General features: G+C 39.2%; 57 protein-coding genes (2 of these 57 only partly in view). 7 read left to right on the plus strand and 50 right to left on the minus strand.

Going from position 1 to position 57,671, the window contains the following annotated elements:
- A protein-coding gene (gene flhA, locus AVFI_RS09790) for a flagellar biosynthesis protein FlhA (protein ID WP_188863475.1) crosses the window boundary here: on the minus strand, window positions 1–458 show its start. Its footprint begins 1,636 nt before the window's first position; 458 of the gene's 2,094 nt are visible here — the first part of the coding sequence; the start codon lies at window positions 456–458; the stop codon falls past the left edge of the window.
- 259 nt (window positions 459–717) lie between these two features.
- Here flhA and AVFI_RS09795 point away from each other — a divergent pair, with 259 nt between their 5' ends.
- Window positions 718–1,395, plus strand: a complete 678-nt coding sequence (locus tag AVFI_RS09795) for a flagellar brake protein (RefSeq protein ID WP_188863474.1) — start codon at window positions 718–720, stop codon at window positions 1,393–1,395.
- Window positions 1,396–1,408: 13 nt separating this feature from the next.
- On the opposite strand, the gene flhB is transcribed toward AVFI_RS09795, so the two are convergent.
- The 41 genes from flhB to AVFI_RS10000 all read right to left on the minus strand — a co-directional run bounded on the left by flhB (window position 1,409) and on the right by AVFI_RS10000 (window position 43,111).
- The gene (flhB, locus tag AVFI_RS09800; RefSeq protein WP_054775466.1) at window positions 1,409–2,539 is read right to left on the minus strand and encodes a flagellar biosynthesis protein FlhB; all 1,131 of its coding nucleotides are present in this window, start codon (window positions 2,537–2,539) and stop codon (window positions 1,409–1,411) included.
- Between the two features lie 45 nt (window positions 2,540–2,584).
- The gene (gene fliR, locus AVFI_RS09805) at window positions 2,585–3,367 is read right to left on the minus strand and encodes a flagellar biosynthetic protein FliR (RefSeq protein WP_005420338.1); all 783 of its coding nucleotides are present in this window, start codon (window positions 3,365–3,367) and stop codon (window positions 2,585–2,587) included.
- A 37-nt stretch (window positions 3,368–3,404) separates the two neighbouring features.
- Window positions 3,405–3,674, minus strand: a complete 270-nt coding sequence (gene fliQ / locus AVFI_RS09810) for a flagellar biosynthesis protein FliQ (RefSeq protein WP_005420339.1) — start codon at window positions 3,672–3,674, stop codon at window positions 3,405–3,407.
- Window positions 3,675–3,683: 9 nt separating this feature from the next.
- Window positions 3,684–4,553 carry a flagellar type III secretion system pore protein FliP gene (gene fliP, locus AVFI_RS09815; protein WP_188863473.1) on the minus strand — a complete coding sequence of 290 codons (870 nt, stop codon included), beginning with the start codon at window positions 4,551–4,553 and terminating at the stop codon, window positions 3,684–3,686.
- On the minus strand, window positions 4,540–4,926 hold the full coding sequence (fliO, locus tag AVFI_RS09820; protein WP_005420341.1) for a flagellar biosynthetic protein FliO: 387 nt from the start codon (window positions 4,924–4,926) through the stop codon (window positions 4,540–4,542). Before fliO ends, fliP begins: the two co-directional genes overlap by 14 nt.
- Window positions 4,927–4,949: 23 nt before the next feature.
- Entirely contained in the window at window positions 4,950–5,339 is a 390-nt protein-coding gene (gene fliN, locus AVFI_RS09825; RefSeq protein ID WP_005420344.1) for a flagellar motor switch protein FliN, read from the minus strand.
- Window positions 5,340–5,361: 22 nt separating this feature from the next.
- Window positions 5,362–6,396, minus strand: coding sequence for a flagellar motor switch protein FliM (fliM, locus tag AVFI_RS09830; protein ID WP_188863472.1), 1,035 nt, complete (start codon window positions 6,394–6,396; stop codon window positions 5,362–5,364).
- Between the two features lie 7 nt (window positions 6,397–6,403).
- A complete protein-coding gene (fliL, locus tag AVFI_RS09835) occupies window positions 6,404–6,889 on the minus strand; it encodes a flagellar basal body-associated protein FliL (RefSeq protein ID WP_054775464.1) in 486 nt (161 codons plus the stop codon).
- Between the two features lie 64 nt (window positions 6,890–6,953).
- A complete protein-coding gene (locus AVFI_RS09840) occupies window positions 6,954–8,204 on the minus strand; it encodes a flagellar hook-length control protein FliK (protein ID WP_188863471.1) in 1,251 nt (416 codons plus the stop codon).
- Between the two features lie 172 nt (window positions 8,205–8,376).
- The gene (gene fliJ, locus AVFI_RS09845; protein ID WP_005420354.1) at window positions 8,377–8,820 is read right to left on the minus strand and encodes a flagellar export protein FliJ; all 444 of its coding nucleotides are present in this window, start codon (window positions 8,818–8,820) and stop codon (window positions 8,377–8,379) included.
- Window positions 8,821–8,830: 10 nt separating this feature from the next.
- Window positions 8,831–10,150, minus strand: coding sequence for a flagellar protein export ATPase FliI (gene fliI, locus AVFI_RS09850; protein WP_005420355.1), 1,320 nt, complete (start codon window positions 10,148–10,150; stop codon window positions 8,831–8,833).
- Window positions 10,150–10,947, minus strand: coding sequence for a flagellar assembly protein FliH (gene fliH / locus AVFI_RS09855; protein ID WP_054775463.1), 798 nt, complete (start codon window positions 10,945–10,947; stop codon window positions 10,150–10,152). The genes fliI and fliH overlap by 1 nt, the downstream gene beginning before the upstream one ends.
- A 104-nt stretch (window positions 10,948–11,051) precedes the next feature.
- Window positions 11,052–12,104: a flagellar motor switch protein FliG gene (fliG, locus tag AVFI_RS09860; protein WP_012533132.1), complete on the minus strand. Its 1,053-nt coding sequence runs from the start codon at window positions 12,102–12,104 to the stop codon at window positions 11,052–11,054.
- Window positions 12,097–13,830 (minus strand): flagellar basal-body MS-ring/collar protein FliF, encoded by a 1,734-nt coding sequence (fliF, locus tag AVFI_RS09865; protein WP_054775462.1) that lies wholly within the window; start codon window positions 13,828–13,830, stop codon window positions 12,097–12,099. The genes fliG and fliF overlap by 8 nt, the downstream gene beginning before the upstream one ends.
- 17 nt (window positions 13,831–13,847) lie before the next feature.
- On the minus strand, window positions 13,848–14,159 hold the full coding sequence (gene fliE / locus AVFI_RS09870) for a flagellar hook-basal body complex protein FliE (RefSeq protein WP_054775461.1): 312 nt from the start codon (window positions 14,157–14,159) through the stop codon (window positions 13,848–13,850).
- 100 nt (window positions 14,160–14,259) lie between these two features.
- Entirely contained in the window at window positions 14,260–15,693 is a 1,434-nt protein-coding gene (locus tag AVFI_RS09875) for a sigma-54-dependent transcriptional regulator (RefSeq protein ID WP_188863470.1), read from the minus strand.
- A 3-nt stretch (window positions 15,694–15,696) separates the two neighbouring features.
- On the minus strand, window positions 15,697–16,758 hold the full coding sequence (locus AVFI_RS09880; RefSeq protein ID WP_188863469.1) for a sensor histidine kinase: 1,062 nt from the start codon (window positions 16,756–16,758) through the stop codon (window positions 15,697–15,699).
- 157 nt (window positions 16,759–16,915) lie between these two features.
- Window positions 16,916–18,397: a sigma-54 interaction domain-containing protein gene (locus AVFI_RS09885; RefSeq protein WP_188863468.1), complete on the minus strand. Its 1,482-nt coding sequence runs from the start codon at window positions 18,395–18,397 to the stop codon at window positions 16,916–16,918.
- A 188-nt stretch (window positions 18,398–18,585) separates the two neighbouring features.
- Window positions 18,586–18,996, minus strand: a complete 411-nt coding sequence (gene fliS / locus AVFI_RS09890; protein ID WP_005420369.1) for a flagellar export chaperone FliS — start codon at window positions 18,994–18,996, stop codon at window positions 18,586–18,588.
- Between the two features lie 15 nt (window positions 18,997–19,011).
- Entirely contained in the window at window positions 19,012–19,302 is a 291-nt protein-coding gene (locus AVFI_RS09895) for a hypothetical protein (RefSeq protein ID WP_011262364.1), read from the minus strand.
- Window positions 19,303–19,333: 31 nt separating this feature from the next.
- Window positions 19,334–21,304: a flagellar filament capping protein FliD gene (gene fliD / locus AVFI_RS09900; RefSeq protein WP_054775460.1), complete on the minus strand. Its 1,971-nt coding sequence runs from the start codon at window positions 21,302–21,304 to the stop codon at window positions 19,334–19,336.
- Between the two features lie 24 nt (window positions 21,305–21,328).
- A complete protein-coding gene (gene flaG, locus AVFI_RS09905) occupies window positions 21,329–21,748 on the minus strand; it encodes a flagellar protein FlaG (protein ID WP_005420372.1) in 420 nt (139 codons plus the stop codon).
- A gap of 123 nt (window positions 21,749–21,871) precedes the next feature.
- Entirely contained in the window at window positions 21,872–23,008 is a 1,137-nt protein-coding gene (locus AVFI_RS09910; protein WP_005420373.1) for a flagellin, read from the minus strand.
- Window positions 23,009–23,253: 245 nt separating this feature from the next.
- A complete protein-coding gene (locus AVFI_RS09915) occupies window positions 23,254–24,381 on the minus strand; it encodes a flagellin (RefSeq protein WP_005420374.1) in 1,128 nt (375 codons plus the stop codon).
- Between the two features lie 395 nt (window positions 24,382–24,776).
- The gene (locus AVFI_RS09920) at window positions 24,777–25,910 is read right to left on the minus strand and encodes a flagellin (protein ID WP_012533764.1); all 1,134 of its coding nucleotides are present in this window, start codon (window positions 25,908–25,910) and stop codon (window positions 24,777–24,779) included.
- A gap of 398 nt (window positions 25,911–26,308) precedes the next feature.
- Window positions 26,309–27,442 (minus strand): flagellin, encoded by a 1,134-nt coding sequence (locus AVFI_RS09925; RefSeq protein WP_005420377.1) that lies wholly within the window; start codon window positions 27,440–27,442, stop codon window positions 26,309–26,311.
- A 57-nt stretch (window positions 27,443–27,499) separates the two neighbouring features.
- Window positions 27,500–27,877, minus strand: a complete 378-nt coding sequence (locus AVFI_RS09930; RefSeq protein ID WP_005420379.1) for a hypothetical protein — start codon at window positions 27,875–27,877, stop codon at window positions 27,500–27,502.
- 252 nt (window positions 27,878–28,129) lie between these two features.
- A complete protein-coding gene (locus AVFI_RS09935; protein ID WP_005420381.1) occupies window positions 28,130–29,269 on the minus strand; it encodes a flagellin in 1,140 nt (379 codons plus the stop codon).
- 607 nt (window positions 29,270–29,876) lie between these two features.
- A complete protein-coding gene (gene flgL / locus AVFI_RS09940; RefSeq protein WP_012533878.1) occupies window positions 29,877–31,070 on the minus strand; it encodes a flagellar hook-associated protein FlgL in 1,194 nt (397 codons plus the stop codon).
- Window positions 31,071–31,087: 17 nt separating this feature from the next.
- Window positions 31,088–32,968, minus strand: coding sequence for a flagellar hook-associated protein FlgK (gene flgK, locus AVFI_RS09945; RefSeq protein ID WP_005420386.1), 1,881 nt, complete (start codon window positions 32,966–32,968; stop codon window positions 31,088–31,090).
- A 269-nt stretch (window positions 32,969–33,237) separates the two neighbouring features.
- Complete coding sequence (flgJ, locus tag AVFI_RS09950; protein ID WP_065604908.1) at window positions 33,238–34,242, minus strand: flagellar assembly peptidoglycan hydrolase FlgJ; 1,005 nt, start codon at window positions 34,240–34,242, stop codon at window positions 33,238–33,240.
- A 107-nt stretch (window positions 34,243–34,349) separates the two neighbouring features.
- On the minus strand, window positions 34,350–35,471 hold the full coding sequence (locus tag AVFI_RS09955) for a flagellar basal body P-ring protein FlgI (protein ID WP_011262372.1): 1,122 nt from the start codon (window positions 35,469–35,471) through the stop codon (window positions 34,350–34,352).
- 2 nt (window positions 35,472–35,473) lie between these two features.
- Window positions 35,474–36,265 carry a flagellar basal body L-ring protein FlgH gene (flgH, locus tag AVFI_RS09960; protein ID WP_011262373.1) on the minus strand — a complete coding sequence of 264 codons (792 nt, stop codon included), beginning with the start codon at window positions 36,263–36,265 and terminating at the stop codon, window positions 35,474–35,476.
- Window positions 36,266–36,277: 12 nt separating this feature from the next.
- Window positions 36,278–37,066: a flagellar basal-body rod protein FlgG gene (flgG, locus tag AVFI_RS09965; protein ID WP_005420395.1), complete on the minus strand. Its 789-nt coding sequence runs from the start codon at window positions 37,064–37,066 to the stop codon at window positions 36,278–36,280.
- A gap of 54 nt (window positions 37,067–37,120) precedes the next feature.
- Window positions 37,121–37,870, minus strand: a complete 750-nt coding sequence (locus tag AVFI_RS09970; protein WP_005420397.1) for a flagellar basal body rod protein FlgF — start codon at window positions 37,868–37,870, stop codon at window positions 37,121–37,123.
- Window positions 37,871–38,084: 214 nt separating this feature from the next.
- A complete protein-coding gene (gene flgE, locus AVFI_RS09975; RefSeq protein WP_005420399.1) occupies window positions 38,085–39,383 on the minus strand; it encodes a flagellar hook protein FlgE in 1,299 nt (432 codons plus the stop codon).
- A 160-nt stretch (window positions 39,384–39,543) separates the two neighbouring features.
- On the minus strand, window positions 39,544–40,254 hold the full coding sequence (gene flgD, locus AVFI_RS09980; protein ID WP_005420404.1) for a flagellar hook assembly protein FlgD: 711 nt from the start codon (window positions 40,252–40,254) through the stop codon (window positions 39,544–39,546).
- 15 nt (window positions 40,255–40,269) lie between these two features.
- Window positions 40,270–40,686 (minus strand): flagellar basal body rod protein FlgC, encoded by a 417-nt coding sequence (flgC, locus tag AVFI_RS09985; RefSeq protein WP_005420405.1) that lies wholly within the window; start codon window positions 40,684–40,686, stop codon window positions 40,270–40,272.
- Between the two features lie 2 nt (window positions 40,687–40,688).
- Window positions 40,689–41,084 carry a flagellar basal body rod protein FlgB gene (gene flgB / locus AVFI_RS09990; protein WP_005420406.1) on the minus strand — a complete coding sequence of 132 codons (396 nt, stop codon included), beginning with the start codon at window positions 41,082–41,084 and terminating at the stop codon, window positions 40,689–40,691.
- A 195-nt stretch (window positions 41,085–41,279) separates the two neighbouring features.
- Entirely contained in the window at window positions 41,280–42,107 is an 828-nt protein-coding gene (locus AVFI_RS09995; protein WP_005420407.1) for a CheR family methyltransferase, read from the minus strand.
- Between the two features lie 83 nt (window positions 42,108–42,190).
- A complete protein-coding gene (locus AVFI_RS10000) occupies window positions 42,191–43,111 on the minus strand; it encodes a chemotaxis protein CheV (protein WP_005420408.1) in 921 nt (306 codons plus the stop codon).
- Between the two features lie 77 nt (window positions 43,112–43,188).
- On the opposite strand from AVFI_RS10000, the gene flgA reads away from it, so the two are divergent.
- The 3 genes from flgA (at window position 43,189) to AVFI_RS10015 (ending at window position 44,937) form a co-directional block, all read left to right on the plus strand.
- The gene (flgA, locus tag AVFI_RS10005) at window positions 43,189–43,935 is read left to right on the plus strand and encodes a flagellar basal body P-ring formation chaperone FlgA (protein WP_188863467.1); all 747 of its coding nucleotides are present in this window, start codon (window positions 43,189–43,191) and stop codon (window positions 43,933–43,935) included.
- A 215-nt stretch (window positions 43,936–44,150) separates the two neighbouring features.
- Window positions 44,151–44,462, plus strand: coding sequence for a flagellar biosynthesis anti-sigma factor FlgM (gene flgM, locus AVFI_RS10010; RefSeq protein ID WP_005420410.1), 312 nt, complete (start codon window positions 44,151–44,153; stop codon window positions 44,460–44,462).
- Between the two features lie 46 nt (window positions 44,463–44,508).
- Window positions 44,509–44,937 (plus strand): flagella synthesis protein FlgN, encoded by a 429-nt coding sequence (locus AVFI_RS10015; RefSeq protein WP_005420411.1) that lies wholly within the window; start codon window positions 44,509–44,511, stop codon window positions 44,935–44,937.
- 468 nt (window positions 44,938–45,405) lie between these two features.
- Here the strand turns inward: AVFI_RS10015 and AVFI_RS10020 are convergent, their stop codons facing one another.
- Window positions 45,406–45,837 (minus strand): LPP20 family lipoprotein, encoded by a 432-nt coding sequence (locus AVFI_RS10020; RefSeq protein WP_054775457.1) that lies wholly within the window; start codon window positions 45,835–45,837, stop codon window positions 45,406–45,408.
- Between the two features lie 11 nt (window positions 45,838–45,848).
- Window positions 45,849–46,484, minus strand: a complete 636-nt coding sequence (locus tag AVFI_RS10025; RefSeq protein ID WP_005420414.1) for a FlgO family outer membrane protein — start codon at window positions 46,482–46,484, stop codon at window positions 45,849–45,851.
- A gap of 171 nt (window positions 46,485–46,655) precedes the next feature.
- Here AVFI_RS10025 and AVFI_RS10030 point away from each other — a divergent pair, with 171 nt between their 5' ends.
- The 3 genes from AVFI_RS10030 (at window position 46,656) to AVFI_RS10040 (ending at window position 49,642) form a co-directional block, all read left to right on the plus strand.
- Window positions 46,656–47,792 (plus strand): flagellar assembly protein FlgT, encoded by a 1,137-nt coding sequence (locus tag AVFI_RS10030; protein ID WP_005420415.1) that lies wholly within the window; start codon window positions 46,656–46,658, stop codon window positions 47,790–47,792.
- Window positions 47,793–48,009: 217 nt separating this feature from the next.
- Complete coding sequence (locus AVFI_RS10035; protein WP_236782064.1) at window positions 48,010–49,386, plus strand: tetratricopeptide repeat protein; 1,377 nt, start codon at window positions 48,010–48,012, stop codon at window positions 49,384–49,386.
- Window positions 49,387–49,468: 82 nt separating this feature from the next.
- On the plus strand, window positions 49,469–49,642 hold the full coding sequence (locus AVFI_RS10040; protein WP_012533159.1) for a hypothetical protein: 174 nt from the start codon (window positions 49,469–49,471) through the stop codon (window positions 49,640–49,642).
- A gap of 109 nt (window positions 49,643–49,751) precedes the next feature.
- Here the strand turns inward: AVFI_RS10040 and gltX are convergent, their stop codons facing one another.
- The 6 genes from gltX to ligA form a co-directional block, all read right to left on the minus strand.
- Window positions 49,752–51,176, minus strand: coding sequence for a glutamate--tRNA ligase (gltX, locus tag AVFI_RS10045; RefSeq protein ID WP_054775456.1), 1,425 nt, complete (start codon window positions 51,174–51,176; stop codon window positions 49,752–49,754).
- 149 nt (window positions 51,177–51,325) lie between these two features.
- Window positions 51,326–51,670, minus strand: coding sequence for a DUF2799 domain-containing protein (locus AVFI_RS10050; RefSeq protein WP_054775455.1), 345 nt, complete (start codon window positions 51,668–51,670; stop codon window positions 51,326–51,328).
- Window positions 51,671–51,741: 71 nt separating this feature from the next.
- Window positions 51,742–53,127: a hypothetical protein gene (locus tag AVFI_RS10055; RefSeq protein ID WP_054775454.1), complete on the minus strand. Its 1,386-nt coding sequence runs from the start codon at window positions 53,125–53,127 to the stop codon at window positions 51,742–51,744.
- A gap of 366 nt (window positions 53,128–53,493) precedes the next feature.
- Entirely contained in the window at window positions 53,494–53,850 is a 357-nt protein-coding gene (locus tag AVFI_RS10060) for a DUF2799 domain-containing protein (protein ID WP_188863465.1), read from the minus strand.
- 70 nt (window positions 53,851–53,920) lie between these two features.
- Window positions 53,921–55,318: a multidrug transporter gene (locus AVFI_RS10065; protein ID WP_188863464.1), complete on the minus strand. Its 1,398-nt coding sequence runs from the start codon at window positions 55,316–55,318 to the stop codon at window positions 53,921–53,923.
- Window positions 55,319–55,845: 527 nt separating this feature from the next.
- A protein-coding gene (ligA, locus tag AVFI_RS10070) for an NAD-dependent DNA ligase LigA (protein WP_155651046.1) crosses the window boundary here: on the minus strand, window positions 55,846–57,671 show its 3' portion. It continues 181 nt past the right edge of the window; only the last 1,826 of its 2,007 coding nucleotides appear in the window; its start codon lies off the right edge, out of view; the stop codon is at window positions 55,846–55,848.

The following is a 57,671-nucleotide window of genomic DNA, read 5'->3' on the forward strand; positions in this document are numbered from 1 at the left end:
GCACTTACTTCAGAAATACGGCCCGCACCTTTGGTAACAACCATAAAGTTAATGATCATCAAGATGATAAAAACAATTAAACCTACAGCATAGTTACCGCCGATAACCACGTTACCAAAAGCGTCGATAACGTGACCTGCTGCGCCCGGCCCCTCATGACCGTGCAAAAGTACCACACGAGTTGAAGCAACGTTCAAAGCAAGACGTAATAAAGTTGAAACCAGAAGAATGGTTGGGAACGCAGCAAAGTCAAGAGGACGGCGAGTATAAATAGTCACAAGTAACACCACCATAGCTAAAGCGATGTTAAAGGTAAACATTAAGTCTAGTAAAAAAGCCGGAATGGGTAAAATTACCATTGCCAAAGTGGATAGAACTAAAACAGGCACACCAATAGGAGGTATACCTCGTCCTTTTAGAGCAGATAATTTATTCGGCAGCGGAATTTGAAATTTCATTAACTTCTTCTTCTAAACTCGTATTTCTTACGAAACAAATAATAAGTGACTAAAAGCATAATTTCTTATTTATTATAAAGCAAATATCGAGCCAATTAAACGCCACTTTTTTGGCTGGCAATTTCCACTTTTCTGGCAGATTGAACCACAATCACAAAACCAACAATAACAAATTGATTTTAAAAGAAAATAAGGATTACAATTGAAAAAAGTGTCGTAACTTGTATAATTCGTCCTTTATTTATCTCTTGGTGCTGCTATGACTAGTGTATCGCTTGGTACAAATCAAAATGTACTTAATAAAATGGATATTGGTGGTCGTGTTATCATCGAAATTACGTGTCCAAATGGTCAGTCAACACAAGCAAATTCACAGTTGATAGGATTCAAAAAAGGACATTACGTTTTCATTGAATACCCATCTTCACCTCCTCTTGAGTTTAACAAAATCTACCTAGAAGGTACCGACGTTACTTTTCGTGCAATAACAAACACGACTCACTGTGATGTTATTGCTTTTAAAACGACGATTCACTCTGTAATTTATCGTCCAATGGAAATGATTTGTCTGCATGCACCAAGTAGCATTACGATGAAACCCATCCGAACTCATCGACGAATTAAAAGTAAATTTTCATGCAATTTATCCGTAAACGAACAGAATTTAACGGGTGTCATGAAGGATTTTTCTTTCGGTGGATGTGCCATTGCCTTACCATCAAAACTCAGTCCTGATAGCTCACTAAATAAAAAAATTGCATTAACAATAGAGATCGAAAGTCTTGAGCCGATTTCTGTTCGTGGTGAAATTAAAAATATAGATGTAAAAGAGTCACAATCGAAAATTGGAGTCATGTTTGATACTGACGGCATCAGTGAATCTGAGTTGCAAACTCTTCATCACCAATGCGTTCTTAAAGGCTGGGATAAACAATAAAGTAGGTTATTGTCTATTTTTTCAATTCATCCGGAATAGTTAGCGTACTTTCATCGAACTCAGGCTTAGTACCACCTTTCTTCTTATACTGCTTCATCTGGAATATATACGCCAAAATCTGTGCAACCGCAGCAAATAAACCATCAGGGATCTGCTGTTCTAATTCCGTTGAATGATATAACGCACGAGCCAATGGTGGAGCAGGTAAAATATCAATATTGTGCTCACGTGCAATCTCACGGATCTTCATCGCTACGTGATCGACCCCTTTAGCAACAACGATCGGCGCAGCATCTTTACTTTGATCATATCGCAAAGCCACTGAGTAGTGCTCTGGGTTCGTCACCACCACATCCGCGGATGGTACATCAGCCATCATACGACGTTGAGTCATTTCACGTTGAAGCATACGGATACGCCCTTTTACTTCTGGCTTACCTTCCGTTTCTTTATATTCATCTTTTACTTCTTGCTTAGTCATTTTTAACTGATTTGCGTGTTGCCAAATTTGAAAAGGAATATCAATAGCGACCACAATCAGTAAAGTACAACTGATCAAAAGTATGAAATTTAATAATATGTCTAATGAGTGAAAGATATTAGCTGGATACGTATCCAAGCTTAATTGAAACAGATCTTCTTTACTGCCTTCAATTAAATAAAAAGCCATCCCCCCGACAAGAGACACTTTCAGAATAGACTTTAAAAGTTCAACCCAACTCTGCATACCAAACATACGTTTAATGCCCGACATTGGGTTCATTTTTGAAAACTTTGGCATCGCCGCTTCAGATGAAAAACTGATCCCACCAAGGCCTGCAGCACCAGCTAATGCAGCAACAAAAAGAGTAATCAAAATAAGAAAGACAGGAAAAACCAATGCAATCAATGCACCACCAACAATTTCAAGTAACTTATTGGTGTCATAAATCTCTTCTCTCGATATAGAAAAGAAGCGTTCCATTACAGAAAATAGCGCTCTTGCTACATCTTCACCAAACCACATTAAGGCAACGGCGCCACAAACCAAAACAGAAACAGAAGCGAGTTCTTTTGACCTTGCAACCTGCCCTTTATCTTTGGCCTGTTGCAAGCGTTTGGACGTGGCGTCTTCGGTACGTTCTTGACCGTCACTCTCAGCCATATCTAATGACCTCCACGGTCGTGTTAATTAATAATAATTTCATAATCAACAATCTAATCGGATCATGCTACATATCTGCTCTTCAGCACGAAGCCAATGCAAATCATAGTGATTAAACAAGCCCAAAATAATATAAGACGTCAGTAATAAACCAACGAGCAAGGCAAAAGCAAAGCCTAATGAGAAGATATTTAATTGTGGTGCTGCACGCGTCATTACACCAAAAGAAAGGTTAACCGTCAGTAAGGCGATGATGCCAGATAACGACATACTTAACCCAGCTTTCATCATAATACCAAGCCAACTTGCCATGGATTGATAATCCACACTAGTGAGCTTGCCTACCCCAACAGGTAATGTTGTAAAACTCATCACCACAAAGTTAATCATTTTTAAATGCCCATCGGTTCCTAAAAAAAACAGAATCGATAAGAACATAAATAATTGACCAAGGAGTGGCGTATTCTGACCATTGGCAGGGTCAACCATGGATGCAAAGCCTAAGCTCGATTGCATACCCAAAATTTGGCCCAAAAGAACAAAGGTTTGGGTAACAAATACAGTAACCATCCCCATGGCTACACCAATAATGATCTGCTCTGCTGTAGTCATAAACCCTTGGAAAGAGACCAATTGGATTTCAGGAGGCATAGCAGGAATAGCGGGCATAACAGCAAAAGTAATGCTTAAACCAAGATAGAGTCGAATTCGAGGCGACACAAAACGAGCCCCAAATACTGACATCACCATTAACATGGCTGAAATACGAGTATAAGGCCAGAAATACGTAGCTATAAAATCTAAAACTATTTGAGTTGGATATTCCATAACATTAGCTCATGTGCATCAATTCAGAGTGCACACGTCAATAGAGTACTGTTGGCATTCGAGCAATAAGTTCATAAAAGTATTCCATCAACATACGCGTCATCCAATGCCCAAACAGCATCAAAGCAAGCAAGGTAACAATAAGACGCGGTAAGAAGCTTAATGTTTGTTCGTTGATCGAGGTTGCCGCTTGGAATACCGCAACCACTAAACCAATTAACAAGCTTGGAATAATGATGGCACATACCATGATTAACACCATGTAAAGTGCACCACGGAATAGATCTATCGCCATTTCAGGGGTCATGATTGCTCCTTAAGTTGCAAAACTGCCTGCGAGGGTGGATAGGATCAAATTCCAGCCATCCACTAATACAAACAACATTAACTTAAACGGTAATGATACGATCATTGGAGAAAGCATCATCATACCCATTGCCATTAATACCGATGCCACCACTAAGTCGATGATCAAAAACGGCAAGAAAAGCATGAAACCTATTTGAAAAGCGGTCTTTAGCTCTGAAGTAATAAACGCCGGAATAACCACAGTAATTGGCACATCTTCTGGGTTTTCAGCTTCAACGCCTGACATATTTACAAAGGTTTCTAAATCTTTTACTCGTGTTTGGGCCAACATGAACTCTTTCATCGGAACCTGTGCAACATCAAACGCTTCACGAGCCGTAATTTCTTCATTGATATAAGGCTGAATTGCCGTGTTATTTACTTTATCAAACACCGGAGCCATGATGAAAAACGTTAAAAACATCGCAATACCAATAATGACTTGGTTTGACGGTGTTTGTTGTAAACCCATGGCTTGACGCAAAATCGACATCACAACAACAATACGGGTAAAAGAGGTCATTAAAATAACCATTGCAGGCAAGAAGCCCAGCATGGTCATTAAACCTAAAATCTGTAAGTTTACAGAGTAATCTTCACCACCATTGGCATTGGTTGTCATGGTAAATGCAGGGATACCACTACCAGAACTGCTGCCTTTTGCTATGGTTTTTGCTGCTCCAGCTTCTTTTTCCATCGCTGTAACTGTCATGCCTTCAGCACTAGCAGCAGTTTGAGGGATAAAGGAAGCGAGATCATCTACCGCCCAAGCAGGAGACGCCATAAAAAAGAGTGAAAATGCCGCCAAGACGGCGGCAATAAAATTAGTTTTTAGCATTTTTTTTCATCAGTTGGCTAAGTTGAGAAGAGAAAGGCGTCATGGTGTTTTCATTTACCTCTAACGGCTTATCTAGCTTACTTAGCATATTGATATTTTGAGAGGTGATCCCGATTAAGAATTGCTCCTCTCCAACTTGAACGACCGCGATTCGCTCTTTTGTTCCAACAGGCAATTGTTTAACAATGCTCATCGCACTGCCTGATGTTCCTGTTACGCCAGGAAATCGCATTCTCTTTAATAGCCATGCAAAAAAGAGAATTAATGCGATAACAAAAATCAGCGAACCTAATGTTGCCGCTAAATCAACATTAGCCTTTTCAGCTGCAAATAGAGGAAAAGGCACTAACGCCAATAACCATAGCTTTTTCATACCCAATCCCTATTCGTGTTCAATTAACGAAGTTTTTTGATGCGTTCAGTTTGGCTGATAACGTCAGTTAAACGAATACCAAACTTGTCATTCACGACAACCACTTCACCGTGAGCGATAAGTGTGCCATTAACCATTACATCTAAAGACTCACCAGCAATTCGATCAAGTTCAACAACAGAACCTTGGTTAAGTTGCAATAAGTTGCGAATGCTAATGTGTGAACGACCTACTTCCATAGAAATCGTTACAGGAATATCTAGAATCGTATCAAGCTTACGACGTTCATCTTCGTTGAACTCTGGCGCTTTTTCTTCTAGATCTTCTAAAGGTGCGGTTACTGCTTGAGCTTCTGCACTTTCACTTAATGCTGCTGCCCATTCGTCAGCCATTTGTTGTTCATTTGAATCCATGATCCACTACCTTCTCTGTTTCTTATTCTTCATCATCTAAATCAAACAATACGTCTTTGCCTAGGAAGGCTAAATCCGTTTTCACCATATCTGGGCGCTTGATTTTCTCAGTAATCTGTATTGCTAATTTGTCGTTAGATTGACCGACTTTACCGCGGTAAGTTGGTAGGTCTTCTACAAATACGGTTGCCGCTTCTGGCATTTCCACTGGAATGATATCGCCAGCTTCCAGCTCCATTAGATCGCGCAATGAAATTTGGCTCTCTAATAGGTTAACTTTCATCTCTACCGGAACATCCATGATTTCATCGCGTAGTGCTTTGCTCCAGCGAACATCAGTGTCCATCTTGTCACTTTGCACACCGGCATCAAGCAATTCACGAATAGGTTCAACCATTGAATATGGGAAAACAACGTGGAAATCACCACCACCGCCATCCACTTCAATATGGAATGAACTTACAACGATAACCTCTGTCGGGCTCACGATGTTTGCCATGGTTGGGTTAACTTCTGAGTCAAGGTACTCAAACTCGACCCCCATAACTGGCGACCACGCTTCTTTGTAATCTTCAAAAATCACTTTTAGCAATAATTGAATGATACGACGTTCAGTTGGGGTAAATTCACGACCTTCGATCTTAGCGTGGAAACGACCGTCACCACCAAAGAAGTTCTCAACCAAAATAAACACTAATCGAGCTTCCATCGTCACTAAAGCGGTACCTTTAAGTGGACGGAAACGCACCATGTTTAAACTGGTTGGTACATATAAGGTATTTTGATACTCACCAAACTTCACCATTGAAACACCGTTAATCGAGACTTCAGCGGTTTTTCTTAACATATTAAATAAGCTAATACGCATATGGCGTGCAAAGCGCTCGTTAATCAATTCCAGTGTTGGCATCCGACCACGAACGATTCGGTCTTGTGATGAGAAATCAAAACTCCTCATAGAACCTGCATTGTCATCATTATCGACAACATCATCTTCTATATCGTCTACACCGTGGAGTAGAGCATCAATTTCGTCTTGGGATAGTAGATCTGTCACATTAAACCTATTGCATTACAAAATCGGTAAATAATACTTTTTCAACTACAGGCTTAGCTGTAATTTTAGTAAAAGCATCTTGGATATCACGTGTCGCTTGCTCACGTAGCTCAATTCGACCACGTGGCTCTCTTAATTGTTCAACGGTTGCAGCAGCAAATGTCGATAACAAAGCACTCTCAATAAGCGGAGTATGCTGTTTAGCAACCACTTCATTATCCACACCACGCATCATAACCTGTACTTTCAATTGTACTAAGCGATCACGTTTATCGCCAGTAACATTAAAGATAAATGGCTGAGGTAAATTTAAATACAGTGCTGGCATATTCGCTTCCAAAGCGGCAATATCTTGCTCTGTTGGTTCTGGTGCTGGCTCGCTTGACATAAAGAACCAAGCAGCAACGCCTCCACCAATCAGTAATAAAGCAACTAATGCAATAATGATCATTAGTTTCTTCTTACCTTTAGGCACATCACCTTGTTCAGCCATTCTCATTCCTCTTTAAATAACTTATTAATTTTTATTTTAATGTCGCTAATTTGCATTATTGTGTTTATGCGTAAAAACTGATGCCATCATTTGATTTTGATACTTGAACACTAATTTCACGCTCTTCTGAAGATTCTTCACTAAAGCCTGAACCACGGTTACTGTGCTCTTCTTTTTGATAAGCATATTGTGAAGAATCACCAGAACTTTGTTGCTGTACCGATGTATCGGCCAATTGGATCCCTTGTTGAGCAAACATTTCACGTAAACGTGGCAATGATTGTTCTATCGCATCTCTTGCGTGTTGGTTCGAAACCGTAAATTGCACACCGGCACTATCTGCCCCCATATTCAATCGAATATGCATACGTCCCATTTCTGGTGGATCTAAGCGTATATCTACATGTTTCAGGTTTTTTGCCATCATCATATTAATGCGCTCTGCCACTTCATCACTCACCATTTCTTGGCGAATACTCAAAGGCACATTCATAGGATCTGTTCGTTGCGCTTGAACGGCTGCCGCTTGTTGAGTGGCCGTCGTACCTGACGCATGTGCTAGTTGTTGTGCAAAGGTATCTGTGGTTTTTGATTCAGTTAAATTAACCGTTTCACCATTAGCAACTTGAGTCATACCAAGTGCTGAGATATCCATTTTTGCTTTTTTCGCCTCTGCTAACTTTCCGGCTTCAGCTTCTGCCTTACCAATCAGTGCAGTTGACGTTAATAATTCTTTGGTTGATTCTTTATTGCCTGCGGCTTCACCTTTGCTTTGCGTTTCGCCCTCTACTTGAGTTGACGATTTAGCACTACTTCCCCATTGAATTTCTTTTAATGGATCTGTTTTTTCAGCTACGGTTTTGCTGCTGCTTTTCTCACCTTCAGCGGCAATACTTGCTTGAGTAAGCAACATTTCAGCATCGCTCGAATCGGATGATTCTGATTCATCAGATGACTCTTCGTCACCCGAAGCTTTTTTACTTTCATCTTTTTTATCAACCAATGTGCTGTTCGCTTGGTCTAGACGAGATAATAATTCAGAACCTTGGCTTACTTTGTCCTCTGTTGTTTCTTCTTTTGTTTCATCAACAGATTCAGACTCTTTCGATTTTTCGCTCGCTTCACCTTTTTCAACATCGCCTTTCTCATCAACCGTTGTTTTTTTGGCGTCGTCTTTTTCCTTTAATCCCATTACCTCTTTTAGCTCTTCAATAAAGCCTTCAGATTCTGGTTTATCTACAGCAGCCGTTTTAGTATCTGGCTTTACAGGCGCGGTTTTATTAATACCGTTTAATGATAAGTCATGACTGCTCATAGTATGTTCTCTACATTGAGTGTGGATTTTTTTGACGAGCGCGATAGTGGCTCAGCTTTGCTTATTTTAAAGCAAATATTAAGCCACTTTTGTTATTCAATAAGAAGTTGAAAGATTATGAAGGGAAAATGCTGATGAATTGAGAAAACCTTGAAGCAATCACTCAATATGATTATTCAGTTTTACTTCGGCGAGCAAATTGAAGGGTTGAGAACTCATCCATCATTTTTTGCTCTTGCTTATCCAGCATTTTTTGTCGCTCTGCTTTTTTCTTATCCATCATCCACTCATAAGATCGTCGTTGCTTACGAGTCTCTTGCCAATAGGTCTGGCAATTATCCACTTGTGATGTGAAATGGGATTCTGCACTTTTTTGCTTGGTTAATGTTTCATCCAACTGAACCAAAAATTTATTTAAATGGCCATATTGGCTTGCAGTTAACCCTTGCTGGCCACGTTGCAACAGTTGATTACAATAATCAAGACGGTATTTTTCAATCTGCTTTACTTGCTCATAAAAGTCTTCCAACTCAGCTTTGGCTTTGTTCAGCGCCATCACAGCTTGGTTTTCTCTTTCTTGGGCTTGCTCTAATAAGAAATCAAAAGTACTTGTCATTTATTATGCCTTAGCCACTAAGCAACATTTTAAGCATGTTTTTACACATATCGTATGGAACACTTTCTTTCATACGCTGCTGTAAATATTCGTCTAATCTTGGTTTTAACGTAAACGCTTGGTCAATAGCAGGATCAGTACCCGGCTTATACGCCCCAATCGATACCAAATCTTGGTTTTTACGACAGGTAGACAACACTTGTCTCACCGCTTTAGACATAAGCATATGCTCTTCGTCGGTGATTTGTGGCATAACACGGCTGACTGATTTCTCGACATCGATCGCAGGGTAATGTCCGGCATCGGCCATTTCACGAGACAATACAATGTGTCCATCCAAAATCGCACGTGAAGCATCAGCAATAGGATCTTGTAAATCATCCCCTTCGGTTAATACGGTAAAGAATGCCGTAATAGAACCTTGGTTTTCATTACCATTACCCGCTCGTTCAACCAATGCCGGTAATTTTGCAAATACAGAAGGCGGATAACCTTTGGTTGCAGGTGGCTCACCAACAGATAGGGCAATTTCACGCTGTGCTTGAGCAAAACGTGTTAACGAATCCATTAATAGTAAAACGTCTAAACCTTGATCGCGGAAATATTCAGCAATAGTTAATGCAGTTTGACACCCTTTTAGTCGCATCAGTGCAGATGCATCGGCAGGAGCGGCAACCACAACCGAGCGTTGACGACCTTCAGGGCCTAAAATTTCTTCAATGAACTCTTTAACTTCACGTCCACGTTCACCAATTAAGCCAACCACAACCACTTGTGCTGTTGTACCACGAGTCATCATGCCCAGTGTTACCGATTTACCAACACCGGAACCAGCGAATAAGCCTAAACGCTGACCTTTACCCACAGTCAATAAGCCGTTAATAGCTTTTAAACCAACATCAAGCGGCTCTGAAATAGGCTTTCGTGATAATGGGTTAATTGGCTCAGAAGTAAATGATGCGGTATGTTCAGTATAAAGTTCACCAAGACCATCAATAGGATTACCAACCCCATCAACCACACGACCAAGTAATTCCATACCAACTGGAATACCACTGCCATCGGCGATTGGAGTGACTTTAGCGCCAGGTAATACGCCTGAAACTTGTTCACTTGGCATTAAAAATAAGTTTTCACCTGAAAAACCAACAACCTCGGCTTCAATCTCACCATTTACGGTTTCAACCAAACAGGAACTGCCAATAGGAGCTCGGCAACCTGTTGCTTCCAGCGTTAGTCCAACAACACGCACTAATTTTCCAGAAGCAATAGCACGTGTGGTTAAGCCTGTGGTTTTGTATTGAGATAAACGTTCAGATAATGGCAACATTACTGATTTCCTTGATGGCGATTCACACCACAGAATTTGTTCAGTACGCTCTTAATTCGTTCTTCTAGCAAATAACTCACTTTTGAATCAGAGGCTTGAATATTTATATCACCTAAATTCATCGACGGCTCAGCAGTTAATGTCCACTGCTTTTGCGTTAAAGCTTCTTCGCCATACGCTTCAATAACTCGTTGGTGATCTTCTGGATTTAACGCAATTTTAATTTCGCGTTCAGTAACAGGCAATGTTTCTACTGATTCTCGAACCGTATCTAAAATCACTTGAGGATTTGTTTTTACTTCTACGTGAACCACTTCTTTAGTCAGTGCTAACACCATATCTATCAGTTGTTTTTCGACTTGAGAATCAAGCAATGCTAACGGCTCAGCAAACTTATCAGCCATGGCAATTAATTGCTGAATACGTTCTTGAATCTCAGCTTGGCCTGCTGCAATTCCTTCGTCATAACCAACTTGATAACCTTCAGGCTTCCCTGCTTCAAAACCTTCCGCTTGACCTTTTTCTAAACCTTCTTTATAGCCAAATTCTTGGCCTTCCATTAAGCCTTCGTTATAAGCGCCTTGCTTAATTTGTTCAATGATTTCTTCTGTTAAAACAAATTCTTCTGGCTCGTCTTCTTTTGGAAGCGATGGAGTCCAACTTGGATCGTAATTAAAAGCAGTTTCACGAGCAGGCTTATTTGGATCAGAGTAATCTGGGGATTCCCAAATATTGGTTTTTTGTAGTTCACTCTCATCGGTAATGCGGATAAAGCCACGTTTTTTGCTAATACTCATGATGATAACCCGTAAAAAAAGAAGAAGATTTAGAAAGAATAACGGCTATTTCAATTTAATTATGAAATAGCCGTTTAATTATAACTCAATGAAATGAAAACGTATTATACGAATTCATCCGCACCACCAGAAAGCATTAGATCACCAGAATCTGCCATTCGACGTGCCACTGCCAGAATTTCTTTCTGAGCGGCTTCAACGTCTGCAACACGGACTGGACCCATTGCTTCAAGATCATCACGCATAAGTTCAGCTGCACGTTTGGACATACACTTAAACATTTTCTCTTTAAGTGCATCATCTGCACCTTTAAGTGCTTTTTGCAGAACTTCTTGTGGAACATCACGCAATAGCATTTGAATACCTTGGTCTTGAACATCGATAAGGTTTTCAAATACAAACATAAGATCTTGAATCTGAGTTGCTGTCTCTTCATCTTGATCACGGATTTGATCCATCAACATGCCTTCAATACTGTTATCTAGGTAGTTCATGATTTCTGCCGCTGCTTTCAAGCCGCCAATTTTCGCAGCTTGAGCACCAGATTGACCTGCGAATTGTTTCTCCATGATTTCGTTCAATTCAGCAAGTGCTGATGGTTGTACTTCTTCAAGGTGCGCAATACGCATCATTAAATCAAGACGAACACGTTCAGGGAATTGAGATAAAATCTCCGCCGATTGGTCTGGATCTAAGTAAGATAATACGATGGTTTGGATCTGCGGGTGCTCATTCATAATGATGCTTGCCACTTGACGAGGATCCATCCATTTCAATGAATCCAAGCCTTTAGAGCCACTACCTAGTAGAATTTGATCGACTAGGTTATTCGCTTTATCTTCACCAAGAGCAGCAACTAATGCGTTACGCATAAAGTCTTCGCTGCCCATACCAATGCTGGTGTATTTCTGAATATCTTCTAAGAACGCACGGTGAATCGCTGACACTTTGACCTGATTTAAATCAGATACGGTTGCCATTGCTGCACCTACTTTTTGAACTTGCTTTGGTTCTAAGTGACGAATAATACTTGCCGCATCTTCTTCACTTAAACTTAGCAATAAAATCGCTGCACGCTCTGAGCCTGATAATGAAGAAAGATCAAATTCTGGTGTTTCTTCTTCTTTATTTCCTGCTTCTACAATTTCATTAGCCATTTTCAGATACCCAATTACGAACTACTTGTGCTGCTAATTCTGGTTCATTTGCTACTAGTGCACGAACTGCTTTCAATAAGTCTTCATCTTTATGCAGATTAGGAAGATCAATACCTGAACCAAACTCGAATCCATCTCCATCTAAATCACTGCCAATTAAGCCCATCTCACCTTCAGCATTACGTTCTGCATTTGCCAATGCTTCATCTTCTGCTTGGTTAGGGAACAGTAATTTATTCATTGCTGGACGAACAAGAACAAGAATAACAGCGATAATAACCAAGGCACCAGCTAACCACTTAACCCAATCGTTAAAGTTAGGGTTTTCCCAAATTGGCACATCAATCGCAATTGGTTGCTCTTCAATAGCAAACTTCACGCTCAGTACATTCAGTAAATCACCACGTTGTTCATTTAGACCAACACTGCCAATAATGATTTGACGGATCTTATCTAATTCTGCTGCTGAAATTGGCGTATATGTAACTTCACCTGTTTCAGGATTTACGCTTTTACGCTCTTTAACGGCAACAGATACCGTTTGTCGAGCTAGCGTTCCTGTTTGTTTACGTTCATGACTGATTGTAGTATCAAGCTCAAAGTTTCGTGTTGCTTCTTTATGAACTGAACCTTGACCTAACACCGAACCATCTTTTAATTCTGCGATATCTTGAGGGATAGCGGAATCTACCGGCGGTTGGTTACTTAGAGCACCAGGAACACCAGCAATCACATTACCGTTGTTATAATCTTCTAACGTGTATTCACTTCGAGTCGATGGCGTTTGAGGATCAAATTGCTTACGAGTTTGCTCAACAGCACTGAAATCCATAGACACATCCACTTGAGCAGTATAGTTACCTAAACCCAAAATAGGAATAAGAATTGCGTCAATCTTATCTCGTAAAGATTGCTCTTGTTTACGCTCTAACTCTTGCTCTTTTCGATGAGCCATGGCCATCGGGTCTTGCGTACCAGAGCTTAAAAGGCGACCATGCTGATCTGTTACGGTAACACGTGTTGGTTTCATTCCTGGAACCGCACTTGCAACCATATCAACAATCGAATCAACTTCTTCTTGTTTTAGCATTGCTCCCATTCGCATGGTCAAGAATACCGTTGCTGACGCTTCTTGATTATGACGAACAAATACGCTTTGTTTTGGCATTGCAAGTAATACTTGAGCTTTACTAATTGGTCTCATTTGCTCAAATGTACTTGCCAATTGGCGCTCACGACTCAGCTTTAGACGCTCTTGCTCTAAACGCTGCGAAACCCCAAAGCCCATATCTTGCAATAAAATATCGTCTCCCTCGCCTACCGCTTTATTTAAGCCTGCGCGAGACAGATCAAGATTCATTTTACTGAATTCAGAGGCAGGAACTAAAATAGTATTACCATCTAGTTTGTATTCTGCTTTTTGAGCATCAAGATGATCAAGCACTTGGATAAGTTCATCTGTTTCATAACTGCCAAGCGGACGCATCTCCGGCTCTTGCACCCAAAAGAAAAGCATGACAATTAACGCCACACAAATAGAAACAGATAATACGAGGATAACCTGACGCAATAAGTCAAGATTCCCCAAAGCTGAGTCTAATTTTGAAGAACTTTGCTCATCAACATCTGGATTTTGTACGTCAACAGAGCTATCCAGTACCATAGCACCGCCTGTTGACGTTTCATCCGATACGGCTAAATTTGTATTTTTGTTATCTTCTGACACGCTTTAATTCCTAGAAATTAGACTGGCATATTCATCAGTGCTTTATAAGCATCAACTAGCTTATTACGTACTTGAATTGTAGCATCAAATGCAACGCTTGATTTATTTCGTGCAATCATAACGTCTGATAATGAAACCCCTTCATCACCTCTGTCAAAACGCACAGCTAAATCGCTTGATGCCTTTTGTAACCCATTTACGTTATTGACGGCTTTCGCAAACATTGCACTGAAGTCCGCACCGACTTCTTTTCCTGTTACTTGACGCGTTGCATTTGACGCATCAAGCATCATTGCTTGCATCTCGTCTTGTAAACTACCAATTTTCATTTCTATTCTCCGACCCAGTCAACTTCTTGACTTAACTTTACGACCCGAAGTATATAAAGCAATTTACATACCAATATACAAACAACAATAACTCATTGTTTTAACTTGGGATATCTATTCCAGCATCACGCATCTTCGCTAACTTGTAACGTAACGTTCTTGGGCTAATACCTAGTTTTTCAGCGACATCTTTTCGTTTCCCATCACAGGCTTTTATGGTTTCAAGAATAATGATAAATTCTTGTTCTCTAAGTTCACCACCTAAACCACTAGATGCAACCAAAACCTCACTTTCTTCAGACGTTGTTGGTACAGCTGTCTCGTTTATTGACGGTACTTGTTGTTCTGGTCTAATTGTTGGCGCTTCACCACTTACTACTTGTTGTAAGCCGTCCGCATCAGCCCAATCAACCCCTTCTAATAAAACATCGTCCGCCGTGATCGTATGTTCTTCAGCAAGAATAAGCGCACGCTGAACTACGTTATCGAGTTCACGAACGTTACCCGGCCATGGGTATGCTTCTAGTTTTTGAGTGGCTTCTGCACTAAAACTCGGAACTGGTAAACCTTGTTTTTGACAGTGACGCTCTACTAAGTGTTGAGCTATCGGTGCAATATCACCTTTACGATCTTTTAATGGTGGCCATGCAATAGGGAATACGTTTAAGCGGTAATATAAATCTTCACGGAAGTTACCTTCTTCGACGTATTTTTTCAGGTCACGGTTACTGGTTGCTAGAATACGTACATCTAACTTAATGCTCTTACGACCACCTAAACGTTCAACTTCACGTTCTTGCAATACACGCAGTAACTTAGCTTGTAGGTTAAGATCCATTTCACTGATCTCATCCAGTAAAATAGTACCACCTTGAGCTTGTTCAAATTTACCCGGACACGCTTGAACTGCTCCCGTAAAGGCACCTTTTTCATAACCAAATAATGTGGCTTCTAACATGTTGTCAGGAATAGCGGCACAGTTAATGGCAACAAATGGGCCTTCACTTCGCTGTGAATTATTGTGGATGTAGCGTGACATGACTTCTTTACCTGAACCACTAGGACCAAGCACCATCACGTTAGCGTCTGTACGTGCTACTTTGTCAGCTAATTTAAGGAGCTTAAGACTCTTTTCATCAGCAACAATAGCATCACCCGTTTGCTCCGTTTTCACTGGCGCATAACGACTGACCATATTCAATAATACTTCTGGTGCAAATGGCTTAGCCATATAATCAATAGCACCGTCTTTCATTGCAGAAACCGCGTCTTCAATATTGGCGTAAGCCGTCATTAAAAGAACCGGAAGATTCGGCCAATTCAATTTAATACTGCGCAATAAGGCCAATCCACCCATGCCAGCCATTTGAACATCAGAAACAACAATATCAATGGGCTCTTTCTTCAAAATAAGTAATGCTGTTTCTGCGCTATCGGCTTCTACCCACTCGTAACCAGCTAACTCTAGCGTATCGATCAATGCTTCACGTAAACCTTCATCATCCTCAACAATTAATACTTTGCTTTGTGTCATGATTTATTCTCCAGATTCTGTTTGAACTAGGCTCTCTGTTGGGGTTGCTGATAGTGGAATTGACATGGTAAAACATGCACCATCATCCGGTTCTGAATACAATTCAAGTTGTCCTTTGTGAGCTCGACAAACCATTTGTACAACCGCAAGACCAAGGCCTGTGCCTTGAGAGCGAGTAGTAAAAAATGGTTCCATTATTTTTTCTTGTAACTCTAATGGTATACCAGGACCGTTATCTTGCACCGATATTTTTAAAAAACCATTCACAGGTCTAAAAAAGACGTCTATTTGACATCCCTTCCCTATCACTTGAATGGCATTCATGATCAAATTACTAATAGCACTAGCAAGGGCATTAGCGTTGCCCATTAGCACTGTATCTTCATGTTCGACTTCTAAGTAGTAATCGACTTGATTTGATTGCAGAGCGGTTTCAACCATTGGACGATATTCAGCAACCAAGTCACCTATTGTGAATGGCTTAACAACTTTATTATCACCGCCTTTAGCAAAGAGAAGCATGTCATTCACTTGCTTTTCTAGATCATGAAGGCGATCAACCAATTTGGTTTGAAAACGTTTATGTGTTGCGGCTGGCAAATTTGGTGACCCTAAGTTTGAGGCGTACAACATCGCACTCGATAACGGTGTTCTCACTTGGTGAGCTAGCGATGCAACCATCTTACCTAATGAAGATAATCGTTGAAGATCACTCACACGAGATTGCAATAAACGTGTTTCAGTCAGATCAGTGATCAGTATTAATTGACCTGTTTCTGATGCAGAAATTGCCAATCGAACTTTGCGTCCATTACGCAATGAGATCTCATGACCATCATCTTCTCTTGGATCAAACGATCGTTGAATGACTTCAAACCAACGTTCTCCCAATAAAGGTAGACCTAAAAGCTTAATTGCTTCTGGATTGACTTCACACACCATACCTTGTGTATCAAGTAAAATAACACCTGCGGGCATTACATCTAGTACTTGCTTATATCGTGTATTTTGCTCTTCTACTGTGCCAAGAGGTGAGTTTAAGTCACCCTCAGAATTACCCTGCATAATTTTATTCCCGCCAAAACAACAAAAGGGCTGATGCATTTTACATGCCAGCCCTTTTGATATTTATTATCAACAACTTACAACAAACATGTAAGCTTAACGGTCAAATTTTTGTCATTTAAATTAGTTAAACGTTATATCTTTTTGACTAAAAATATTAACGCATATCATCTTTATTTAAATTATATTTACGCATTTTCTCAACAAGAGTAGTACGACGCATACCCAGCATGTCCGCAGCTCGTGCAACAACACCATTTTGCGCTTCAAGTGCTTGGCATATCATATTAACTTCAACTTCAGCTAACATCTCTTTCAGATTTAAACCATCTTCTGGTAAATCATTCGATGTTGGCCCTACGCTTTGCATTCCTTGTTGAGAAATACCACCATCACTAAAGTTAGCAAACATGTCAGCTAATGCCGCTTGTTCTTGCTCTTCAATTGATTGCTGATTGTAATTTTCAGGTTGGAACTCTGGAATATCACTATAACGATACTTCGTTGGTAAGTGATTTACATCCACCGATTCCCCTGGGAATAAGATCATCAAACGCTCAATTAAGTTTGCTAATTCACGTACGTTACCAGGCCAATGGTGTTCCATTAACGAGTTAACGGCACGAGGAGTTAGTCGTATGCGTGTGCTGCCTTCAGCTTCCATTCTTGCTAATAACTCTTGCAGTAACAAAGGAATATCTTGCTTACGCTCACGTAATGCTGGCATTTCAATTGGGAAAACATTTAAACGATAATACAGATCTTCACGGAATGTACCTTTCCCTATCATCTCATCCAAATTACGGTGCGTCGCAGCAACAATGCGAACATCAGCACGAATACTTTGATTGCCACCTACACGCTCAAAACAACGCTCTTGAAGAACACGAAGTAATTTCACCTGCATTGGCATTGGCATATCACCAATTTCATCTAAAAATAACGTACCGCCTTGCGCAAGTTCAAAACGACCTTTACGAGCAGTAATTGCACCAGTAAACGCCCCTTTCTCATGACCAAACAGTTCACTTTCTAGAAGATCTGGTGGGATAGCCCCACAGTTAACCGGAACAAATGGCCCTTTACGGCGTGGTGAATGATAGTGCAAGTTACGTGCAACAACTTCTTTACCCGTCCCCGATTCACCCAAAACCAATACACTTGCTTCTGTACCTGAAACTTGTTCAATTAAATGGCGAACAGTACTAATAGCAGTACTTTGTCCAACCATACTACGAAATAACGTATTTTTACGACCTAGGCGAGGAACGTCTAACCCACGACGCCCCATAAACTCTTGGCAATGACGTAACGCATCAGTTAATTGAGGATAATTAACTGGTTGATTCAGCTCACCTACATAGTTTGTCAATTCCTCAACATCATGCATAGCCCCCGCAAGCATAATAACAGGAACATGATTATGTACAACTAATGAGCTTTTGATTATATCTTTCAGCGCTTGGTCAGAAACTTGACCTAAAAAACAAGCACTCCATGGCTCACTCCACTCAAAAGTAGACAATTCGGAAGCTGAAATGGCATGACAATGTTCACCGATAAACTCAAGTATCACCTTAAGATTATGACGGCTCTGAGCATCATCTTCAATAATAAGAGTCTTTGCTAAACCTTGCATAGATTTGGATATGCCTTAATTCTTTGATTTATGTGGTCTATTCATTGAACAGCAACGAAATATTGCTCACATATTATAGCATAAGAAAAATAAGGCAACTATGACTGTCTATTTATCGACAGTCATATTGTCAATGAGAGGTTAGTATAAAAACCGAAAAATAAATTTGATTTATAAAATCGGTTTAATTAGATACCAACTTGATCTGCGGTAAGGTTATGAAATTCTGCAGGAATTTGGTCCCAAGCTGATTTGATTTCACGCAGCATTTCTACAACATCATCAATAGCTTGACCATCATTATTTTGGTTAGCGTGTGAAATTTGGCGGATCATAAAATCGTATAAAGAATCTAGGTTACTTGCAATTTCACCACCATCGTCCATTGATAGACATGAACGTAGACTGATCACGATGTCTAATGCTTTGCCAAGACGCTCGCCTTTAACTGGTGTGTTGCCTTGCTCCATGGCAGCTTTACCTTGGATTAAACGCTCAATAGCTCCAGCCATCAGCATTTGAATTACCTTATGAGGTGATGCAGCACTTAATTGGCTATCGATTGATACCTTTTTATATGCCTGTAGTGAACCTCTCATCGTATTTCCTCAGTTTTATTGAAATTTTCTATACAACTGAACCGATTTCTTCGCATGATTCAGTTTTTGATAATCAAGTGCAAATTGCTGCCCTAACTCTGTCATCTCTTCAACAATGAGTTGGGTTCGTGCAATTGCGAGTTGCCATTCAGTGGATGCCACTATTTCTGACGCTTGCATACATGCATGCAAGAGTTGTTCCCGATTTGCTAAAAAAGTAGCCAATTGTTCAAAATTAATATCTTCACTACGATATTGTTTTTGCAACTCTTGATCTAATACTTCTAATTGCTTTAGTAATTCCATCGGTAACCTCTATATCAATAACAAGGTTGTATTAACCCAGCGCATTCATCATACCTGATAACTGCGCTTTCATTTTTCCGGTTACATCTTGCATATTGGCAAATTTATTACGCGTACGCTCTTGAAGACTTTCCATTCGGCGATCTAAATCCACCTGCTGATCATTAAGGCGATAGTTTTGATCTCGCATCGTATTCATTCGTGTACGAATTGGACCACTCACCCCTGTCATGCTTTGAATTACATCTTCAACTTTCTTAGCAAAGCCTTTTGATCCACCAAAGAAAGTATGCAACTGACTGAAATTTTCATTCAATTGACGATCTAACATTGATTGATTGATTTCAAGAGTACCTTGTCGAGTCGTTGAAATACCAAGCTCTATCAGTGTTTTTATTCCTGTAGGAGCCGATTCAACTGGCGCTACAAATACAGATTTTAAGCGAGACTCAGCCGAACGTACAACACTGTCTCCAGCAAGTGGACCACTTTGTCCAGTCGCTGGATCAAAGCCACTTAATGCTTTGGTGGTCTCATAGAACTGATTGTAAGTATTAACAAATTGTTCGATAGCAGCTTTTACAGTATCTCTATCAAACTGCACATCTAAATCGATGCGTTTACTTGCTTCTGCTGTTGTACCTTTTAAAGTGATATCAACACCTTGAACTGCATCTTGAATAACATTGGTGTCACTGCTTATTCTTGCTACACCATCCAAGACCACTTTTGCACTACTTGCCGATTGAACTTCTTGAAGACCAGAATATAAAGGTTTGCGTGGACCTTCAGGTTTAATTGTCTCCACAACCTTTTCAATCGGTTCTAATTTTTCTTTTGCTATTTCTTTAATTGTTGGCGGCAGTTTTTCTACTTTTTCTTTTGCTATATCAACAAGTTCTTTTTTCGGTGCTTCTTTCTGAGGCGCTTCATAAGTAATACCAGCAGCTTGGAAAACCGTATCTGGCGTTTGTCCAATTTCTGCAAGCGCTTCTGCAGCGTCTTGATCGCCTTGCTTTGCCGCTTTAGCTAATTCAATCTTTTCATCTTCATTTGGAAGTGCCGCTTGCAGTGTTCCGGCAGTACGCTCACTCCACCCTGACATGCCAGATGTTGGATCGGTTGGATCTTCTAACGTCGCTAATGCTGCTGTTGCTTCTTGCTGCATCATGATTTCTTTAGCTGCTTTTTCTTCACGAGCTAATTCACGATTGGCATAATCAATCAAAGGTTTAAAGTAAGCGTATTTTTCTTCGTCACTCAGCTCTGGTACTTCTTGCTCTGTAATTGGCTCACGAACTTGTTGAGCGGCAACTTCAGGCACTTGCTGATATTGAAGCAATGTTGGAATATCAAACTTCGTTGATACCGTTGGATCAAAGTCAGGGTTAAACGCAAATCGATGCAGTTGGTTATTATATTTTGCATCAACTTCAATTTTAACTTTGTTACTTTCACCTGGCTTATCAGATGCGAGAATTAAACGAGAGCCACCATCGTCTTTTACGATAGAAGCTTGCACACCTGGATTTGAAGGTGCACTGTTAATCTGTTTTAAAATGTCAGTAATTTTATTATTTTGGCCGACAACATCAATGGTAAATGATTTCTTACCTAGCGATATTTCTAATTTACCTGGGCCAAATTTAGCATCATCACGAATAGGAGACGATGCTAGCTTTTGAGCTTGAGCAAGTTGTAAAACGTCAATAGTATAACGACCTGCAAGTGCATCAGGGCTCGCCGTAGCACTAACTACATCTTCATCACTACTTGAGATAGTTCTCGATGCAAATGTGTCGTCTTGACGGAAAGTCGTCATAAGATTCTTCATGGTATCTAATGATTCTTGCAGACGGCCGTAACCACTAATATTAGTATCTATGTCTGAACGTTCACGGTCGATGCGCTGCTGCTTAGGTAAGCGCTCGCTTTCAACTATTTTGCTCACCATAGAATTAATATCTAGGCCACCACCCATCCCCATCGGGCTAACACTCATGAATCGCTTTCCTCAATTAACGGTTTAAATCCTCTCAGCTATCAATCCAGATGCACTGGCAGCTAAATCTCTAGCAACTTCCAACATCTTTTCATCGGGAATTTGTCGAATGATATCACCGCTGCTGACTTCAAAAACGGTAATAACCTGCCGCCCTGACTCTTCATCTAGGCGAAACGATAATCCTCGATCCATGCTTTTAACGTATTCATTAAGCTCTTCTACTGCTTTATGAAGTGCTTCTTTCTTTTTCGTTTCAAGCTTTTGTTCTGCTTCTGCAACAATGGCTTCGCTAGCGGTTAAAGGTTCTGTACCTTCAATAAGCGATGCTTTGTTATCTACATAAACAGATGATGTTGGTTGCACATTAGAACTAGCAATTTGCGTGCCGTTATTTGAAGGGGGTGTGGAGTGGATTGTTGAAGATACAAATGATGAATCCATAGTATTTTCCTCCTAATACGAAAAAAGACAGCAAGAGGAGCGGTCCTGCTGTCATATTTCAGTAAGTGGGTAGACGATGAAGCCGCCCACCTACCTATTTTAGTATTATCAATTAATCAACGATTAACGTAATAGACCTAGAGCAGCGTTTGGCGCTTGCTTAGCTTGAGCAAGAATAGAAGAACTTGCTTGCTGTAGGATTTGAGACTTAGTCATTTCAGTTGTTTCTTTCGCGAAATCAACGTCTTTGATTTGGCTCTTAGAAGCAGAAACGTTTTCGTTAATGTTGTCTAAGTTGCTGATTGTGTGACCCATACGGTTTTGAGCAGCACCTAGCTCAGAACGGTGGCTATCAACAAATTTCATTGCTGCGTCAACAACTGCTACTGCGTTTTGAGAACCAGCAACTGTAGTTACGTCGATGTTACCAACAGTTTTGTTTGCAACTTCAGCATCAGCCATACCAGTTTCTTTAGCTAGAGCACCAGAGAAGCTGATTTCGCCTTCTGCTACGTCTTTAGCTGCGAATACTTGTAGTTTGCCATCTTCGCCAACAGAAGCGCTAACTTTGTCAGTTTGACCGTTGATGTATGTTGCAACTTCTTCGATATCGTCGCCAGCTTTAGCGTTGATTTCGATAGCTTGCTCTTCACCATTCTTATCAGCGATTGTGATAGTCATGTTTGCGTCTTTACCAGCAGTCCAACCAGCAGCAACACCTTCAGAAGCTGTGAATGTTTTACCACCCATGTTTGCTTCGTCTGCACGTAGGTTGTTTAGAGTAAGCATTACTGCTTCACCTGAATCAGCACCAACTTGGAAAGATTTAGTACCGAAGTTACCGTTAAGTAGACGTGTGCCACCGAAAGAAGTTGTTTCAGCGATACGGTTCATTTCGTCAGAAAGAGCCGTAACTTCTTGTTGGATCGCTTGACGGTCAGCGTCAGTGTTTGAACCATTTGACGATTGCAGTGCTAGGTCACGTACACGAGAAAGGATGTTTGAAGTCTCTTTCATTGCGCCTTCAGCAGTTTGCATCATAGAGATGCCGTCGTTTGCGTTACGAACCGCTACGTCTAGACCACGAGTTTGCGTGTTTAGACGGTTAGAGATTTGTAGACCAGCTGCGTCATCTTTAGCACTGTTGATTTTGCTACCAGATGATAGACGTTCCATAGATTGGTTAACGCCGTCAGTTGCGCTGTTTAAGTAACGCTGTGCAGTCATTGCTGATACGTTAGTATTTACTGTAATAGACATAAATAGATCTCCTAAGGGAAAGTGCAATGGTGGTTTGGTCTCATCCTCCGCCCCAGCCATTGTTTCTCACATATATTTAAAAGCGTATCTCTATATACTTTGTAGACTCTCACCTCTACAAAATACATCGCCGAGATAGCCTAAGTTTAATTTTTATAAAGTAAGTCAGACTCACTTATAACCTGTTGGGATTGAACTTTGCAGATGGCATAAGCTCACATTCTCACAAGTGTTTACTATGCTGATTAGCCCAACAGGCCTAATGCTGCATTTGGTGCCTGCTTAGCTTGAGCTAGGATAGACGAGCTCGCTTGTTGCAGGATTTGAGATTTCGTCATTGCTGTCGTTTCTTTAGCAAAATCAACATCTTTGATTTGGCTGTTAGACGCATTCACGTTCTCGTTAATGTTTTCTAAGTTGTTAATAGCGTGGTTGAAACGGTTTTGGAAAGCACCTAAATCAGCACGGTTTGAATCAACGTATTGCATTGCTGAATCAAGAATTGCTACTGCTTTTTGTGAACCACCAACACTTGTTACATCGATGCTCTTAACTGTGTCAGATACTTTATTACCCATACCCAGTTCGTTGCTTAATGAACCGCTGAATTCAATATCAGTTGCATCTGCTGCTGCAAAAATTTGTAATTTGCCGTCTTCAGTTACAGAAGCGTTTACTGCATCGCTTTGACCATTGATGTAAGTTGCTACTTCTTCAATGTCGTCACCAGCTTTTGCATTGATAGTGATGTTTTGTTCTTTACCTTTGCTATCAACAAAGTTCATTGTTAATTCTGTATTTTCAGCACCCACTTTCCAGTTTGAGTCTTTACCTTCAGTCGCTGAGTAAGTAGAACCACCCATCGCTGTTGTATCAGAGCGCATGTTGTTCAGAGTAAGCATTACCGCTTCACCTGAATCTGAACCGATTTGGAAAGATTTAGTACCGAATTGGCCGTTAAGTAGGCGAGAGCCACCGAACGATGTTGTTTCTGCAATACGGTTTAATTCGTCATTCAAAGCAACCACTTCTTCTTGAATCGCTGTACGGTCTGCATGTGTATTTGAACCGTTAGCTGATTGAAGTGATAAATCACGCATACGTTGAAGGATGTTCGTTGTTTCGTTCATCGCACCTTCAGCAGTTTGCGCCATTGAGATACCATCATTTGCATTTCGAACTGCAACATCTAAACCACGAGTTTGAGATGTTAGACGGTTTGAAATTTGTAGACCCGCTGCATCATCTTTAGCACTGTTAATTTTAAGACCTGAAGACAAACGCTCCATTGAGCTGTTTAGGTCGTTAGTTGCGTTGCTTAGGTAACGCTGTGCTGTCATTGCTGATACGTTTGTGTTTACATTGATAGACATAATTTATTTCTCCACTTTGGTTCCGAATCACTCCGCTCCTGGACCGGTAACCGTATTGTTCATCGTTGATACTTAACTTAGCGACCTACTTTCAAATTACTTTAGAAAAACTTTTAATTTTTTAAGCTTTTCTTTTTTAAGTACTTTTAAGCTTTTTCTTAGTCGCTGTGCCTTGTAATTAAGTTATCGCTCGCAATCGGAAACTCTTTAGGAAAAAATGCAAAAAAAACGAAAATAATTTAAATCCCAGATAAAACGTGAGGAAAATCACCTAATTTAGAGGGAAATAGATATTTATTGATGATTTTATAAACAAAAAAAGCCGAGGCAAGCCCCGGCTTTGGCATAGTGTGAGAGCACTATTACCTTAGAAGTTGTTTAAATCTTCTAAAAAATTAGCGTAATAGACCAAGAGCAGCGTTTGGCGCTTGCTTAGCTTGAGCTAAAATAGAAGAACTTGCTTGTTGAAGAATCTGAGATTTCGTCATCTCTGTTGTTTCTTTAGCAAAATCGACATCTTTAATTCGGCTATTAGATGCAGAAACATTTTCATTAATGTTATCTAGGTTGTTTATCGCATGGCTAAAGCGGTTTTGGAATGCACCTAAGTCAGCACGGTTTGAATCAACAAATTGCATTGCTGCATCAAGGATAGCCACAGCCTTCTGAGAGCCTCCTACCGTAGTTACGTCGATGCTCTTAACCGTCTCAGCTTGCGCTGCACCCATATTCAGCTCACCAGCTAATGAACCGCCAAATTTAACTTCACCTTGAACTTTATCGTTAGAGGTTACAATTTGTAGTTCACCATTTTCTGAGACAGATGCATTAACCGCATCAGTTTGACCATTGATGTAAGTCGCTACTTGTTCAATATCATCGCCAGACTTAGCATTAATCGTTAACTCTTTCTCTTCACCTGCACGGTTTACATAAGAAACGGTTAAATCCGATTTTTCAGCATTTACAGCCCAATCACCACCCAGTGCCGTTTCTGCTTTATAGCTTGTTCCACCCATTGATGCAGAGTCTGAACGCATGTTGTTAAGGCTAAGCATTACCGCTTCACCTGAATCAGCACCGATTTGGAATGATTTAGTACCAAATTGACCATTAAGAAGACGAGAACCACCGAAAGAGGTTGTTTCAGCAATACGGTTCAGCTCATCATTAAGCGCACCGACTTCTTGTTGAATAGCTTCACGGTCAGAAGTTGTATTTGAACCGTTTGCTGATTGTAGTGATAAGTCACGCATACGTTGTAAGATGTTTGTTGACTCATTCATTGCACCTTCAGCTGTTTGTGCAATTGAAATACCATCGTTTGCATTGCGTACAGCTACATCTAAGCCACGAGATTGTGAAGTCAAACGGTTTGAAATCTGTAGGCCAGCAGCATCATCTTTTGCGCTGTTGATTTTAAAGCCAGAAGATAGACGTTCCATTGATTGATTCACGCCATCCGTTGCATTGTTCAAGTAACGCTGAGCTGTCATTGCTGATACGTTAGTATTTACTGTAATCGACATAGTGGTATCTCCGTTTAGTTTTCCGATTGTTTTCCGTAGTTCGGAAAACTGAGCTTTATTATTCGACACTAAATTGATTGTTATTAGTGCCTGATACTTAACTTAACGACGGTTAAAAATAAACCTTTATCGATTTATTTATAAAATAGATGATTACTTTATGAACTATGATCGTGCTTCAAAGTTTTTTACAATTGACTAAAAAATAGCTAAAGTTTTTTTGCTTTTGACCAAGTATTAGCCAGATCCTTGATACAAAAGGGGTTTAGCCATCCCTTGCTTTAGATTTAGTACCTTATTTCTTTATTTATTCCGCTTTAGCTACTTTATTTTCTTTAGACGAAAAAAAACCAGCAATCATTGCTGGTTTAAAAAATAGTTATATCGATTGATATAAGTTAACCAAGCAATTTTAAGGCGATATCTGGTGCTTGTTTTGCTTGTGCTAGTACCGTTGAGCTTACTTGCTGTAAGATTTGTGCTTTCATCATCTCAACCGTTTCTTTAGCAAAATCTGTATCTTCAATACGACTGTTTGAAGCGGCAACATTTTCATTAATATTATTCAAGTTATTGATAGCGTGGTCAAAGCGATTTTGAAAAGCGCCTAACGTTGCTCGTTCTTTATCAACAAACCCCATTGCTGCATCTAAAGTTGCAATAGCACGTTGTGAGCCACCAACACTCGTTAGGTCTAAATCATTAACGGTATCAAATACAGCACCACCAATAGCTAATTCAGCAGAGAGTGTTCCTCCAAATGTCACCGCACTTGATACCACGTCACCCGCAGTAAACAATTGAAGTTGACCTTTCTCATCAACGGATGCTTGAACGGTATCGTTCTGACCATTGATATACGTAGCCAATTCCTCAATATCATCACCCGCTTTCGCTTCAATTGTGATTTCTTGAGCTTTACCATTTTCATCATTAAATGACATAGTAAGCGTTTGACCACCTTCTGGAACTGTCCAACCTTTGTTTAATTGGTTTTGAGATGTGTAATGAAACCCACCCATCGCTAGTGTATCTGAACGCATACTACCTAAAGTAAGTTGAACCGCTTCACCAGCATTGGCACCAATCTGAAAGGTCGATGTACCAAACTGGCCATTCAATAAACGTCTGCCACCAAAAGAAGTGGTTTCTGCAATACGATTTAATTCATCGTTAAGCGCATCCGCCTCTTCTTGAATTGCTTGTCTGTCCTGTAACGTATTAGAACCATTAGAAGACTGTAGTGCTAAATCGCGCATACGTTGCAAAATATTAGTACTTTCATTCATTGCACCTTCTGCTGTTTGTGCAATTGAAATACCATCATTCGCATTACGAACCGCCACATCCAAACCACTCATTTGAGATTTCAAACGATTTGATATTTGCAAACCAGCCGCATCATCTTTCGCACTATTAATTCTTTTACCTGACGAAAGGCGTTCCATTGATTGGTTTAAGTGTTCTGTTGCTTGATTTAAATATCGCTGTGCCGTCATTGCAGACACATTGGTGTTTACCGTTACAGACATAACAATCTCTTAATTTATTTTCATCTTAATAGTTATAACGGCATAAATACTGAAAGCTTAACTGATATTTTGATGCCCACAACGTTCACTACTTTGAATATCATATTCATTAGGATTTATACCTTCATCTTTCAATAACTTAATAAATGCAGGATCTGAACACTCAGTACCTAAATAGTCTTTTAAATGCTTCTTAGGCTGGCGTTTCACTTTATGTTTATTGGCATTAAAACATGCCCCATAACCTTTAATGTGGCTATTTTCAGGTGTTATCCCTTCATCTTCAAAGTAGTGTTGTAATACAGGATCGATGCAATTATTAGCGGCAATCATTGAATGTTCTTTCATGCTCGATAATTGAGTAGAAATAAACGGCGCACTGTGTACTGAAGTTGAAAAGAAAATAAACAATAAAAAACGTAAGAATGAATTCATGACATGACCTTACTTATGGAATAGACAGTAAGTCATCGACCGAAATCCGATTTTCTGGATTAAAAAGAGTATTTTTGGAAGGGTAGCCCCAATTAAGGGGCATAAAGCTAGGTTGGTTTTTTATGAGGAGATCTGTGAGAAGAACACAAAAAACCAGTTACCTATAGCTTGCACAACAATCAGGTGAACAAGAGGTTGATGAGAGATGAGAGCACCTCTTGTTCATTCATATGACTGTTGTTAGTTACTCAATTACTGCAGTAAAGTTAGTGCAGCGTTTGGTAACTGTTTCGCTTGAGCAAGAATAGAAGTACTAGACTGCTGAAGGATTTGTGCTTTTGTCATGTTTGTTGTTTCTTTAGCAAAATCAGTATCTTTGATTCGGCTGTTAGAAGCAGATACATTCTCTTGAATGTTTGACAAGTTGTTGATGCTGTGACCTAAACGGTTTTGTTTAGCACCTAAATCAGCACGCTCACGGTCGATGTAAGCAAGAGCTGAGTCGATAACACCGATAGATACTTGTGCATCACCTACAGACGTTACGTCTAGCTTATCAACTGTCGCTTTAGAACCAAGACCGCTTTCTAGGCCAAGTTCAGTTGCAAGGTTACCAGTGATTGATAACTCACCTTCGATTGATGGTTCAGCAACAAACAGTTGAAGTTTACCTTCATCACCTACAGATGCAGAGATCTTGTCTGATTGACCATTGATGTATGTTGCTAACTCTTCGATGTCGTCACCAGCTTTAGCGCTGATATCGATAGAAACTGCTTCACCTTTCTTAGTAGTGAATTCTAGTTTCATGTCATTTTTGCCAGGTTCTACGTTCCAAGATGCACTCTTGCCGTTTTCAGAAACGAAACGTTGACCACCCATGCTGTCATCATCAGCACGAACTGACGGTAACTTGATTAGGATTGCTTCACCAGCGTTAGCACCGATTTGGAATGCTGACTCACCGAATTGACCGTTAAGAAGACGACGACCACCGAATGATGTTGTCTCTGCGATACGGTTTAGTTCATCAGATAATGCGTGAACTTCTTCTTGGATAGAAGCACGATCTTGGTCTGAGTTAGAACCGTTTGCCGCTTGTAGTGATAAGTCACGCATACGTTGAAGGATGTTAGTCGATTCATTCATCGCACCTTCAGCTGTTTGAGCGATAGAAATACCATCGTTCGCGTTACGCATAGCAACATCAAGACCACGAGTCTGAGCTGTTAAGCGGTTAGAAATTTGTAGACCAGCAGCGTCATCTTTTGCGCTGTTGATTTTAGTACCTGACGATAAACGCTCCATTGAGTTGTTTAGGTCATTTGTTGCGTTGTTTAGGTAACGCTGCGCAGTCATCGCAGATACGTTAGTATTTACATTTACAGCCATCGTTGCTCTCCTTTGGCTTCGCTTTCACGAAAACTCATTTCTGCTCTATTCAGAAATATTTAAATTTATATCAGCCACAATTAGCCAATAGTTATTCAGTGTCATGTAATTTACATATCAAATCTCATGCCAAGATGAGAAAAACATGCACATTAATGACTGACATACAAAAGCAAAGCCTTCAACTCTACTCTGCAACTGCTATGCCACTATTTACCATTGGCAAACTGTGAGCTTCTCAGTCATAGTTATTAATTAGCATAAGGTGTGCCAGTTTTTTAAATAAATGCTTCAATACAAGCAAAAATAAATTAAAAACACTAAATAACAACAACTTACAAAACGGTTTAATTCTTTATTTTTCAGCTTTTGATAGAAAAAACAATAATAAAAAATATTTTTGCCGCTTAATGAACAATAGGGCTTGCCGCTTTTTTTCACCTTTACCTCAATGAATAAACGACTATTTATCTGCTACTAAAAAGCGGCAAAAAAACAAACAGAGCGGCAAGGCATTTCCCATGCAATATATTGATAATTCAATTAGTTATAGAAATAAAAAGCCTAACATGACTGCTAGGCTCTCTATTTTATTTAATGGTGGTATTTACACGTAATTAAATAAAGTAATGTCTTTTACTTTACCAAACGCTTGTTGAGACGCTTGGAGTGCTCGTGTATTTTCATTAAATTCGATTACGGCTTGTGCGTAATCTAAATCTTCAATTGAACTTAATGATTTCGACAAGGTTAAATCAAAATCTTGATGCTGCTGCTCTTGTTGATCTAACGTATTTTGTCTTGTTCCCACTTCAGCTCGTGCTTGGCTTAAGTGAATAAATGCAGCATGAAATTCATCGGTTACTTGTTGAAGCTCTGCTGTTGTTGATGCATCAGCTACATCATTTAACGCTAATTCAGACGCTTTCTTAAATGAATCAAAAATGCTAATGGTTTTCTTTGGCTCTAAAGTGATCACATCACCTGACTTTAACTGGCCACGGATCTGAATATCAACACCTTCATATTTAATCCCTTCTGATGGATCAAATTGAGCATTTTTAACCACACTACCATCTTTTGACAATTGGTAATTATATTGACCATTTGCCGAAGCACTGAAACTTACTTCGTACGTTGCAGGATCGGTATAATTTGTATTTGTTGCTTGTGATAACAACAGTTCAGACCCTTCTTGCAAAGCATACTGAGGATCATAATCTCCAAATGGATTTTTGATTTCAGTGAACAACTTGCTGCCAGCGTCATTTACCGCAACTTCAATTGAGCCTGATACCTTTAACTTACGTTGATATTCATCACCCGCATAAGCAACGGTACCATCATTAGATTTAAAAAATGGCTGTGTTTTCGGTTTAGTACCAGAAAATAAGTAGTTTCCTGATTCATCTAACATGTTGGTCAGATTCAAGAAATTACTTGCGATACCTTTTAGATCTTGCGCGTGAGCGTAACGATCTTCTGGTGCTAATGAACCATTGATCATTTCCATTACGCTACGTTTTGCATCATCGGCAAATTGCTCAGCATTCGCAATCGCAACCTCATGACGCTCTAAACGGTTACGAGCTAATGTAATAGTATCTGTATATTGGCGTAACTCTTCTTTCTTTTGAGTTAGGTTTTGAGCATATAACGCAGCAACGGGGTCGTCTCCTGCTGTTAATAGCTTTTTACCTGATGCTAATTGTGCACTAGTGTGATGCACTTTCGCTTCTTGGCGCGAAATATCATTTTGCACCGCTTGGTAATTATGAAAGCTTGAAATACGATTTAACATACTCTACAGCTCCTTAATTACGACAATTGTAAAATTGAGTTGAACGTTTCATCCGCTGCTTTCATGATGCGTGAAGATGCCATGTACGCTTGTTGGAACTTCATCATGTTTGCCGCTTCTTCATCTAAGTTCACACCAGAAACTGAAGCAACACGACTTTGAGCAGCTTCATTCTCTACACGAGATACTTCAGATAAACGAGACGCCGTTGCTTTTTTCAGGCCAATTTCAGTATTTACGTTTTCGTATAGGTCAATCACCGTAGAGCGGCCTTCGTCCATTACTTTACGTGTCTGTAAGCCTTGCATTAGCAATAAGTTACCGTTATCACCTTCAGATGGAACTAAGTTCGCTGCAAATTTATCATTTGCTGCTGCACCACCTGTTAATTCAAACGTAGTTCCACCAACAGTTACTGGGCCTTTTGGTGGGTATGTTTGAGGTTCAAGTAACATTTTTCCTTTCATATCTAATACAGCAAACTGATTTGCTGCAGGAGAGATAACTACTTGGAATTCTTTTAATGCGCCTGATTGCAGAACTTTAAATTTTGCATTACCAGTTGCAAATGTTGCAGAACTTGCATAGCTTTGTGCGGCAATTTTCTCTGCTTCATTCATCTCAAGCTTAATTTCACCAGCCGCAATACGAGTTGGGCGAAGTAATACACGCTCACCGGCACTTAGTGGTTCACGAATTTCAACTCGCATACCGTCTAAGAAAAAGGTCGATGGGTTACCGGTTGGGTCTAAGCGTTGTACTTCACCTGTTGGTCGGGTCACTGTATATTGGCTACCATCGTATTTTAGTGCGTAATCGCCTGCTTTTAGTAAGCTGATATCATCAATAAATACGCCTACTTCAGCAGAAGAACCACCTTGTACAATGGCACGGCTACGTGCTGCTTGTTCTGAATTCACATCAGAGAAAATATTTGCACCAATCTGGCCACGCAAATCAATCGCTTGGCTTTGTAAGCGGTTAACTTCACTGCTGAAGCCTACTGCTACACGGCCTAGTTCATCCATGATTGTTGGGATAGTGCTATCACGCAATTCAAACAGTGCCGATAATTTACCGCCAATGCTGTCATGCTGAATCGCTTTCATGCCTTTACCTTCAACCATTGCTAGTCGACGCTGTAATGGGTCTGGAGTACCAGCGATCATTTTCAATTCACTTGCATTTGTGCCAGACACAAGCATGTGTCCACCACCAATTAATACATTGAATGAATTCTCGTTGTCACGCTTAGTGATCGTTACTTTTGTGTATTGAGATAGCTCTTTAATTAACTTTTCATGACGGTCCATTAGGTCATTGTGCGGACCTGGGGTCTTAACCATCATTTTGTTAATGTCTTTTAACTCAAGAGCAATGGCATTCATACGCTCTACAGTTAGATCCATCTTCTTATTTACATCTGCATTTTGCTGACGCACATTTTCGTAAAAATCGTTCAAGCTTTGTGAAACAAGACGTGATTTTTCAAGTACTACCTTACGCGCACCGATTTCGTTAGGGCTGTCGGCAAGAGTTTTTACTGCATCAAACCAATCATTGATGTTTTCAGGAATACGTTTAGCACCAATTGATGACATCATATTCGTTAATACATCAAGATTCGCTTCTGTATCCATAGAGTAGTTTAAGTTGGTTGTCGAAAGGTTCAGTTCATTTGTAGCGAACTGATCAAACGAACGTCGCACAGCGGCTACATGCACGCCTGCGCCGAAGTTTGCACCTGACACCCAATGAGGCATATTAGTATCTTGAACAACCGATTGACGACTAAAGCCTTCAGTATTAACGTTGTTAATATTGTGACTGGTCGTATTCAGTTGACGCTGCGCCGTAAGCACACCTTGTGTACCTAGATTTAGCAGATCAAGTCCCATGTTGCCTCCAAAAAAAACTCTATAAAAAGATGCGATAATATTTCCTAACGAATCTAATATAGCAATCAGTGTGCCAACTTTTATTTATTTAATTTTCAATAACTTAACAACTCCTATTGATATTTACTTTAATAGAACTCCAGATCGAATACATGTTTTTTGCCTCTTCTTTGCCTCTTTTTATTTTAAGCGGCAACCAAAAACAAAAAATCCTGCCGCTTTTTCAAGAGACAGGATTTCATGTTAGTGTTTGTATTAATGCGTTCGTATTACTTTAATAAGCTTTCTACTTTTTTCATTACACTCATTACTTTATTTGAGTAATTTGGATCCGTAGCATAACCCGCACTATGAATACCTTTAATGAAACTTTCTGAGCTATCCGTTTGTTGTAGTGCTCGTTCATAACGTGGGTTTTGATTTAAGAAACGAACAAAATCACTGAAACTCTCTTCGTAGTTATCGTATGAACGGAAGGCTGCATTTTCTGTCACTGCAATATTATCGTGATACTCAAGCGTGTTCTTAGAGATCTTATCTCCTTGCCAGCTTCTATCTGCTTTAATATTAAATAAGTTATGACTTGAATCTACCGAGTTCTTAATGACCTTTTTACCCCAACCGGTTTCTAGTGCCGCTTGTGCAATAAGAAGGTTCGAATCAACACCTAATGCTTTTGCCGCTTTTTCTGCGTAAGGCTTCATGGTATTAACAAAGTCTTGAGGTGTTTCAAATTTATCAGCAGGTTGAACTTTTCTCGCTGCTAACATTTTATCAATTTGTGCAATTTCAGGTGCTTCTGTTTGAGACTCTTGTTTTGCTTGAGAAGCATGAGGATATGAGTAATCAGCAGGCAAGCGTAATGTTTCATCGGTTGCCGCTTTACGCATTGCCATTCTTGCGTCTTGCTCTAAGTTATTGCCGCTTTGTACAGGTGCAGCTTGGTTCATTGAAGCGCCTAATTGAGCAACAATCATATCAGCTAAACCTAATGACCCTTTTTTCGATAATTCAGTGGCCATTTGATCATCACGCATTTGTTCAAAGAACTGCTGATTATCACTGCTCATCATATCGGATTTAAAAGAGTCATTTGCATTACGCATTGATTTAAAAAGCATTTGTGTGAAGATTGATTCAAACTGCTCTGCTGCTGCACGCAATGCTTTATCTTGACTGTCTTGATCGCCACTAACGGCACTTTTACGTAATTTATCAAGACCGCCTACGTCGTGGATAAATCCCACATCTGTCATATTTACTGAATTATTCATCTTCACACTTTGCATTAACTAACACTAATATAACTACAGCAAATTTAATGCCAAAAAAAACGCACCTACTAGAGGTGCGTTTATTGTCTTTATAAAGCAAGCTGCGATTAGATAATGATCAATTGACCTTCAATTGCACCTGCTTGTTTTAATGCTTGTAAAATAGCCATTAAATCTGATGGTGCAGCACCTACTTCATTCACAGCTCTTACTAAATCATCTAATGTTAAGCCCGGTTCAAATTTAAACATTTTACCTTGCTCTTCAGTCACTTCGATATCAGAGTCTGGAGTTACTACTGTTTGCCCATCACTAAATGGTCCTGGTTGACTAACCTGTAGATTCTCTTTAATTGCAACTGTCATACCACCGTGAGTTACCGCCGCCGGTTTTAACTTCACATGCTTACCAACAACGATAGTACCAGTACGAGAGTTAACAATAATTTTTGCTGAACCATCTGCTGGGTCAAAATCCACATTTTCTACCGCAGATAAGAAAGCAACACGTTGACTAATATCACGAGGGGCACGAACTCGTACCGACGTTGCATCCACAGCAGAAGCCATGTTTGGACCTAAGAAATTATTTACCGCATCTGCCATACGCTGCGCAGTAGTAAAGTCTGATTCTAAAAGGTTAAAGGTAATAAAGTCACCACGACCAAATGGAGATGGAACTTCACGTTCAACCATCGCACCACCTGAGATACGACCAACAGTTGGGTTATTACCGACAATTTTAGAACCATCAGCACCGGTTGCACTAAAACCACTTACGATTAAGTTACCTTGTGCAATCGCATACGTTTTACCATCTAGACCTTTTAAGAAAGTTTGTAATAACGTACCACCACGTAAGCTTTTTGCTGAACCTACTGATGAAACCGTTACATCAACCACTTGGCCTTGTTTAGAAAATGGTGGCAATGTTGCTGTTACCATTACTGCTGCTACGTTTTTAGTCTTTGGCTTCGTACCCGGTGGTAATTGAATACCAAAGTTTTGCAGCATGGCATTGAAACTTTGATCAGTAAATGGCGTTGACTCACCAGTACCTGGTAAACCAGAAACTAGACCATAGCCAATTAGTTGGTTACTACGAACCCCAGCAACTTCTGCTACGTCTTTAATACGTGCAGCGTGTGCTGTAGATATACTTAGGCATAACCAAGTAAAAAGTACAGTAACTAGATTTTTATTCACGTCAAAACTCCAACGATTCGTCATTATTATAGTGCTACATTAAAGAATCGTGCCAAGAATCCAGGTTCTTGCATATCTTGTTGATCACCCGTACCTGAATATTGAATACGAGCATTTGAGATTCGTGTCGAATCAATGGTGTTATCAAAATTAATATCATCAGGGCGAATGGTTCCGCTTAATCGAATGTACTCATCACCCGTATTGAGCGTTAACCATTTTTCACCACGGATCAATAAGTTACCATTTGATAATACTTCGATTACTTCCACAGTAATTGAACCACTTAAGCTATTACTTTGGTTAGCCGATGTGTTACCGGTGAAGTTGTTGTCATTTGATAACTCATAAGAAAAGTTATATTGGCCACCCATTTGCAGCTCTTGTCCACCGACTTGCAATGGATCCATGCTTGAATCATTTGATTTAGATAACTCAGCATCTGCACTTTTTGCCGCTTTTGTATTTTCAGCAAGCATAACGGTTACGATATCACCTAACCCACGAGGCTTAGTGTCATCGTACATGTCTTGTGCATGATCTACATTAAATAGAGAACCTGTAGCAGCCGCATAATGCTCTGGTTTTTCTTTAGGATGAATCGGTGCCCACGCAGGATCTCCTGCAATAGGATCATTACGACCACGTAATGTATCGATAATACCTGAGTCTTCTTCTTTGGCTTTATCACCTTCAACTGCATCAACATTTGTTGTAGCAGAAGTCACCTCGCTTTCTTGCGCGCTCGGATTTTTAATTAGCAGCGTTTCACAACCAGTTAATGTTGTTAATAGCAGTAAACAAAGAAGACGTTTCATCCTAATCACCAATTACAGTTGTTGGTTAACAAAGCTTGCCATCTTATCAACAGCAGAAATAACTTTAGAGTTCATTTCGTAAACACGTTGCGCTTCGATCATATTTACCAATTCTTCAGTTACGTTTACGTTTGATGCTTCAAGCATTGATTGACGAACGGCACCGAAACCTTCTAAACCTGGTGTTCCTTCTTGTGGGTCACCACTTGCACCTGTTGGTAGGTATAAGTTTTGACCTACAGGTTCTAAACCGCCTGGGTTAATGAAGTCAACAGTATTAATTTGACCAATAACTTGGTTATCTTGCTGACCACGTAGACGAACAGATACTTCACCGTCTGTACCAACAGTTACGTTAATCGCATCTTCAGGAACAACAATTTCAGGCTCTAAACGGTAGCCAGCACCAGTAGTTACAATCGCGCCTTCATCATTAAGAGTAAATTGACCATTACGTGTATAACCAATGTTGCCATCTGGCATAGTTACTTGGAAAAAGCCTTTACCTTCAATCATCATGTCCATACCATTTGATGTGGTTTGAGCATTACCGTTAGTAAATACTTTTTGAGTTGCTACCACTTTAGAACCAGAACCTAGCATTAAACCAGTTGGTAATTCAGTATTCTGAGTAGATTGTGCACCTGCTTGGTTTACGTTTTGGTAAAACAGATCTTCAAATACGGCACGGCTCTTTTTAAAGCCAACCGTTGAGGCGTTAGCCAAGTTGTTTGAGATAGTCGCAATGTTTGTTTGTTGTGCGTCTAAACCTGTTTTACTTACCCATAATGCTGGATTCATTGTGTATTCCTCTAAATTCTTTAATGTATTAAGTTAATCAAGTTAATTATTCAATTAACCCATACGTAATAATGAGTCTGAAGCTTTATCCATCTCTTCAGCTGTACTCATCATCTTGACTTGCATTTCAAACTGACGCTGCAAATCAATTAAATTTGTCATTTCACCAACGGCGTTAACGTTACTTCCTTCTAGCGCACCACTTAATAATGTGATGTTTGCATCAGCATCAAACGTGGCACCAGGGTTCTTTGAACGAAATAAACCATTGGTATCTTTGAATAGGTCACGATTATCGGTTTTTACTAATTTGATACGATCAACTTCAGCCATCGCTTCTGCTGGTGCACCTTGCTCAAGAACGGAGATAGTGCCGTCTTTAGCAATTTGAATTTTTGCAATTGGTAGCGGTAGCGTAATAGGTGCATCGTTTTCACCTAATACTAAATGACCACTGCCATTCATTAGTAAACCCGTTTCATCAATTTTTAGATTACCAGCACGAGTTAAACCTTCACGGCCAGTGTTATCCATTACTGAAATCCAGCCATCACCTTCAATGGTTAAATCAAGATCACGACCTGTTGTGATCACTGAACCTTGAGAAAAGCTGCTTCCCGGACGCTCTGTCATATTAAATACACGAGTAGGTAAACCTTCACCGTACGCTTGCATTGAACGAGCTTGCTCTAAATCAGCACGGAAACCCGTTGTACTTACGTTTGCAAGGTTGTTTGAACGCAATTGCATAGCTTGCATGTTTTGCTTTGCGCCACTCATGGCTAAAAATAATGCGCGATCCATAATGAACTCCAATAATCTATCTGAAGTTATAATAGCAATCAGTGTGCCAACTTTTATTTTTTATATATTTCAATAAATTAACCAAAGATGATCGCTATTTTATTACAGTGGGATATTTAAAGAGGAAAAAGAGAGGAAGTAAGAGGCAAAAATTCTGGGTAAAAAATTGCCGTCACATGAGACGGCAATTTTAAGATATTGGATAATAAAATTATTATCGAATTTGTAGGATATTTTGTTGCAACTGGTTATGTACATCCAATGAACGTGAGTTCGCTTGAAAGTTACGTTGTGCAGAGATCAAATCAACCAGTTCTTGTGTCATATCGATGTTTGATTGCTCCAAAGTACCACTTTGAATGTCACCAAATGAACCTTGGTTTGCTTCACCCCAAATAGCCGCACCAGATGCTTGTGTTGTAGACCACTGAGTACCACCATTTTGTGCAAGACCTTGCTGGTTAGTAACACGAACCATAGCTACACGACCAAGCGTCACATCTTTACCATTCGAGTATGAACCTACAATGTTACCGCTCTTATCAATATCAACTTTTGATAGGTAACCTGTTGTTGCGCCATCTTCACTAAAGCGACGCATTTCAAACGGTGCAGAGAATTGTGTTGGATTATCAAACTTCATGGTTAAGGTCTGTGAAGGATCCGCACCATTTAAGTTTAAACCATTCTCACCTAACGTTGTTGTTGCAACTGGCTGACCCGCATTAATGCTTTGAGTTGTACCATCATTATTAAAGATAATAGAGTGACCAATTTGACCCGCGGCATTCGTTGAATCACCACCATTGATATTTACTGGTTTTTCACCGTCAGTATCTGTTGAAGAGTAAAACACATTCCAACGGTTTGGTTGTGTTGCATCTTTCACATAGTACGTCGTCATTTTGTATGGCTGACCTAGAGAGTCATACGTCGTAACCGAAGTTGACTTGTTGTAAGTGTCAGGATCATTCATATCAAAAAGAGCTGGATCTTTTGGTACTTCAGTTGCTGGTAAGTTCATACCAATTTCAACATTTTCAGTTGGTTTAGGTTTACCAAATTGATCTGGGATCTTAAGTGCTTTTGGCTCATAAGACGATACGTTGCCAGATTCTGGGTCAACTTCGTAACCTAATAGAAACTCATCGTTTGATGTCGTTACGTAGTTTTCATTATCTAGGTGGAATGCACCATTACGGCTTAATTCATTTGTCGCTGGTTGTAGGCGATCTTTTGCCACAGCGAAGAAACCTTGACCCGAAATACGTAAATCCATTGGGTTATTGGTGTAAATACTTGAACCTTCGTGGAACTGTTGTGCCACTTTAGTTGTTTGTGCACCACCACCTGTTGTGGTTTTTGCATTTGAGAATAGCGATGATGAATACACATCACCAAACTCCGCACGAGATTCTTTAAAGCCATATGTATTCGCATTGGCTAAGTTATTCGATGTTGTATTTAAGTCTTTTTGAGCAGCGGCTAGACCACTTAATGCTACGTATGACATTTGATATCTCCTATCTAGCTACGCATATGTTTTCCAATTCCATTAACGATCAGAGTTAAGGAAGAGTGTTAATGGAATTGGCATAGCTTTATGAATAATTAAATGATGAAAATGGGAGTATTCAGGCAGCGATAAGTTGCTGCACTGAATATTCGCCCTTTTATGCCTTACCTACTTCTAGCACTTCTGCCAGTTTAATAGGTGAAGCAAAACCAGCAAGATTTAGCAGAACATTGCCATCACCTTTGCCCAGAAGAACACTGTTTACGTTTGCGTATGTAGATACACCAAACTCTTTGTTTTCTCCATCAAGCACGCCAGCAGCTTTAATATTGTAGCGACCAGCAGGCATTGCATTGCCTTTATCATCTTTGCCGTCCCACTCTACTCGAGTGTCGCCAGCAGGTTTAGCGCCCACATCTAAAGTACGAATTAATTGGCCTTGTTCGTTTTCAACACGAACCATTAGGTTATTAATTGCTTGAGGCAATTTAACCATTGCCGCCATACCTTTATCTGCTTCTTTTAAGCCTTTAGCGCCAGGTACTAAAACATCACGACCAACAAGCGAAGACGCTTGTAATGCTTGGTTAGATGTCATTGATGAATTCAAGCTATCAAACTGTGTATTCATCTTGCCAATACCATCGACAGTTGCAAATGAAGCCATTTGCGCAATCATCTGGTCGTTTTCAACCGGTTTAAATGGGTCTTGTTGAGACAACTGCTTGGTTAGCAATGAAAGGAAGTCTTCTTGCTTCAGTTCATTTTTGCCGCCCGTTGTTTTTTCAGTTTTGTTCGCCTCTTGAAGACTCTTTAACTGGTCGATGTAGGACAAGCCGTTTTGACCAACGTTATTGATTCCAGTCATAGCTACCTCCTATCCTTATTGACCCATTCGCAGAGTACTCTGCAACATTTGTTTACTCGCATCTGCAACTTGAACATTCGTTTGGTATGAACGAGAAGCAGAAATCATGTTTGCCATTTCTTCCATCACATTAACGTTTGGCTTAAAGATATAGCCATCGTCATTTGCCATAGGATGATCTGGGTTATATTCTGCACGTAGAGGCTTTTGGCTTTCAACAATACCAAGAACTTTTACAGGAACTGTATGATCTTGTTTGTATTTTGCTTTGCTCAATTCCGCACCAAAAACAGCCTGGCGTGCTTTATAAGTTTCAGCAGCTGAGCTACTTACACTGTCTGCGTTTGCCATGTTACTTGAAGTGGTGTTAAGACGAACTGACTCTGCACTCATTGCAGAACCTGTAACGTTAAAAACATTAAATAAGCTCATCTCTATTCCCCTTTAATTGCTTTGGTTAGGTTTTTGAACTTGCTACCTAAAAAGTCTAATGATGCTTGATGACGAAGTTGGTTTTGCATAAACAAGTTACGCTCCAAATCCACATCTACCGTATTGCCATCACCTGTATCAGGTTGAGTTGGAAGACGGTATTGAATTTCCCCAGCCATTCGTGTTGAGGCATTAATGTGCCGACCATCAGTACGGCTTAAGCCCATACTTGCTTTCGATGTTGCCGACTGTAATGCTTTTTGAAAATCCATTCCTTTTGCTTTATAGCCCGGAGTATTCGCTTGAGCGATGTTTGTCGCTAACATTTCAGCACGTTCAGAGCGAACTCCAACCGTATACTGATGAATACCCAATGCTTTATCAAAAGAAATTGCCATTTCAAACCCTCCACAAGAACTGACTAGCAGTATATATAATTTCTATATTGCAACCTGTATGCCAACTTTTTCAATTCACAGAGCAGATTGACGATACTACCGATATTTATTTAGCAATATCTGAGCCAACTATAGATTACAGGCACAAAAAAAGCGACCTAAGTCGCTTTTTGTTCAATAATTACTCAATCATAATTATTTTAATTTATAAATAATGCCCGGATTACAACGCACCATCTCAAATTTATCAGTTAATCCAGTTAACGATTCCGATGCACCTAACAATAAGTAGCCACCAGGGTTAAGACTTGCCGCCATTTGATTTAACACTTGAGATTTCATCTCAGGTGAAAAGTAAATCAATACGTTACGACAAAAAATAATGTCAAACTTACCCAATAAGCTGTAGCTATCCATTAGGTTCTGAGGACGGAAATTCACCATACGTTTGATTTTATCGTTGATTTTCATCTTGCCATCACCCGCATCTTCAAAGAAAGCACGGCGACGTTCAGGAGATAAACCACGACTTAATGCTAAGTTGTCATAAACACCTGCTTTACAGGTTTCAAGCATTGATGGTGAAATATCGGTTGCAGTAATACTGATATTAGGAAGAAAGCCCGGCTTACGAGCTTGGATTTCAGAAATGATCATCCCCATTGAATAAGGTTCTTGACCAGATGAACTTGCCGCTGACCAAATTTTTAATGGGCGACGGTTTGCCGCTAACTCTGGCAACAATTTGTCTGCAAGCACAGTAAATGGGTAACCATCTCTAAACCACAAAGTTTCATTGGTTGTCATTGCATCAACAGCAGCGACACGCAGCTCTCGGTTACGACCAGAAATCACTTGTTGTAATAGATCAGATAATGAAGCTAATGAAAACTTAGCAACTAAAGGACTCAGTCGGCTTCTAACTAAATATTGCTTACTGTCCCCTAGGACAATACCACATTGAGATTCTAGAAAGCGGCTGAAGTCACGATACTCTTGTTCGTTGATAGTTATAGTTGTCATTAACGGTTTAACTTCCAAATAAAAAATGAATTGCCGTTTTATATTACTACGACAATAGGATTTAGCTTATTACTTTATGCTGTTTATTTTTCAACAGCCTTCTTCACGGCCGCACCTAACTCATCAGGATTAAATTTAGCTATGAATTGGTTTGCACCAACACGCTCTACCATTGCTTGGTTGAATACGCCACTTAGTGAAGTATGCAATATAACGTGCAGATCTTTTAGTGCTGGCTCACGACGAATTTCAGCGGTTAATGTATAACCATCCATCTCTGGCATTTCAACATCAGAAATAACTAACCCGATTTGCTCATATACGCTACCAGCGTTTGCCATTTCAACTAGCTTATTCAGTGCTTCTTTACCATCTTTTACCATGATAGTTTCAAAGCCAATAGATTCAACAGCACGTTGTACTTGTTTACGAGCAACACTAGAGTCATCAGCAATAAGTACTTTACGAACAACTTCTTGGCTCATAGATGTCATCTCTTCAACCAGTTCTTCGTTCATTGTTTCGTCGATAGGTGCAATCTCAGCTAAGATTTTTTCAACATCTAAAATCTCAACTAATTCTTCATCAATATTTGTTACTGCTGTTAGGTAGTTTGCACGACCAGTACCTTGTGGCGGTGGCAAAATTGCCTCCCAGTGCATATTAACAATACGCTCTACCGATTTTACTAAGAAACCTTGAATTGTACGGTTAAATTCCGAAATAATAATAAAACATTTATCAATTTCAGTGGTTGGACGACCGCCAGTAGCAAGACTTAAATCAATAACAGAGATAGTTTGGCCACGAATATGCGCGATACCTTTTACTAAAGGATTTAAATTTGGCATTGAAGTCAACTTCGGACACTGTAATACTTCTTTTACTTTAAAAACGTTAATACCATAACGTTGACGTCCCATAAGACGAAAAGTAAGCAGTTCTAAACGGTTCTGCCCTACAAGTTGTGTGCGCTGATTCACCGAATCCAGTATACCTGTCATTATATGACTCCATCTTGTGCCACTATGTAATTAAACCGCGAGCCTAACATAACCCTATGAAGAACACGATATACAACATGGCATTTTATATTGAAAATATGATGATAATAAAAAAATGTGATTACAGAACCACTTTTTATCGACTTATAAGCGTTATCGGCCTATTTATAAGTTTCTTTAGCTCGAATGTGCATGCTGCCACAGATGAACAGTTAGATGCAATCAAACACGCTGCAGAAAGTTTTCTACAATCCCAAATTGAAGTACCTCAAAATGGTACTTTACATATTGAAGCAGCTCGTATCGATAGCAGAATACAAGCAACAGACTGCCCTGCACCATTAATTGCCTCTTTACCTGGCCGCCTTAATTCAAGCGGCAATACATCGATCCTTGTTGAATGTCAGCCAGATGATTGGAAAGTGTATGTTCCGGTAAAAACAGAGTTAATGATGCCTTTAGTCACCGCAATCTCTTCTTTATCAAGAGGGCACACCATATCAAGCAGTGATTTAACATTGACCATGGTTAACAGCCGAACTTACCAACGAGGCGGTTATATTAATGTTGATGATCTCGTAGGTGCCCGCATTAAACGCAGTGTTAGAGCTGGTGAAACTGTAGAAAAAAACGACATCTGCATGGTATGTCGCAACGACAGTGTTATAATTAAAGCAGTAAAAGGTGAATTAAGTATTATCACAAAAGGAACCGCACTTGGTGACGGAGCTCTTGGTGATAAAGTTAACGTTAAAAATGATAAATCCAATCGAATCGTAAATGGTATTGTCACCTCTGTTGGTGAAATTAGCATCCATTTTTAAGGTATTAATTAATATCGAATAAAATTTTTATTTTTTACTAAACTATCTTACTCGATTGCCGATAAATTGATCATGGCATCATTTATGCTTAGTTTTACTACAGTTTAAAATAATGAAAAAAGCGTCAAAAATTTTCATTATTTACTAAAGTTATTTTTTTGACAGCCGATAGATAGATTAGAAGAATGTATTAACCGGCTAAAAGGCTTGAATATATGACAAGTATTGACCAATTACGTGCTAGCCAGGCAATGGCGTCTTTACGCAATCAGGCTCGTGTAGATTCTGGTGATAAAGCTCCAGAAACTCAAGCACCTGCGTTGTCTGCAAAATCAGATGCGGTTTCTTTAAGTAATCAAGGTAAAGAAATTGGCCAAATGCACCAACAATTAGCAACAGAACCTTCTTTCAATGAAGATAAAGTTGCTGCAATCAAAGCTGCTATTGCAAATGGATCATACACAGTTGATCCTGAACGTTTAGCAGACAACATGATTAAATTTGAAGACGAATTAGCCGGCCTATAACCTAGGCTGGTTAAGACTCTCACTGTTTTATTTACATTAGGAACATATGGCTCAGACACTTACTGAACTGCTTGATCTACAACGCAGCGTTGCGCTCTCTCTTTCTACGGTATTAAGTCGAGAGAAAGTCGCTATCGCAAGTAGAAAGCCGACGGAAATGGAAAGTATTGCCCATGATAAATTAGGCTTACTTAATCAATTACGTCAGTATGATCAGCTATTAGGAAGTCATGCGGAACGTCAACTGCTGTCTGAAGATAATGCACTTAATGAAAAAGTATCGGAAATTAAATCGATCATTCATGATTGTAAGCAAGAAAACGAAGTCAATGGTGAAGCACTGCAACGTGCTCAACTTAGCTTCAACAAGCTAAACAATCTAATGCAGCAAAGCCGTGGCAAAAATGGCATGACGTATACTGCTGAAGGCCAAACACGTAATGTGACGACATTAGGCACTAACGTAAAAGCTTAAGTAGCCTTCTCACGATCATCGATTTCTTATCCAACCGTGTTGTATTTCTAACACGGTTTTTTTCTATCTTTTCACACCGAACTCTAACTCTTATTTATCCTCCTCGATTTTAGTACTTATTATTATTTCTCTTAACTCATCCCTAAAACCTAGTCCCTGCTCTTACTCCTCTTAACTCGCCCCCAAAACCTAATCCCAGCTCTTACTCCTCTTAACTCGCCCCCAAAACCTAATCCCTGCTCTTACTCCTCTTAACTCGTCCCTAAAACCTAGCCCCTGCTCTTACTCCTCTTTACTCGTTCCTAAACCTAGCTCTCGCTCTTACTTCTCTAACTCGCCCCTAAAACCTAGCTCCTGCTCTTACTCTCCCTATCTTACAAAAACAAAAAAGCCCTCGGCACCAAGTACCAAGGGCAATAGCATTATGTCGAATGAGAGCTTCTAACTAATCCTATCTAAAAGCATCAATTAGAATAACGTTGTTTTTCTTTGTGTTGATGGTACATCGAAAACCTGACCTTGGTTTTTCATACGTTCCATCTTTTTCAAATTAAGCTTTAATTCAGTAACGTAACTATCTCCAACAGGATAAGTTCTAACCACTTCTGCGCCACGAATAATACCATCTACACCAGCACTGGTGCTTTCTTCACCAAGCTGCTGATCATTCATCTCAACTTTACCGCTGATACGCATGCCATAAACCTGCTCAGCAAGCTCACGATAAGCATCAACTTTAGATGCTCGCATTGCTCTAATGCGTTTTTCATCGATATTCTTGCCAGCTTGCTCACTAATGCTTGCGTATCCAACAGCGGTAAGGTTATCGCTTTCACGCATAACACCGATCGGCTGACATCCAACTAATACTAATAGAGCTAATAAAAACCAATGTTTCATATTCGCTTCTCCTATGGACGAAGGATAATTGTGTTACGTTCTGCTTTTTGAACATCAGAACGAATGATCACACCATCTTCCATACGCATTGTATTTAGTGTGTCTAAATCACGGCCAATTCGATCCGCAGGTAGGAAACCTTGTGCCGATGCAACAACAACACGAGTTTGCATACCGATAACACGAGCATTAATTAATACACCACCATCTTGGCGAAGCATTGTACCTGTTAGCACGTAATCAACTTGCTGCTCTTGAACCAATTCTTTCCAATCACGGCTAAATGCAAAGTCACCCTGCTGAGTTACTCTGATATTACCCGTTGTTTTATAGTCAATAACTTTAAAGCCACGACGTTGAAGTTGGAAAATAAAGCTTTCTGTCACCGAATTACCTAACCAGTTTGTTTGATCCATTTGTTGTAGATCTACAAAAGAAGTAATGGCAATTGGTGAACGAGCAGATAACGTCGTATTTGATGTTACTAACTGTTCAGTTAAGCTTTCAATGAAGTAGTCCATTGTATGGCGTGGAGTATCAGCCAACATAAATGGGCTACCGTTATATGGTTCTTTACCATTATAAATAGGTGAATATGCACATGCACTCATCACCATAGACAGTAAAATTACAACCAATGCTCTCATTCTATTATCTCCAGATAATGTTTTAATATACTTACTAATTCTTCAATTTAAGCGTCAAACTTAAACTAGGAACAAAACTTGCTATAGTTAAGGAAACGCAATTTGTAAGTACTTTTATCAATCAACAAATATTAGTTAGCAAATTCCATACCCACTTGGCAGATAACAGTAATGAAAAAAATAATTTATTTAATTACCTCTATATTAACAATGAGTTACATTGCACCAGCACATGCTGAGTGGTTTGAGGTAACAGGTTCAGCAAGTGTCTTAACCAGTAAAGATGCGGCAAGAGCTAATGCACTAGAAGATGCCGCTTATCAAGCAATGCTGTTTTCTGGGGCCGATATTAGCCGCCTAAAGGATCTTAAGATCTTTTTAGAGAATGATAATAAACGTTATCAATTTAGCGGTAGTGAAATTCGCAGTATCGAAGTGGTTAAAGAAAAGAAGAAAAACGACAAAATTTATATTACTGCTCGTATTGATATCTACCCTTCGGCAAACAGTTGCCATATAGGGCAATACAAGAAGACGTTTATGACGAGTGAAATCACGATTGACTCACCACAACAAGCGGTAATGGGTAAGGTATATCATTTAGGTGAAGATTTAAGTACGATTTTTTCACGTCAATTAGATAAAGAATCACAAAGCTTTGTATCAGTAGGTACTTCTCATATTCGTATTGATAAACGTCAACCAGAAGTTGCTAAAATGATAGCGGAAGATCATGGTGCGCAGTACATATTCTCAGGAAGCATTACAGACTTAAGTGCCACGATTGAACAGAATTTACTAAAGAAAGATACCATTAACCGTCAATTTGCTATCGAAGTTGCGGTATTAGATGGTAAGACAGGTCAAACAATTTACAACAACAACTACCGTGAAGTTGCGTTATGGAACTTTCCTAAAACCAGTGAAGTAGATACACAGAGCGCACGTTTTTGGACTTCTGCTTATGGCGAAATGGTATTAAGAGTTAACCGTGACATCATGCTTGATCTTGAAAATCAATTTGCTTGTAAAATGACACTGCCACAAGTTGTAAATATCAATAATAACCGTATCACAATGGATCTTGGTCGTATTCACGGTGTTAAGAAAGGCGATAAATTAGATCTTTGGCATACAGGTTCTTTTATTGATCAAAATGGTTTACCACGTAATAAAGTGACTAAGACAAGTATTACGTTAACCGTAGATCGAGTGTATGAACAAAATGCAGATCTTGTTATTGATCAACCACAGTTAATTAATAGCATTCAAATTGGCGATGTTATGCATAAAAACATAGCTGAATAAACCAGTTTTCAACCTTTAAGTAATGAGAAGCAGTGCCTAGTGTGTTGTTTCTCATTGTTTTATGACTCTTACCAACGTTTTACCTCCTTAGTTATTGTATTCTTAGTCAATAATTCAAATTCAATTTTCAAATCAGAATGCAATGCTAGGTTATTTTCACTTTATTATCGGTTGTTTTTTCTTTCTGATAAGCTTTAATTCATCTGCAACTTCAGTCATGTCCTCAGAATCTTGGCAAGAAGAATACCATTTAAACCGTATTGAGAATCCAAACAAAGCACTCTCAATGCTAAACAATGTGTATTCATCACTACCACCAAGTACTGAACGTATTTTTACTGCAACAAGAATCCATGGTTTTGTAACTCGCCGTGGTAACGAATATACCTCCCCACTTAAAAATAATACAACGAATATTTATGATCATATTGAATCATTAATCTTATTATCTATGGACTTAGAAGATAATGGGGATTATAAACAAGCACTTCAACAAATTAAGAAAGCTCAGCTGAAATCAAAAAATTTAAATGACTTAGATTTAAATAGTTTGTTATCTATTAAGCAATGTCGTTCAAACTTAGCTTTAGGCAATTATTATCTCGCTGAATTTTACTGCCAATCGGCAATAAAGCACTTAGAAAAAACAAAAGATCATTATATCGATATCAAATGGGCATATCGCTTATTAGCTTTAAGCTATCAAGGCGTAAGTGATTTTAAATCCGCATTAAAAGCCAATGAAAAAGCATTATCTCTAAGCAAAAGTTATGAATTAAACGATACGATTTATAATAATATTAGCTCGTTATTACTACAGATGGGACAATTAAAAGAAGCAGAGAAGTATGCAAAAAAAGCATTAAAAATAAGGGAGAAGCGTCAAATCAGTCAAAAAATTGCACAGTCACATATTCTTCTCGCACAGATATATTTAAAATCATCGCAATATGTTTACGCGAAATCGTGTGCAAATTTCGCTATAGCACAACTTAATGACAATACAACTAATGCGCAAACTCTTAGTCAAGCATACTTAACATTAGCAGCAGTTCTAAATAAACAGAGTTATTATGATGAAGCCATTGAATATCTACTACTCGCATTAAAACAATTAGACAACCATTCAAATTCCGACTTACTTATTAATACTTATCAGCTACTTAGCAGTGCTTATTTAAAGCATGAAAACTCAAATAAAGCATTAGACTACATATCAATTGCTATTGATAAATCTCAACAATCCCAGAACCAGCAAGCATTAGCAAATTCATATCTCATAAAATCAGATATAGAAGAATTTACTGGTGATATAAGAGCAGCTCTTATTACTCGCAAACTATATGAAAATGTCATCAAAAAAATTCATGCTTTAAATGATGACAATAGAGATATCACATTAGAATTACGTAACCTTCTAATAGAGAAAGAAAAAGAAAAGTTACAGCATTTAAAAGAAAAGCATCAACAGTTATCAGCGATAAATACAGAGAAACAACATAAATTACTCTTTCAAATTATGATTATTATTTTAGTTTTAATCGTTTATTTAGTGTTGCGTTTAAAATTGAATCCTAAGCATAATTTCAATTAATGCTCTATATTTAGATATAGCAATGGATATGCAACACCTAAAATCGTAAGGAAAAATCAATCGTATTATTGAGGTCTAAGCGATGAAGTACACATTTTTAGCTATTCTTTTATCTATATCTTCGTTTAATGTACTTGCATATGGCGGCGCAACTGAAGTTGGTCCAAAAGTATCTTGTGAACTACCCGATGGGACAGTATCAGAAACTTATTTATTATTATGCAAGGGCAATGGCGGTACTGTTAAAGCTGATTAAAGAAAGCATTAATCAGTAGCAATGACTAAGTAATTACTGAAAAAGTAAAAACGCCAAGCATAAAAAAACCGCTGAATAACAGCGGTTTTTATCTAAAATATAAGCAGGATTATGCGTTAGCTTCACGCTCTGCGATAAATGCTAATGCCATCTTGATACGAGCAACAACACGCTCTTTACCCACTAATTGCATAACAGCATCTACTGATGGTGATTGACCACCGCCAGTTACCGCAACACGTAGAGGCATACCAATTTTACCCATACCGATTTCTAACTCAGCACACACTTCTTCAATTACGTTATGTAGGTTTTCAGTAGTCCACTCTTCTAGCGCTTCAACTTTAGCTAAAGCAAGCTCTAATGGGCCTTTAGCAACACCACGTAAGTGTTTCTTCGCAGCACCAGCTTCGAACTCTTCGAAATCTTGATAGAAGTAGCGAGATTGCTCCGCTAATTCAATCAGCGTATTACAACGCTCACCTACCAGCTTAATAACTTCAGTAATTGCAGGTCCATTATCTAAAGAGATTTCTTTTTGATCTAAGTGCCATTGTAGGTATTTTGCAACATACTCAGGCTCTGATGATTTAATGTAGTGGTTGTTTAACCATAACAATTTATCAGTGTTGAATGCTGATGCTGATTTACTTACTGCGCTTAAACTAAATAGATTAATCATCTCTTCTTGAGAGAAAATCTCTTGATCACCATGAGACCAACCTAAACGTACTAAGTAGTTATTAAGTGCGTTTGGTAGGTAACCTTCATCACGGTATTGCATTACAGATACCGCACCATGACGCTTAGACAGTTTTGCACCATCATCACCAAGGATCATTGCACAGTGTGCAAACATTGGTACTGGAGCACCTAATGCTTCATAGATATTGATTTGACGAGGCGTGTTATTGATATGGTCTTCACCACGAATAACTTGAGTAATACCCATATCCCAGTCATCAACCACTACTACGAAGTTGTATGTTGGAGCACCATCAGTACGACGAATGATTAAGTCATCCAGTTGGCTGTTTGAGATTTCAATGCGGCCACGGATCTGATCATCAAATACTACCGAACCTTCTTTTGGGTTACGGAAGCGAATTACACATGCATCACCTTCTTTTGCAGCCGCGTTCGCAGCAACAATTTTAGGATGATTTGCATCGTAACGAGCCATTTCTTTGTTTGCTTCTTGCTCTGCACGAATTTCATCTAGCAGTTCTTTTGATGCATAACATTTGTATGCTTTATCTTCAGCAAGCAGTTGGTCAACAACTTCATTGTAACGGTCAAAACGCTTAGATTGGTAATATGGACCTTCATCCCATTCCATACCCATCCAGTGCATACCTTCAATAATAGCCTCTACCGCTTCTTGAGAGTTACGCTCTAGATCCGTATCTTCGATACGTAGAACAAATTCGCCACCTTGGTTTTTAGCAAAAAGCCATGAGTAAAGTGCTGTACGAGCACCACCAACGTGAAGATAGCCTGTTGGGCTTGGAGCAAAACGAGTTTTAACCGTCATTGTTATTACCTTTTTGAAGAGGTTGAGCTGAATCTGTCAGCACCACATAATTTGTGCGCTATTTTAGCACTATAAGGTAAATCTACAATGATTGAGTTACTTTAATATAAGTAGTACATATTAAATTAAAATGCACTAACTCTTAAAGTCTATTTATAACCAAAATCATAAGCAATAAAAGCATCCCAGCCTCTTTGCCATTCTACCTTTATCATCACTACATCTTTCTGAGAATCACATTGCCCTGTATAACGAATACCACTGATCCCCTTCTCAAAAGCTTGAAAAGGATTACAATAATCGTTTATACCTTTTTGATATCCTTCAAGGTAGGCTTTTTTACTAAATGGAATTTTTTCTTTCATTTGTGTTAATGCATCATCATCTATACTATACCCTCGGCTTCCAAAACGTTTGCCTTGCCCAAACCAATACTCCTCAGAAGTCTGCGGTATAGAAGTACACCCAAGAAAAAAAATAAAATTAAATAAGATATTTTCTTCATAACACCTCCTTAAAAAAAAGCTGAGCTATAAGCTCAGCTTTAAGTTTAGCAGATTAAACTCTATTTAATTCCAAATGGAATCGTCAATGTAAGTTTAAAATCAGTTTCGTCTTGGAATAGGTTAGTATAACCAGTCCAGTTTGGAGCATTTGTATCATTAAAGTATTCAGTATAATAGAAACTAATATTTGCCCCTTCTAATGCTCCCCTTTGGATAGCATAGTTAGCAAATGCACTGTATGCATATTCTAATAAATCATCATATCCAGGAGCCGATGACCCTGCACCAGCTGCTGCACTAAGACCAGCACTAAACCCTTTACCACCAATATCAGAAAAATCACGAGATGCAGAGAAGAAACCAGCCAACTCACCATCATGGTTAAAGTCCGAGCGATTATTCCACCAAATATCATACGCACCATTTGAACCGCCATACTCTTTAGTTAGACGGTAAGACATATTACCTACATTATTTGAATTCAAGTCTTCAGCTACGGTATATGTTGCTTCAGCTCTAAATGAATACTGACCAAATGATTTAGCCGATAGGAATGCCAATTGGAATGCCGTACTATCAAATTGCTCGCTATCATCAACTACGTAAAGTTGAGGAGACCAGAAGAAACCACTATCGGTTGTTCCTTTAACTTTAAAGTGCATATTTTTACGGTCACCATCAGTTAATGCACCGTAACCAAAGTCTAAAGAAATATTATTTGCTAAATTATAACGAGCACCAACAGAATAAACTACACCTGCATCTTCGCCATCAGAAGTTCTGAATTCATAAGTTTCTTTAAACCAAGGTGCTTTATATTCATCTGCGACTACTACACCTAACGCCAAGTCGCCAAAGGTAGCACCAACTTCACCACCACGATAAGTACCAGGAGCAAACGACCAGTTAACTCCTAATGAGCTAGGTACAGAAGGTTGAAAATAACCTAACTTAGCTGTAACACTTTCACCAAATTTAAATTTCGCTGCCGCTGTAGCAAATGATGCTCCATTATCGTTACAATCAGTCCATACATTACTACAGCTACTATCTTCTGCTTTTTTATCGTATGGATTATTTACACCCCAAAAGTTCATTTCGTGGTCAGCACCACCGTTTTGCCACATATCAAATGTACTATAAATCACCACATCAGCGCCAGCGACACCACCAATATAACCAGAATTAAAACCAATATTGGCAAAAATAGAGCCATGGTCTAAGTTAGTTGTTTTTTTAGTATCATTACCATTAGCATCTACATTCCCGCGATCACGAGAACGCATCCAGAAATTTAAATTACCACTAATTGTAGACTCAGAAAAAAATTCAGACGTATTTGCTACATACTCTTGTGATACAGCTTCTTCAGCAAGAACCATTTGTGGCGCAACTAATGCACCCGTAATAGTTGCAGCTAAAAGGGTTTTCTTAAACATAGTCATAACTCCTTCATTTAACTAATTAAGTAATGCATGGATATTTAAGTTGGTCGCCGAAATGAACCATGCATTAGATTTGTTGTCTGGGATGCACTATGACAATGTTTTTTCACAAAGAAAATATAGTAATGTTTTTTGAGTGACCCACTTCAAAAACGAAGTTATATAAAAAAACATAAAACAAATAAAACAAGCGCTTAGATAAAATAAAAAAATAAAGCATAGAATAAAAATAAACGTAAAAGTGAGGGGGATCTCAAGCATGAAACCAAAACCACTCAACAACAAGATCTAGATCACTTTAGATTTATATTATTTTTCATTAGTTAATTTTAAATAAGAAAAAAGTGCGAACTAAGTCGCACTCGTTTATCTTATACCGAAATCCCAAGCAATAAAAGATTGCCACCCTCTCTCCCATTCGGCTTTAATCATAATCACTTCTTTTTGGGAATCGCATTGTCCTGTATACCTAATGCCACTAATCCCCTTACTAAAAGCCTGAAAAGGATCACAATAGATATTAATTCCTTTTTTATAACCATCAAGGTAGGCTGCTTCATCAAAAGGAACTTTTTCTTTCATACTTTCTAACGCATCAGTTTCAATACTGTAACCTCGGCTACCAAAGCGCTCTCCTTGCCCGAACCAGTATTCTTTCGGAGTTGTTGGCACCGTTGCACAAGAAGTTAATAATATAGATAAAACAACTATCATTTTTTTCATTTAACACCTCCCAATAAAAAAGCTGAGCACAAAGGCTCAGCTTAAAATATATAACTAATTAAATAATAGTTTATTTAACACCAAAAGGCATTGTTAACATAAGTTTAAAGTCAGTTTCATCTTGGAATGCATTACTATATGGAGCCCAGTTACCTGCATCTGAGTCATTAAAGTATTCGGTGTAGTAGAAGCTTACATTTGCCCCCTCTAATGCACCGCCTTGGATTGCATAGTTTGCAAATGCACTATAAGCATACTCAACTAAATCATCATAGCCAGGAGATGATGCACCGCCACCAGCTGCGGCACTTAAACCAGCACTAAACCCGGTACCACCGATGTCTGAAAAATCTCGAGTTGCTGAAACGAAGCCAGCAATTTCACCATCGTGGTTAAAGTCTGAGCGGTTATTCCACCAAATTTCATAAGCGCCGTTTGAACCACCGTATTGTTCAGTCAGGCGATATGCCATATTACCTACATTACCGCGTGTTTCTGTTGAATCAGCCATTGTCATGGTAGCTTCTGCTCGGAAAGAATACTGTCCAGTACTAAATGCAGATAAGAATGCTAACTGAGCGGCAATGTCATCATCATATTGGTTTTTATCACTTACGATGTACACTTGTGGAGACCAGTAAAAACCACCATCTGTAGTGCCTTTCACTTTAAAGTGCATGTTTGAACGATCGCCATCTGTTAGCGTACCAAAACCTGCATCTAAAGAAATACCATTGTCAAATGCATAGCGAGCACCTAAAGAAATTACTTCACCAGCATCGTTGCCTTTTCCATCTTGGAACTCATACGTTTCTTTGAACCATGGCGCTTTATATTCATCAGCAACAACTAAGCCCAGAGCTAGACCACCAAATGATGCACCAACTTCACCACCACGGTATGTACCTGGTGCAAATGACCAGTTAACGCCTAACGTACTTGGTACTGATGGTTGAAAGTAACCTAATTTAGCATTTACATTATCACCAAATTTAAATTTAGCATTTGCCGTAGCGAAAGATACGCCATTGTCAGTACAATCAGCAGCCCAAGTACCACTACAATTACTGTCACTCGGTGTTTTTTCATATGGGTTATTTACACCCCAAAAATTCATTTCGTGGTCTGGGCCACCGTTCTGCCACATATCAAATGTTGAGTAAATAACAATATCCGTACCTACAACATCGCCAATATAACCAGAGTTAAAACCTAGATTTACAAAGACTGAACCATGATCCAAGTTAGTTGTTTTCTTTGTATCATTACCATTAGCATCAACGCCACCGCGATCACGAGCACGCATGAAAAAGTTAACATTACCACTAATTGTTGATTCAGCAAAAAATGCTGAAACATCGCTTGTATATTGTTCTGAGACAACTTCCTCTGCCATCACTTGTGGTGCGAATAAAGCCCCTGTAAGTGCAGCGGTAATTGCTGATACTTTAAAAAATTTGTTTTCCATGGAATAAAGCTCCTAAAAATGGATATAGCTGTGTTCATTATTTATTGGCTTTAAGTTGGCCGCCGAAAGCAATAAATAAATCTCCTCATTCACACAATTTTTAAATCAGAAAAGGAAAATTCAAAAATTGTAATTACCTTATATTTTTTCCTGCATACACTCCGTGCATCCATGGAATAAAGACTAAACTTTCATAAAAAAACATAAAACAAAAACTTAATTTCCAATAAAAAAAATATGAGCGAGTGCAAACTTCTTTCGTGTTAGTGATTAAGATCAAATTAAATAGATCAAAAAACATAAAAAACAGCGTTAAATATATAAAACAGTAAGTTATAAATATAAAAAAATACTCAATGCGACAGAGATCTCTATATTTTGAAAAGCAAAGAAAAAACAACTTTAATTTATAGACATAGATAAACCATTAATAATTCGCTTTCAATAAATGGCAAATAACTTAATATTTTGACAAATAAAAAAAGGAGCCATATAAGGCTCCTTTTTAATAACTAAAATTATTAGTCTTAATTTAATAATTCAATTAACTGTTCTTCGTTCATCACTTCAACTCCAAGCTCCTCGGCTTTCGCTAATTTAGAACCAGCCGCTTCACCAGCAAATAGAATATCTGTTTTCTTAGAAACACTACCAGTCACTTTTGCGCCTAGCTCTTGTAAAGCAGCTTTAGCTTCATTACGTTTTAATTTATGTAATGTTCCAGTAAGAACAACAACTTTGCCCGCTAATGGTTGTGGTACTGATTCATCAAGCGCTTTAATTTCAGGCCAATGAATACCCATCTCTTGTAAATCTTCAATAACAGTTTTGTTATGCGGCTCTGCAAAGAAGTTTAAAACGTGTTTAGCGACGATATCACCAACATCACTCACTTCAATAAGTTGTTCAAATGTCGCTACTTGAATCGCTTCTAATGTATAAAAATGCGCAGCTAAGTTTGCTGCTGTCGCCTCACCAACCTCTCGAATACCTAACGAGTATAGAAAACGCGGTAATGTCGTCGCCTTTGCTTTATTAAGCGCATCCACTACATTTTGCGCAGATTTAGGTCCCATGCGCTCTAATACTGTCAATACACCCGCAGAAAGTTTAAATAAATCCGCAGGAGTCTCTACCATTTCTTTATCTACAAGCTGCTCTACAACTTTATCGCCTAAACCATCAACATCGAGTGCTTTACGAGACACAAAATGCTTTAGTGCTTCTTTACGTTGCGCTTGACAGACTAACCCAGCCCCACAACGAGTTACAGCCTCACCTTCTACTCTTTCAAGGTTAGAACCACATACAGGGCAATGAGTTGGATAAACAATGGCTTTACTGTCCGTAGGACGACGAGCTTCTACCACTGATACGATTTGTGGGATCACATCCCCCGCACGGCGAATAATAACTGTATCACCAATATGAACACCTAAACGTGCAATTTCATCTGCATTATGCAATGTGGCATTACTTACGGTTACCCCACCAACAAAAACAGGTTCAAGTTTCGCTACCGGTGTAATAGCACCTGTACGGCCAACTTGGAATTCCACATCATTTAGAACAGTTAACTCTTCTTGTGCAGGAAATTTATAAGCAATCGCCCAACGAGGTGCTCGTGCAACAAAGCCCAGTTGTTCTTGAAGCGCAATATCATCGACTTTTATTACTACACCATCAATTTCATATTTCAGAGCATCACGACGTTCAAGTATGTCTTTGTAATACGCTTTAACTTCCGTCAATGAATGACATTGCTTCGTTTCTTCACACATTGGAAGACCCCAGCTTTTTAGTTGAACAAAACGCTGGTAATGGCTTGTTTCTAATTCACCACCTTCAATCACCCCAACACTGTATGCATAAAAACTAAGTGGGCGGGTTGCTGTTATTTTTGAATCTAATTGACGTAAACTGCCTGCTGCAGCATTACGTGGATTTGCAAATGGTTTTTCACCACGTTTTAACGCTCTCTCATTTAACGCTTCAAAACCGGCTTTAGGCATAAAGACTTCACCACGTACTTCTAAACGTGTCGGCCAGCCTTCACCTTGCAGAGTTAATGGAATACAACGAATCGTTCTTACGTTTTCAGTAATATTTTCACCTGTTGTACCATCTCCACGCGTACCAGCTTGAACTAACTTGCCATTTACATATAAAAGGCTAACCGCTAAACCATCCAACTTAGGTTCACAACAAAATAGAGATACAGGCTTTGAAATAAGGCGGTCGTTCATTCTTTTTTCAAATGCTTCTAGCTCTTCATCACTAAACGCATTATCCAAAGAAAGCATAGGGATCTCATGTTGAATCTGAGTAAAGCCATCTAAAGCCTCTCCTCCAA

This window comes from Aliivibrio fischeri ATCC 7744 = JCM 18803 = DSM 507 (genome assembly GCF_023983475.1).
Lineage (GTDB): Bacteria > Pseudomonadota > Gammaproteobacteria > Enterobacterales > Vibrionaceae > Aliivibrio > Aliivibrio fischeri.

Coding starts and splice junctions, on each gene's coding strand:
- flgH (WP_011262373.1), bottom strand. CDS start 36,265: ATGAAACGTCTTCTTTGTTTACTGCTATTAACAACATTAACTGGTTGT.
- AVFI_RS09885 (WP_188863468.1), bottom strand. CDS start 18,397: ATGCAAGGTTTAGCAAAGACTCTTATTATTGAAGATGATGCTCAGAGC.
- flgK (WP_005420386.1), bottom strand. CDS start 32,968: ATGGGACTTGATCTGCTAAATCTAGGTACACAAGGTGTGCTTACGGCG.
- flaG (WP_005420372.1), bottom strand. CDS start 21,748: ATGGATTCATCATTTGTATCTTCAACAATCCACTCCACACCCCCTTCA.
- AVFI_RS09925 (WP_005420377.1), bottom strand. CDS start 27,442: ATGTCTGTAACGGTAAACACCAATGTGTCTGCAATGACGGCACAGCGA.
- AVFI_RS10040 (WP_012533159.1), top strand. CDS start 49,469: ATGAAGTACACATTTTTAGCTATTCTTTTATCTATATCTTCGTTTAAT.
- AVFI_RS09970 (WP_005420397.1), bottom strand. CDS start 37,870: ATGGATCGCGCATTATTTTTAGCCATGAGTGGCGCAAAGCAAAACATG.
- flgA (WP_188863467.1), top strand. CDS start 43,189: ATGGCATTTTATATTGAAAATATGATGATAATAAAAAAATGTGATTAC.
- flgE (WP_005420399.1), bottom strand. CDS start 39,383: ATGTCATACGTAGCATTAAGTGGTCTAGCCGCTGCTCAAAAAGACTTA.
- AVFI_RS09795 (WP_188863474.1), top strand. CDS start 718: ATGACTAGTGTATCGCTTGGTACAAATCAAAATGTACTTAATAAAATG.
- AVFI_RS10015 (WP_005420411.1), top strand. CDS start 44,509: ATGGCTCAGACACTTACTGAACTGCTTGATCTACAACGCAGCGTTGCG.
- AVFI_RS09955 (WP_011262372.1), bottom strand. CDS start 35,471: ATGACGAATCGTTGGAGTTTTGACGTGAATAAAAATCTAGTTACTGTA.
- AVFI_RS09875 (WP_188863470.1), bottom strand. CDS start 15,693: ATGACACAAAGCAAAGTATTAATTGTTGAGGATGATGAAGGTTTACGT.
- fliJ (WP_005420354.1), bottom strand. CDS start 8,820: ATGACAAGTACTTTTGATTTCTTATTAGAGCAAGCCCAAGAAAGAGAA.
- fliN (WP_005420344.1), bottom strand. CDS start 5,339: ATGGATTCAAATGAACAACAAATGGCTGACGAATGGGCAGCAGCATTA.
- fliI (WP_005420355.1), bottom strand. CDS start 10,150: ATGTTGCCATTATCTGAACGTTTATCTCAATACAAAACCACAGGCTTA.
- AVFI_RS09995 (WP_005420407.1), bottom strand. CDS start 42,107: ATGACAACTATAACTATCAACGAACAAGAGTATCGTGACTTCAGCCGC.
- flgC (WP_005420405.1), bottom strand. CDS start 40,686: ATGAGCTTATTTAATGTTTTTAACGTTACAGGTTCTGCAATGAGTGCA.
- fliS (WP_005420369.1), bottom strand. CDS start 18,996: ATGAGAGGTTCACTACAGGCATATAAAAAGGTATCAATCGATAGCCAA.
- AVFI_RS09915 (WP_005420374.1), bottom strand. CDS start 24,381: ATGTCTATCAATGTAAACACAAACGTATCAGCAATGACAGCACAGCGT.
- flgB (WP_005420406.1), bottom strand. CDS start 41,084: ATGGCAATTTCTTTTGATAAAGCATTGGGTATTCATCAGTATACGGTT.
- AVFI_RS10020 (WP_054775457.1), bottom strand. CDS start 45,837: ATGAAACATTGGTTTTTATTAGCTCTATTAGTATTAGTTGGATGTCAG.
- gltX (WP_054775456.1), bottom strand. CDS start 51,176: ATGACGGTTAAAACTCGTTTTGCTCCAAGCCCAACAGGCTATCTTCAC.
- fliG (WP_012533132.1), bottom strand. CDS start 12,104: ATGGCTAATGAAATTGTAGAAGCAGGAAATAAAGAAGAAGAAACACCA.
- fliE (WP_054775461.1), bottom strand. CDS start 14,159: ATGAAAATTGGTAGTTTACAAGACGAGATGCAAGCAATGATGCTTGAT.
- AVFI_RS09895 (WP_011262364.1), bottom strand. CDS start 19,302: ATGGAATTACTAAAGCAATTAGAAGTATTAGATCAAGAGTTGCAAAAA.
- fliD (WP_054775460.1), bottom strand. CDS start 21,304: ATGAGTGTTAGCCCGATGGGGATGGGTGGTGGCCTAGATATTAATTCT.
- flgL (WP_012533878.1), bottom strand. CDS start 31,070: ATGTTAAATCGTATTTCAAGCTTTCATAATTACCAAGCGGTGCAAAAT.
- fliH (WP_054775463.1), bottom strand. CDS start 10,947: ATGAGTATTAGCAAAAAACGTGGCTTTATCCGCATTACCGATGAGAGT.
- flgD (WP_005420404.1), bottom strand. CDS start 40,254: ATGACTGGAATCAATAACGTTGGTCAAAACGGCTTGTCCTACATCGAC.
- fliQ (WP_005420339.1), bottom strand. CDS start 3,674: ATGACCCCTGAAATGGCGATAGATCTATTCCGTGGTGCACTTTACATG.
- AVFI_RS10055 (WP_054775454.1), bottom strand. CDS start 53,127: ATGACTATGTTTAAGAAAACCCTTTTAGCTGCAACTATTACGGGTGCA.
- AVFI_RS09880 (WP_188863469.1), bottom strand. CDS start 16,758: ATGCAGGGTAATTCTGAGGGTGACTTAAACTCACCTCTTGGCACAGTA.
- AVFI_RS10035 (WP_236782064.1), top strand. CDS start 48,010: ATGTCCTCAGAATCTTGGCAAGAAGAATACCATTTAAACCGTATTGAG.
- AVFI_RS10025 (WP_005420414.1), bottom strand. CDS start 46,484: ATGAGAGCATTGGTTGTAATTTTACTGTCTATGGTGATGAGTGCATGT.
- AVFI_RS09840 (WP_188863471.1), bottom strand. CDS start 8,204: ATGAGCAGTCATGACTTATCATTAAACGGTATTAATAAAACCGCGCCT.
- AVFI_RS09910 (WP_005420373.1), bottom strand. CDS start 23,008: ATGTCTATTACAGTAAATACTAACGTATCAGCAATGACTGCACAGCGT.
- AVFI_RS10000 (WP_005420408.1), bottom strand. CDS start 43,111: ATGACAGGTATACTGGATTCGGTGAATCAGCGCACACAACTTGTAGGG.
- AVFI_RS10065 (WP_188863464.1), bottom strand. CDS start 55,318: ATGGAAAACAAATTTTTTAAAGTATCAGCAATTACCGCTGCACTTACA.
- AVFI_RS09920 (WP_012533764.1), bottom strand. CDS start 25,910: ATGTCGATTACAGTAAATACTAACGTATCAGCAATGACAGCTCAGCGT.
- AVFI_RS10060 (WP_188863465.1), bottom strand. CDS start 53,850: ATGAAAAAAATGATAGTTGTTTTATCTATATTATTAACTTCTTGTGCA.
- AVFI_RS10030 (WP_005420415.1), top strand. CDS start 46,656: ATGAAAAAAATAATTTATTTAATTACCTCTATATTAACAATGAGTTAC.
- fliO (WP_005420341.1), bottom strand. CDS start 4,926: ATGAAAAAGCTATGGTTATTGGCGTTAGTGCCTTTTCCTCTATTTGCA.
- flgJ (WP_065604908.1), bottom strand. CDS start 34,242: ATGAATAATTCAGTAAATATGACAGATGTGGGATTTATCCACGACGTA.
- flgG (WP_005420395.1), bottom strand. CDS start 37,066: ATGAATCCAGCATTATGGGTAAGTAAAACAGGTTTAGACGCACAACAA.
- flhB (WP_054775466.1), bottom strand. CDS start 2,539: ATGGCTGAGAGTGACGGTCAAGAACGTACCGAAGACGCCACGTCCAAA.
- fliR (WP_005420338.1), bottom strand. CDS start 3,367: ATGGAATATCCAACTCAAATAGTTTTAGATTTTATAGCTACGTATTTC.
- AVFI_RS09930 (WP_005420379.1), bottom strand. CDS start 27,877: ATGAATTCATTCTTACGTTTTTTATTGTTTATTTTCTTTTCAACTTCA.
- flgM (WP_005420410.1), top strand. CDS start 44,151: ATGACAAGTATTGACCAATTACGTGCTAGCCAGGCAATGGCGTCTTTA.
- fliP (WP_188863473.1), bottom strand. CDS start 4,553: ATGCTAAAAACTAATTTTATTGCCGCCGTCTTGGCGGCATTTTCACTC.
- fliL (WP_054775464.1), bottom strand. CDS start 6,889: ATGGCTGAACAAGGTGATGTGCCTAAAGGTAAGAAGAAACTAATGATC.
- AVFI_RS09935 (WP_005420381.1), bottom strand. CDS start 29,269: ATGGCTGTAAATGTAAATACTAACGTATCTGCGATGACTGCGCAGCGT.